Annotated in this window: 42 protein-coding genes and 1 other RNA gene (1 of these 43 running past the window's edge); 28 read left to right on the top strand and 15 right to left on the bottom strand. The window is 59.2% G+C overall.

Annotated features, from left to right (window positions below; translation table 11 throughout):
* Positions 1-67: 67 nt before the first annotated feature.
* Positions 68-901, bottom strand: a complete 834-nt coding sequence (locus MT962_RS04995; protein WP_024558087.1) for a pyruvate, water dikinase regulatory protein — start codon at positions 899-901, stop codon at positions 68-70.
* A 355-nt stretch (positions 902-1,256) separates the two neighbouring features.
* Here MT962_RS04995 and ppsA point away from each other — a divergent pair, with 355 nt between their 5' ends.
* From ppsA to MT962_RS05010, 3 genes are all read left to right on the top strand, one after another.
* Positions 1,257-3,635 carry a phosphoenolpyruvate synthase gene (gene ppsA, locus MT962_RS05000; RefSeq protein ID WP_024558088.1) on the top strand — a complete coding sequence of 793 codons (2,379 nt, stop codon included), beginning with the start codon at positions 1,257-1,259 and terminating at the stop codon, positions 3,633-3,635.
* Between the two features lie 222 nt (positions 3,636-3,857).
* Positions 3,858-5,246 carry an MFS transporter gene (locus tag MT962_RS05005; RefSeq protein WP_048888215.1) on the top strand — a complete coding sequence of 463 codons (1,389 nt, stop codon included), beginning with the start codon at positions 3,858-3,860 and terminating at the stop codon, positions 5,244-5,246.
* Between the two features lie 3 nt (positions 5,247-5,249).
* Complete coding sequence (locus MT962_RS05010; RefSeq protein ID WP_247364820.1) at positions 5,250-7,625, top strand: glycoside hydrolase family 3 N-terminal domain-containing protein; 2,376 nt, start codon at positions 5,250-5,252, stop codon at positions 7,623-7,625.
* Between the two features lie 22 nt (positions 7,626-7,647).
* Here MT962_RS05010 and rprA read toward each other — a convergent pair.
* An RNA gene (gene rprA / locus MT962_RS05015) (antisense sRNA RprA) lies at positions 7,648-7,752 on the bottom strand.
* A gap of 183 nt (positions 7,753-7,935) precedes the next feature.
* A complete protein-coding gene (gene ydiK / locus MT962_RS05020) occupies positions 7,936-9,054 on the bottom strand; it encodes an AI-2E family transporter YdiK (protein ID WP_024558091.1) in 1,119 nt (372 codons plus the stop codon).
* Positions 9,055-9,279: 225 nt separating this feature from the next.
* On the opposite strand from ydiK, the gene MT962_RS05025 reads away from it, so the two are divergent.
* Entirely contained in the window at positions 9,280-12,336 is a 3,057-nt protein-coding gene (locus tag MT962_RS05025; RefSeq protein ID WP_024558092.1) for an FAD-binding and (Fe-S)-binding domain-containing protein, read from the top strand.
* A complete protein-coding gene (gene menI, locus MT962_RS05030) occupies positions 12,333-12,743 on the top strand; it encodes a 1,4-dihydroxy-2-naphthoyl-CoA hydrolase (RefSeq protein WP_024558093.1) in 411 nt (136 codons plus the stop codon). Before MT962_RS05025 ends, menI begins: the two co-directional genes overlap by 4 nt.
* 37 nt (positions 12,744-12,780) lie before the next feature.
* Here the strand turns inward: menI and MT962_RS05035 are convergent, their stop codons facing one another.
* Positions 12,781-13,509: a hypothetical protein gene (locus MT962_RS05035; protein ID WP_048888214.1), complete on the bottom strand. Its 729-nt coding sequence runs from the start codon at positions 13,507-13,509 to the stop codon at positions 12,781-12,783.
* Between the two features lie 517 nt (positions 13,510-14,026).
* Between MT962_RS05035 and sufA the strand changes: the two genes are divergently transcribed.
* The 7 genes from sufA to MT962_RS05070 all read left to right on the top strand — a co-directional run bounded on the left by sufA (position 14,027) and on the right by MT962_RS05070 (position 20,698).
* Positions 14,027-14,395 (top strand): Fe-S cluster assembly scaffold SufA, encoded by a 369-nt coding sequence (gene sufA / locus MT962_RS05040; protein WP_024558095.1) that lies wholly within the window; start codon positions 14,027-14,029, stop codon positions 14,393-14,395.
* Between the two features lie 10 nt (positions 14,396-14,405).
* Positions 14,406-15,893, top strand: coding sequence for a Fe-S cluster assembly protein SufB (gene sufB, locus MT962_RS05045; RefSeq protein WP_024558096.1), 1,488 nt, complete (start codon positions 14,406-14,408; stop codon positions 15,891-15,893).
* Between the two features lie 20 nt (positions 15,894-15,913).
* Positions 15,914-16,660, top strand: a complete 747-nt coding sequence (gene sufC, locus MT962_RS05050) for a Fe-S cluster assembly ATPase SufC (RefSeq protein ID WP_024558097.1) — start codon at positions 15,914-15,916, stop codon at positions 16,658-16,660.
* Positions 16,635-17,909 carry a Fe-S cluster assembly protein SufD gene (sufD, locus tag MT962_RS05055; protein ID WP_024558098.1) on the top strand — a complete coding sequence of 425 codons (1,275 nt, stop codon included), beginning with the start codon at positions 16,635-16,637 and terminating at the stop codon, positions 17,907-17,909. Before sufC ends, sufD begins: the two co-directional genes overlap by 26 nt.
* Positions 17,906-19,126, top strand: a complete 1,221-nt coding sequence (gene sufS, locus MT962_RS05060; protein ID WP_247364823.1) for a cysteine desulfurase SufS — start codon at positions 17,906-17,908, stop codon at positions 19,124-19,126. The genes sufD and sufS overlap by 4 nt, the downstream gene beginning before the upstream one ends.
* A 12-nt stretch (positions 19,127-19,138) precedes the next feature.
* Entirely contained in the window at positions 19,139-19,555 is a 417-nt protein-coding gene (sufE, locus tag MT962_RS05065; RefSeq protein WP_024558100.1) for a cysteine desulfuration protein SufE, read from the top strand.
* 96 nt (positions 19,556-19,651) lie between these two features.
* Complete coding sequence (locus MT962_RS05070; RefSeq protein WP_024560447.1) at positions 19,652-20,698, top strand: L,D-transpeptidase family protein; 1,047 nt, start codon at positions 19,652-19,654, stop codon at positions 20,696-20,698.
* Between the two features lie 111 nt (positions 20,699-20,809).
* Here MT962_RS05070 and lpp read toward each other — a convergent pair whose 3' ends face one another.
* Both lpp and pykF read right to left on the bottom strand, forming a co-directional pair.
* Positions 20,810-21,046 carry a murein lipoprotein Lpp gene (gene lpp, locus MT962_RS05075; RefSeq protein ID WP_001082307.1) on the bottom strand — a complete coding sequence of 79 codons (237 nt, stop codon included), beginning with the start codon at positions 21,044-21,046 and terminating at the stop codon, positions 20,810-20,812.
* Between the two features lie 322 nt (positions 21,047-21,368).
* A complete protein-coding gene (gene pykF, locus MT962_RS05080; protein WP_024558102.1) occupies positions 21,369-22,781 on the bottom strand; it encodes a pyruvate kinase PykF in 1,413 nt (470 codons plus the stop codon).
* Positions 22,782-23,830: 1,049 nt separating this feature from the next.
* Between pykF and MT962_RS05085 the strand changes: the two genes are divergently transcribed.
* The 3 genes from MT962_RS05085 to MT962_RS05095 all read left to right on the top strand — a co-directional run bounded on the left by MT962_RS05085 (position 23,831) and on the right by MT962_RS05095 (position 34,673).
* Positions 23,831-25,087: an autotransporter strand-loop-strand O-heptosyltransferase gene (locus tag MT962_RS05085; RefSeq protein WP_024558103.1), complete on the top strand. Its 1,257-nt coding sequence runs from the start codon at positions 23,831-23,833 to the stop codon at positions 25,085-25,087.
* Positions 25,088-25,121: 34 nt separating this feature from the next.
* Positions 25,122-32,465, top strand: a complete 7,344-nt coding sequence (locus MT962_RS05090; RefSeq protein ID WP_247364826.1) for an AIDA repeat-containing protein — start codon at positions 25,122-25,124, stop codon at positions 32,463-32,465.
* A gap of 1,443 nt (positions 32,466-33,908) precedes the next feature.
* The gene (locus tag MT962_RS05095) at positions 33,909-34,673 is read left to right on the top strand and encodes a gamma-glutamyl-gamma-aminobutyrate hydrolase family protein (protein ID WP_247364828.1); all 765 of its coding nucleotides are present in this window, start codon (positions 33,909-33,911) and stop codon (positions 34,671-34,673) included.
* Positions 34,674-34,794: 121 nt separating this feature from the next.
* Here MT962_RS05095 and MT962_RS05100 read toward each other — a convergent pair whose 3' ends face one another.
* The 3 genes from MT962_RS05100 to MT962_RS05110 form a co-directional block, all read right to left on the bottom strand.
* Positions 34,795-36,213 (bottom strand): APC family permease, encoded by a 1,419-nt coding sequence (locus tag MT962_RS05100; protein ID WP_247364830.1) that lies wholly within the window; start codon positions 36,211-36,213, stop codon positions 34,795-34,797.
* The gene (locus tag MT962_RS05105; RefSeq protein WP_247364831.1) at positions 36,203-36,391 is read right to left on the bottom strand and encodes an ABC transporter permease; all 189 of its coding nucleotides are present in this window, start codon (positions 36,389-36,391) and stop codon (positions 36,203-36,205) included. The genes MT962_RS05100 and MT962_RS05105 overlap by 11 nt, the downstream gene beginning before the upstream one ends.
* A gap of 237 nt (positions 36,392-36,628) precedes the next feature.
* A complete protein-coding gene (locus MT962_RS05110; protein ID WP_024559143.1) occupies positions 36,629-38,047 on the bottom strand; it encodes a glutamine synthetase family protein in 1,419 nt (472 codons plus the stop codon).
* Between the two features lie 215 nt (positions 38,048-38,262).
* On the opposite strand from MT962_RS05110, the gene puuD reads away from it, so the two are divergent.
* From puuD to MT962_RS05130, 4 genes are all read left to right on the top strand, one after another.
* On the top strand, positions 38,263-39,030 hold the full coding sequence (gene puuD / locus MT962_RS05115; protein WP_247364832.1) for a gamma-glutamyl-gamma-aminobutyrate hydrolase: 768 nt from the start codon (positions 38,263-38,265) through the stop codon (positions 39,028-39,030).
* A 23-nt stretch (positions 39,031-39,053) separates the two neighbouring features.
* Positions 39,054-39,611 (top strand): HTH-type transcriptional regulator PuuR, encoded by a 558-nt coding sequence (gene puuR, locus MT962_RS05120; RefSeq protein WP_024559145.1) that lies wholly within the window; start codon positions 39,054-39,056, stop codon positions 39,609-39,611.
* Positions 39,612-39,792: 181 nt separating this feature from the next.
* Positions 39,793-41,283 (top strand): aldehyde dehydrogenase PuuC, encoded by a 1,491-nt coding sequence (gene puuC / locus MT962_RS05125; protein WP_247364833.1) that lies wholly within the window; start codon positions 39,793-39,795, stop codon positions 41,281-41,283.
* Entirely contained in the window at positions 41,283-42,563 is a 1,281-nt protein-coding gene (locus MT962_RS05130) for an FAD-binding oxidoreductase (protein WP_024559147.1), read from the top strand. Before puuC ends, MT962_RS05130 begins: the two co-directional genes overlap by 1 nt.
* Positions 42,564-44,063: 1,500 nt before the next feature.
* Here the strand turns inward: MT962_RS05130 and flhA are convergent.
* The 6 genes from flhA to hypA form a co-directional block, all read right to left on the bottom strand.
* The gene (gene flhA, locus MT962_RS05135) at positions 44,064-46,145 is read right to left on the bottom strand and encodes a formate hydrogenlyase transcriptional activator FlhA (RefSeq protein ID WP_048887348.1); all 2,082 of its coding nucleotides are present in this window, start codon (positions 46,143-46,145) and stop codon (positions 44,064-44,066) included.
* 94 nt (positions 46,146-46,239) lie between these two features.
* Positions 46,240-47,250 (bottom strand): hydrogenase expression/formation protein HypE, encoded by a 1,011-nt coding sequence (gene hypE / locus MT962_RS05140; RefSeq protein WP_247364834.1) that lies wholly within the window; start codon positions 47,248-47,250, stop codon positions 46,240-46,242.
* Positions 47,247-48,368: a hydrogenase formation protein HypD gene (hypD, locus tag MT962_RS05145; RefSeq protein ID WP_048887410.1), complete on the bottom strand. Its 1,122-nt coding sequence runs from the start codon at positions 48,366-48,368 to the stop codon at positions 47,247-47,249. Before hypD ends, hypE begins: the two co-directional genes overlap by 4 nt.
* Complete coding sequence (locus tag MT962_RS05150) at positions 48,368-48,646, bottom strand: HypC/HybG/HupF family hydrogenase formation chaperone (RefSeq protein ID WP_024559355.1); 279 nt, start codon at positions 48,644-48,646, stop codon at positions 48,368-48,370. The genes hypD and MT962_RS05150 overlap by 1 nt, the downstream gene beginning before the upstream one ends.
* Positions 48,637-49,503 (bottom strand): hydrogenase nickel incorporation protein HypB, encoded by an 867-nt coding sequence (hypB, locus tag MT962_RS05155; RefSeq protein ID WP_024561359.1) that lies wholly within the window; start codon positions 49,501-49,503, stop codon positions 48,637-48,639. The genes MT962_RS05150 and hypB overlap by 10 nt, the downstream gene beginning before the upstream one ends.
* A gap of 2 nt (positions 49,504-49,505) precedes the next feature.
* Entirely contained in the window at positions 49,506-49,856 is a 351-nt protein-coding gene (hypA, locus tag MT962_RS05160; RefSeq protein WP_247364835.1) for a hydrogenase maturation nickel metallochaperone HypA, read from the bottom strand.
* Between the two features lie 221 nt (positions 49,857-50,077).
* On the opposite strand from hypA, the gene hycA reads away from it, so the two are divergent.
* From hycA to hycI, 9 genes are all read left to right on the top strand, one after another.
* Positions 50,078-50,545: a formate hydrogenlyase regulator HycA gene (gene hycA, locus MT962_RS05165; protein WP_024559358.1), complete on the top strand. Its 468-nt coding sequence runs from the start codon at positions 50,078-50,080 to the stop codon at positions 50,543-50,545.
* Positions 50,546-50,615: 70 nt separating this feature from the next.
* Positions 50,616-51,224 carry a 4Fe-4S dicluster domain-containing protein gene (locus MT962_RS05170; protein WP_024559359.1) on the top strand — a complete coding sequence of 203 codons (609 nt, stop codon included), beginning with the start codon at positions 50,616-50,618 and terminating at the stop codon, positions 51,222-51,224.
* Positions 51,221-53,041, top strand: a complete 1,821-nt coding sequence (gene hycC, locus MT962_RS05175) for a formate hydrogenlyase subunit 3 (RefSeq protein WP_247364836.1) — start codon at positions 51,221-51,223, stop codon at positions 53,039-53,041. Before MT962_RS05170 ends, hycC begins: the two co-directional genes overlap by 4 nt.
* Before the next feature lies 1 nt (position 53,042).
* Complete coding sequence (locus MT962_RS05180; protein WP_247364837.1) at positions 53,043-53,969, top strand: respiratory chain complex I subunit 1 family protein; 927 nt, start codon at positions 53,043-53,045, stop codon at positions 53,967-53,969.
* 15 nt (positions 53,970-53,984) lie between these two features.
* Entirely contained in the window at positions 53,985-55,694 is a 1,710-nt protein-coding gene (locus MT962_RS05185; RefSeq protein ID WP_024559362.1) for a hydrogenase large subunit, read from the top strand.
* A 12-nt stretch (positions 55,695-55,706) separates the two neighbouring features.
* Positions 55,707-56,249 carry a formate hydrogenlyase complex iron-sulfur subunit gene (locus MT962_RS05190; RefSeq protein ID WP_024559363.1) on the top strand — a complete coding sequence of 181 codons (543 nt, stop codon included), beginning with the start codon at positions 55,707-55,709 and terminating at the stop codon, positions 56,247-56,249.
* Complete coding sequence (nuoB, locus tag MT962_RS05195) at positions 56,246-57,013, top strand: NADH-quinone oxidoreductase subunit B family protein (protein WP_024559364.1); 768 nt, start codon at positions 56,246-56,248, stop codon at positions 57,011-57,013. Before MT962_RS05190 ends, nuoB begins: the two co-directional genes overlap by 4 nt.
* Positions 57,010-57,417 (top strand): formate hydrogenlyase maturation HycH family protein, encoded by a 408-nt coding sequence (locus MT962_RS05200; protein ID WP_247364838.1) that lies wholly within the window; start codon positions 57,010-57,012, stop codon positions 57,415-57,417. The genes nuoB and MT962_RS05200 overlap by 4 nt, the downstream gene beginning before the upstream one ends.
* On the top strand, positions 57,410-57,671 hold the 5' portion of the coding sequence (gene hycI, locus MT962_RS05205; protein WP_024559366.1) for a hydrogenase maturation peptidase HycI. It continues 206 nt past the right edge of the window; only the first 262 of its 468 coding nucleotides appear in the window; it begins with the start codon at positions 57,410-57,412; its stop codon lies off the right edge, out of view. The genes MT962_RS05200 and hycI overlap by 8 nt, the downstream gene beginning before the upstream one ends.

Consider the following 57,671-nt stretch of genomic DNA (forward strand, 5'->3'; position numbering starts at 1 on the left):
ACGAGAAAGAGTATCAGCCAGATGTTCGGGACTTTACCATAAACGATCGCATCGGTGAACTAGTTTGCTAGTACATGCGTCGGCTTAGCTGCATAATGTCGAGGATTTTGGTCGCCAGCTCTTCCACGGAAAAGTTCGTGCTGTTGAGGTAGGGAATTTGATGCTTGCGATAGAGCGCTTCCACTTCCGTAATTTCCATACGGCACTGGCGCATGGAGGCGTAGCGGCTGTTTTCGCGCCGCTCCTCGCGGATCGCCGCCAGGCGGTCCGGGCTGATGGTCAGCCCGAAAAGCTTATGCTGGAGCGGGCGTAGCGCCGCCGGCAGCGTCAGGTTATCCATATCATCGGCGATAAAGGGGTAGTTGGCGGCGCGAATGCCAAACTGCATCGCCAGATAAAGGCTGGTTGGGGTTTTGCCGCAGCGGGATACGCCCAGCAGAATCACCTGCGCCTGGTCGAGGTTGCGCAGCGAAACGCCGTCGTCATGCGCCAGGGTGTAATCAATGGCGGCGATACGGGCGTCATAGCGGGTCAGGTTGCCGGCGGTCAGGCCATGGGTGCGGTGCGCAATCGGCGTCGGGTCAAGCCTGAGCTCCTGCTGCAGCGGCGCCACCAGCGCCTGCACAATATCCTGGCAAAAGCCTTCGCTTTGCAAAATGATGGCCCGTATTTCCGGCAGCACAATCGAAAAAAAGACCAGCGGGCGCAAACCGGTTTGCTGAAAAATGGCGTCAATCTGATCTTTCACCGCCCGGGCACGGCTTTCGTTTTCAACAAAGGGCAGGGTAATGCTGTTGATGGAAACCGGGAACTGCGACATCACCGCATGGCCCAGCACTTCGGCGGTGATGGCGGTGCCATCGGAGATATAAAAAACATGACGATCAACCACATTGTCCATTGCCGACATCCTGAAAAGTTAAGAATTTGCTTAAGCATAATTTAAATCAGAGTGCTAAAGCATAGCGATACTCTCATTTTTATAAAATGAAACGCGGTTTTTATAATAAATGAAAAGTGTGATTCATTTTTTCGAAGCGGCACATAGCCCATTATTTTAATAATGATTTCTTCCTAATCAATGGCTTAGAATTAGTACGAAAAGTGGTCTGAAATTAATGGGAAGTGGTCTGAAAATGAAAAATTTTAATATGCTTGAACGATTCACCGTTTTTCGCTGCGGAATAATTATGCCAGACTAAATTTGTTGTCAGGTGTTTCGTAACCCCGTTCAAATATCACAAAAGGATTGTTCGATGACCAACAATGGCTCGTCACCGCTGGTGCTTTGGTACAACCAACTCGGCATGAATGATGTAGACAGAGTTGGGGGCAAAAATGCCTCCCTGGGTGAAATGATTACTAACCTCTCCGGCATGGGCGTCTCCGTACCGAATGGATTTGCCACCACTGCCGAGGCGTTTAACCTGTTCCTCGACCAGAGCGGCGTTAACCAGCGTATCTATGAATTGCTGGATAAAACCGATATTGACGACGTGTCCGAGCTGGCGAAAGCGGGCGCGCAGATCCGTCAGTGGATCATCGACACACCTTTCCAGCCGGAACTGGAGCAGGCTATTCGCGAGGCTTATGAGCAGCTTTCAGCTGACGATGCGGATGCGTCGTTCGCGGTACGCTCGTCCGCCACGGCGGAAGACATGCCGGACGCCTCCTTTGCCGGCCAGCAGGAGACCTTCCTGAACGTACAGGGCATCGACGCCGTGATGGTGGCGGTAAAGCATGTCTTCGCCTCGCTGTTTAACGACCGCGCTATCTCTTATCGCGTGCATCAGGGTTACGACCATCGCGGCGTCGCGCTCTCCGCAGGCGTGCAGCGGATGGTGCGCTCCGACCTCGCAGCCTCCGGCGTGATGTTCTCAATTGATACCGAGTCGGGCTTCGATCAGGTGGTGTTTATTACCGCCGCCTATGGCCTTGGCGAAATGGTCGTGCAGGGCGCGGTCAACCCGGATGAGTTCTATGTGCATAAGCCGGGTCTTGAAGCGGGGCGTCCGGCGATTGTGCGCCGCACGCTGGGCTCGAAGAAAATCCGTATGGTCTACGGCGAAACCCAGGAACATGGCAAGCAGGTGCGTATTGAAGATGTGCCGCAAGCTGACCGCGACCGCTACTGCATCACCGCCGAAGAGGTACAGGAGCTGGCGAAGCAGGCGGTGCAGATTGAGAAACACTACGGCCGCCCGATGGATATCGAATGGGCGAAAGACGGCCACACCGGCAAATTGTTTATCGTGCAGGCGCGCCCGGAAACCGTGCGTTCGCGCGGCCAGGTGATGGAGCGTTACCAGCTTCACTCCCAGGGGAAAATCGTCGCGGAAGGCCGCGCCATCGGCCACCGCATCGGCGCGGGCGCGGTGAAGGTGATTCACGACATCAGCGAAATGAACCGCATTCAGCCGGGTGACGTGTTGGTGACCGACATGACCGACCCGGACTGGGAACCTATCATGAAAAAAGCGGCGGCGATTGTCACTAACCGCGGCGGGCGTACCTGCCACGCGGCCATCATCGCTCGCGAACTCGGCATCCCGGCGGTAGTGGGCTGCGGCGACGCCACCGAGCGACTGAAAGATGACGAAAACGTCACCGTCTCCTGCGCTGAAGGCGACACGGGTTATGTTTACGCCGAGCTGCTCGACTTCAGCGTGAAAAGCTCAAGCGTGGATACCATGCCGGATCTGCCGCTGAAGATAATGATGAACGTCGGCAACCCGGACCGCGCCTTTGACTTCGCCTGTCTGCCAAACGAAGGGGTGGGGCTGGCGCGCCTGGAGTTCATCATCAACCGCATGATTGGCGTGCATCCGCGCGCGCTGCTGGAGTTTGACCAGCAGGAGCCGGGTTTGCAGAACGAGATCCGCGAGATGATGAAAGGATACGACAACCCGCGGGAGTTTTATGTCGGCCGTTTGACCGAAGGCATCGCGACGCTGGGCGCGGCGTTTTACCCGAAACGGGTCATCGTGCGCCTTTCCGACTTTAAATCGAACGAGTACGCCAACCTGGTAGGCGGCGAACGTTACGAACCGGATGAAGAGAACCCGATGCTCGGCTTTCGCGGCGCGGGCCGCTATGTGGCGGACAGCTTCCGCGACTGTTTCGCGCTTGAGTGCGAGGCGGTCAAACGCGTGCGTAATGAGATGGGGCTGACCAACGTAGAGATAATGATCCCGTTCGTGCGTACCGTGGAGCAGGCAAAAGCGGTGGTGGAAGAGCTGGCGCGCCAGGGGCTTAAGCGCGGCGAAAACGGGCTGAAAGTCATTATGATGTGCGAAATTCCGTCCAATGCCCTGCTGGCCGAACAGTTCCTTGAGTACTTCGACGGCTTCTCTATCGGCTCCAACGACATGACGCAGTTAACGCTGGGCCTGGACCGCGACTCCGGGGTGGTCTCTGAACTCTTCGACGAACGCAACGAGGCGGTGAAAGCGCTGCTTTCCATGGCTATCCGCGCCGCGAAAAAAGAGGGCAAGTATGTCGGCATCTGCGGACAAGGCCCGTCGGATCACGAAGATTTCGCCGCCTGGCTGATGGAAGAGGGGATAGACAGCCTGTCGCTGAACCCGGATACCGTGGTGCAGACCTGGCTTGGCCTGGCTGAACTCAATAAGTAAATCTCGCACTTCGAAAAAGGCCCGCGCTTTGCGGGCCTTTTTTATTCATCAAATATATATTCTTGCGCCACGTCACAGTCAGGAGAAAAAGCAAAAAAACGTAATCTGTCTGGTAATTACAGCAATTGTTGAGTGGCCTGGGCTTATTAATACTTAGCCTCACATCGCACGGTCTGTTGGTGTGCGGGTTGAATTTTTTAACCTGATAAAAGGCAAATAATAATGACGCTCTCCTCTGTGCTGACCACAAAAGATAAAATAGGCTACGGGCTAGGCGATATGGCCAGCGCCCTGGTCTGGCAAACCGCCACGTTATTTCTCGCTTATTTCTATACCGATGTATTTGGACTACCCGCCGCTATTATGGGGACGATGTTTTTACTGGTGCGGGTGATTGATGCTTTTATCGATCCCTGCATCGGCGCGCTGGTGGACCGCACGCAGACCCGCCACGGGCGCTTTCGCCCCTGGCTGCTGTGGTTCGCTATTCCTTTTGGCGTCAGCTGCATGCTGACCTTCTATGTGCCCCCGCTCAGTCCGACGCTGAAAATCGTCTATGCCTGCGCCACTTACAGCCTGCTGAGCCTGGTCTATTCCGCGATTAACGTGCCTTACTGCGCCATGCCCGGCGCGCTGACGCTCAACCCGCGCGAGCGCCATTCGCTGCAATCCTGGCGCTTCGGGCTCTCTTTTATCGGTGGGCTAATCGTCACCGTGATAGCGCTGCCGCTGGTGGAATGGCTGGGTGAGGGCGACGCGCAAAAAGGCTATTTCTTCGCCATGGGACTGATGGGGCTGTTAGGCGTGGCGCTGTTTTACTGCTGCTTTTTTATGACTCGCGAGCGTTATGCGCCCGGCAATGATAATTCCGCTTCGCTGCTCAAAGATTTAAAGCTGCTGGCGGCCAACAGTCAGTGGCGAATTATCTTCGTGTTTAACATCCTGCTATTAACGGCGGTGGTGACGCGCGGTTCAGCCACGATGTATTACGTGAAATATGTCATGCTGCGCCCCGATCTGGTGTTTGCATTTATTGTTTCCGGGATGATTGCGAATTTATCCGGCGCCTTATTATCTGAGCGCCTGTTAGGGAAATTTGACCGGGTGCGCGCGTATCAGTGGACCATTATTAGCTTTGTGGCGCTGGCTGCGATTATCTTTTTTATCCCGCCTGACGCCGTCTGGCTCATATTCACCATAAATATTGTTTTCAGCTTTATTCAGAACCTGACTACCCCGCTGCAGTGGACCATGTTTTCTGATGTTGTCGATCATGAAGAACACCGCAGCGGCCGTCGTCTCGACGGGCTGGTTTTCTCCACCGCGCTGTTCGCCATCAAGTTTGGCCTGGCGCTGGGCGGCGCTGTCGTGGGATGGGTGCTGGGAATGGTGGATTATCTGCCTAACCAGACCGCGCAAAGCGCCGTCGTGCTCACCACCATTAATGCGCTGTTCACGCTGATTCCCTGCGCGCTCTTTCTGTGCATGGCGCTGCTGCTCTGTTTCTACCGGCTCAGCAGCCGCCGCGTAGCCGATATCGCCGAAGCGCTGGCCCGCAAGCGCAAAACACGCGAAGAAACGCCTTCACTTAATCCCGCCGTACAGGAGTAACTGATGACTGAGATCTATAAAGACCCGCAACGCCCCGTAAACGAACGCGTAGCCGATCTGCTGGCGCGTATGACCCCGGAGGAGAAGTTTGCGCAGATGCACGCGTACTGGCTCATTCTCTCCCCGGAGGGCGATCACCGCGAACGCAGCGATTTGAGCGACGATTTTGCCGGCGTTAGCGAACAGACGGATCTCGCCACCCGGCTTCAGCGCGGCGTAGGGCAGATCACCCGGCCGCTCGGCACGCACATTGTCGAGGCGAGGGAGGGCGTGCGCGCCGCAAATCGTCTACAGCGCACGCTGGTGGAAGAGACGCGGCTCGGCATTCCGGCGATGTTTCACGAAGAGTGTTTAGTCGGTCTGCTTTGTAAAGACGCCACGCTTTTTCCCTCGTCGCTCAACTATGGTTCGACGTGGGACCCGGAGCTGGTCGAGCGCGCGGCGGCGGCCATCGGCGCAGAGGCCCGCGCCACGGGCTGCCACCAGGGACTGGCGCCGGTGCTGGATGTCTCGCGCGACGTGCGCTGGGGCCGAACGGAAGAGACCTTCGGCGAAGATCCCTGGCTGGTGGGCGTGATGGCCACGCGCTACGTCCAGGGGTTACAGGGCAAATCCCGGGATCTGCTGGCCACCCTGAAACATTACGTGGGGCACTCGTTCAGCGAAGGGGCGCGCAACCACGCGCCGGTGCATCTGGGCTTCTGCGAGCTGAATGATACTTTCCTGCTGCCCTTCGAGATGGCGGTAAAACTGGCGCACGCCGGTTCGGTGATGCCGGCCTACCACGATATCGATAATCAGCCGGGGCACAGCGACGCGTTTCTGCTGACCGATGTGCTGCGCAACCAGTGGGGCTTCGACGGCATTATCGTTGCCGACTATGGCGGCGTGAGCCTGCTGCATCAGCATCACGGCGTTTCGCACGACGGTGCGGAGTCCGCCGCGCTCGCCTTTAACGCCGGACTCGATATTGAATTGCCCAAAGACGACTGCGCGCGCCACCTGGCTGAAGCGGTGGCGCGCGGGCTTATCAGCATGGAGAAAATTGACGAGATTGTCGCACGCGTGCTGACGCAGAAATTTCGCCTCGGTCTGTTTGAGCGCCCCTATGCCGATGAAAACGCCGTCGCGCTGCAGAGCGAGGAAGCGCGCGCCATAGCCCGCGAGGTGGCGACCCGTTCGCTGACGCTGCTGGAAAACCGCGGCGCGCTGCCGCTCGCCGCAAGCCAGACCGTAGCGGTGATTGGCCCAACCGCCGACGACCCGCTGGCGCTGCTGAGCGGCTACAGCTTCCCGGTGCACCTCATCATCAGCGATATGCTGGAGCAAACGACGCAGGTCACCACGCCGTTGCAGGCCCTGCGGGAACAACTGGGTGAGGAGAATGTGCGCTATGCCAAAGGCTGCCACATCATTGAAAAACGGATGGCGGGCGCGCCGGTCTTTCCGGGCGACAGCGGCAATAAGCCGATGCAGTCTTCGCCTGTATCACTCGATCAGAGCCTGATTCCGCAGGCGGTGGCGCAGGCGCAGCAGAGCGATATCGTTCTGGCCTTTGTGGGCGATCTCGCCGGGCTGTTCCAGAGCGGCACGGTGGGGGAAGGTTCGGATACCGACAGCCTGGCGCTGCCTGGCGTACAGCAGTCGTTGCTGGAAGCGCTGGTGGAGACAGGAAAACCGGTGGTGGTGGTCATGACCGGCGGGCGGCCTTATCACCTGGGCGGGCTGGAATCTCGTGTTGCCGCCTTGCTGATGGCGTGGGCGCCGGGTCAGGAGGGCGGTCACGCCATTGCCGACGTGCTCACCGGCAAAGCCGAGCCGCAGGGGCGACTGGTAGTTTCCGCGCCCAAAAGCGCCGGGGCGATGCCTTATTACTACAACCATAAGCTGAAAAGCGGCGGCACGCCGTTCGCCTTCCACTTTGGCGCGCGCTATCCCTTCGGCTACGGCCTGAGCTGGACACAGTTCGACTATAGCCCGCTGACGCTGGCGGAGGAGGAGGTAGCGATAAACAAGGGCGTTATCAACGTTTCCGTAACGGTCACTAACCGGGGCGAGCGCGCAGGCAGCGAAGTGGTGCAGCTCTATGTGCGCGACAACGTCGCGTCGATGGTGCGTCCGGTGCAAGAGCTAAAAGCCTTTCAGCGCGTAAGGCTCGAAGCAGGCGCCTCAGCGCGGCTGACCTTTTCGTTGCCCGTAGACATGCTCAATTTTACCCGTCGCGACGGCAAGCGCATCGTAGAGCCGGGTGAGTTTGAGCTGCGCGTTGGCGCCTCAAGCGCTGACATTCGGGCGACGAAAACCGTAACGGTTACAGGCGAGACGCGGGTCCTTGGTCAGCAATGGCACATGCTGAGCCACTGTGAAGTGAGCTTTTGACTAAAACCTAACCGGAAAAAGGATAAAAAAAAGCCCATCGTGGGAGATGGGCAAAGACTACACACAGCAATTCGTTTCACTCAGGGGATTTCCATGTTTATAAATCAAGGGGTTGATTTATAACCGTGACTTTATAGTAGGCATCTGCCGTTTTGACGTCGATCAGATTCGTCTCAATAGTTTAATAACGGTGAATGATCTGCGTTGTGTGTCAGCATGTAAAGAGGAAAGGTAAGGGTCAGACCAGTAAGCAGGCCTTTATGATTGATAAGTTCTGCTTAAGAATAAGGCGGGTTGCCCCGCCTGAATATTATTTATTCACAACCTCGTTTTCCGAGCCGTCGAGCTCCTCCACGGCCTCATCCGGCGGGGTCTGCGGCGGCGGCGCCTCGTGAACCCACACAGAATAGAGCCGCCAGGAAACGGCCAGCACCACCGGGCCGATAAACAGGCCAATCATGCCAAACGCGATAAGCCCGCCGATAACGCCGGAAAGGATAAGAATCATTGGTAAATCGGCGCCCATGCGTATCAGCACCGGCCGGATAAAGTTATCCAGCGTGCCTACCACAGCGCTCCAGGCCAGCAGCACGGTGCCCCAGGTAGCGTCGCCGCTCCAGTAAAGCCAGATAATCGCCGGGACCAGCACTGGCAGCGGGCCTATCTGGATAAGGCTTGTCAGAATCATCACCACGGTTAGCAGCGTCGCGTAGGGAATGCCGGAAACGGCAAGGCCGACGCCGCCAAGGATGCCCTGCACCAGCGCCGTAACCACCACGCCAAGCGCCACGGCGCGAATCGCCTGCGCCGCCAGCAGCACCGCCGCGTCGCCGCGTTTAGAGGCGAGGCGGAAGGCGAAGTGCCGAATGCCGTTCACCACCTGTTCGCCGCGCCAGTAAAGCACAATGCTAAAAAGCAGCATCAGGCCAAGATGCATCAGCAGCCTGCCGACATGCGCCGCCTGGCCGATAAACCAGCCGGTGGTGGTGCCGATATAGGGCCGCGCTTTCGCCATAATGGCGCTGCCGCCGCTATCAAGCAGGTTATGCCAGCCAAGATAGAGCTTGTCGCCAACCATCGGAATGCTGTTGAGCCAGACGAGATCGGGCAGCGTCATCTGACCTGAGCTGACCCACTTAATAACGGGCGCGCTGTTATCCACCACGCTGTTGACCAGTAACGCTATCGGAATAACAAACAGTAGAATCAGCAGCAGGGTCATCACCAGCACTGCCAGCGAACGTTTGCCCCACAGCAGCCGCTGAAGGCGAAGCAGCACCGGCCAGGTGGCGATAACCACGGTTCCCGCCCAGGCGAAACCGAGAATAAAAGGCCTGACGATCCACAGGCAGGCGATAATCATCACCGACAAAAACAGCACGGACAACAGAATCTGCGGCACGTCCATGGGCTGACGAAGTTTTAACATAAACCACATTCACCTTAATTAATGCGCCTTACGCCAGGCGCGAGCGGCGATGGCGCTTGCAGGCCCATCGGTCTTTAAATGATGAAGTATTTCAGGCGTTTTTGACAGACGAATGCTGCTGCCAATTCTTGCAGGCGTCAGAGCAAGAAATGTGATACAACCTTGAAGGCACAACGCAAACGATAACTCATCAACATTTCAAACGTCAGGCAGGGTCAACGATTCATGATCCCACAGATTTCTCAGGCGCCGGGGCTTGTACAGCTGGTGCTCAATTTTTTGCAGGCACTGGAGCAGAATGGATTTACCGGCGATACCGCCACCAGTTATGCGGAACGCCTTACCATGGCGACCGACAACAGCATTTACCAGCTTCTACCGGATGCCGTTCTTTTCCCCCGCTCAACAGCCGATGTGGCGCTGATAGCGCGCATCGCCGCCGAGCCCCGTTTTACATCGCTCGTTTTTACCCCGCGCGGCGGCGGCACCGGCACGAACGGCCAGTCGCTCAACCAGGGCATCATCGTCGATATGTCCCGCCACATGAACCGTATTATTGAAATCAACCCGGAACAGGGCTGGGTGCGGGTGGAAGCGGGCGTCATCAAAGACCAGCTTAACGAATTCCTCAAGCCTTACGGTTACTTCTTCTCGCCGGAGCTTTCCACCAGCAACCGCGCCACGCTTGGCGGCATGATCAATACCGACGCCTCCGGCCAGGGGTCGCTGGTGTACGGCAAAACGTCTGACCATGTGATTGGGCTGCGGGCGGTGCTGCTGGGCGGCGACATTCTGGATACGCAGGCTATCGCTACGCCCCTTGCCGAAGCGCTGGGGCGAGACGCAACGGCTATCGGACGCGTCTATAAAACCGTGCTGGAGCGCTGCCGCGAGCAGCGCCAGCTGATCCTCGACAAATTTCCCAGACTCAACCGCTTCCTGACCGGTTATGACCTGCGCCATGTTTTTAATGACGATCTAACCGAATTCGACCTGACGCGCATTCTTTGCGGCTCGGAAGGCACGCTCGCGTTTATCACCGAAGCGCGGCTGGATATCACGCCGCTGCCGAAGGTCCGTCAGCTGGTCAACGTGAAGTACGACTCCTTCGACTCGGCGCTGCGCAATGCCCCCTTTATGGTGCAAGCGCAGGCGCTTTCCGTTGAAACGGTGGATTCTCGCGTGCTTAATCTGGCGCGGGAAGACATCGTCTGGCACTCGGTGCGTGAGCTGATAACCGACGTGCCGGATAAAGAGATGCTCGGGCTGAATATTGTGGAGTTCGCTGGCGACGACGAGGCGCTGATTGAGGGCCGCGTGGCGGCGCTCTGCGAACGTCTGGACGGGCTGATGGCCGCAGGCGAGGGGGGCGTAATCGGCTGGCAGGTCTGCCGCGAACTGGCGGGCGTCGAGCGTATTTACGCGATGCGTAAAAAAGCGGTAGGGCTGCTTGGCAACGCCAAAGGACTCGCCAAGCCGATTCCTTTTGCCGAAGACACCTGCGTGCCGCCGGAACATCTGGCCGATTACATCGCCGAATTTCGCGCGCTGCTGGATAGCCACGGCCTGAGCTACGGCATGTTCGGCCATGTGGACGCGGGCGTTTTGCACGTGCGCCCGGCGCTGGATATGTGCGACCCGCAGCAGGAGATGCTGATGAAGCGCATCTCTGATGAGGTGGTGGCGCTCACCGCCCGCTATGGCGGGTTGTTATGGGGCGAGCACGGCAAAGGCTTTCGCGCCGAATACAGCCCCGCCTTTTTCGGCGAAACGCTCTATAACGAACTGCGGCGTATCAAGGCGGCTTTTGACCCGGACAACCGGCTTAACCCTGGCAAAATCTGCCCGCCGATGGGCCTGGACGCGCCGATGATGAAAGTCGATGCGGTGAAGCGCGGCACGTATGACCGACAGATCCCGCTGGCGGTACGCACCTCCTGGCGCGGCGCGATGGAGTGTAACGGCAACGGCCTGTGCTTTAACTTCGACGTGAAAAGCCCGATGTGTCCGTCGATGAAGATAACCAGCGACCGTATTCATTCGCCAAAAGGCCGCGCGACGCTGGTGCGTGAATGGCTGCGGCTGCTCTCAGACCGCGGCATCGACCCGCTGAAGCTTGAAAAAGCGCTGCCGGAAAAACGCGCCAGCCTGCGCACCCTGATTGCGCGCACCCGCAACAGCTGGCATGCCAACAAAGGCGAATATGACTTCTCGCACGAGGTGAAGGAGGCGATGTCCGGCTGTCTCGCCTGCAAAGCGTGCTCTACCCAGTGCCCGATCAAAATCGACGTGCCGGAATTTCGCTCGCGTTTTTTACAGCTCTACCACACCCGCTACCTGCGTCCGCTTCGCGACCATCTGGTGGCGACCGTTGAGAGCTACGCGCCGCTGATGGCCCGCGCGCCGAAGACCTTCAACTTCTTTATGAGCCAGCCCTGGGTGCGCAATTTTTCTGAAAAGCACATCGGCATGGTCGATTTGCCGCCGCTTTCCACACCGACGCTTCAGCAACAGCTGGTAGGACACCGCTCCGCCAACATGACGCTGGAACAGCTCGAGAAGCTCTCTCAGGAAGCGCGTAACCATACCGTGCTGGTGGTGCAGGACCCGTTTACCAGCTACTACGATGCGCAGGTCGTGGCGGACTTTGTTCGTCTGGTGGAAAAGCTTGGCTTTCAGCCTGTGGTGTTGCCGTTCTCGCCCAACGGCAAGGCGCAGCATATCAAGGGCTTCCTGCAACGCTTCGCCCGTACCGCGCAAAAAACGTCGGAGTTTTTAAATCGCGTGGCGGCGCTCGGCATGCCGATGGTAGGGGTAGACCCGGCGCTGGTGCTGTGCTATCGCGATGAATACAAGCAAACGCTGGGCGCGGAGCGCGGTGATTTCCACGTTATGCTGGTGCATGAATGGCTGCCGCAGGCTTTAGAAAAACGCGAAGCGCTGCCGGTGAGTGGCGAGCCGTGGTACCTGTTTGGCCACTGCACCGAAGTGACGGCGTTGCCCGGCGCCCCCGGCCAGTGGGCGCAAATTTTCGCCCGTTTCGGCGCGAAGCTTGAAAGCGTGAATGTGGGCTGCTGCGGCATGGCCGGAACTTACGGACATGAGGTTAAAAACCATGCCCGCTCGCTCGGCATTTATGAGCTTTCCTGGCATCAGGCGATGCAACGTCTGCCGCGCAACCGCTGTCTGGCGACAGGTTATTCCTGCCGCAGCCAGGTAAAACGCATTGAAGGCAACGGCGTGCGTCATCCGTTGCAGGCATTGCTGGAGTTTCTGCCATGATCTGGAAACGTAGCGCGACGCTCGATGCCCTCAACGCCATGGGGCAGGGGAATATGGTGGGGCTGCTGGATATTCGCTTTATCCGCCTTGGCGACGACGACCTTGAAGCGACGATGCCGGTGGACAGCCGCACCCATCAACCCTTCGGCCTGCTGCACGGCGGCGCTTCGGTGGTGCTGGCGGAAACGCTCGGCTCGGTCGCGGGCTATCTCTGCACCGAAGGGGAACAACAGGTGGTGGGGCTTGAGGTTAACGCCAATCACCTGCGTTCCGTGCGTAGCGGGCTGGTGCGCGGCGTCTGCCGCGCCCTGCATGTCGGGCGTCGTCATCAGGTCTGGCAGATTGACATTTTCGACGAACGGGACAGGCTTTGCTGTACGGCGCGGTTAACAACGGCGGTGGTGTGAATATATTTAAAAAGGCGCCTTGAAGGCGCCTTTATTATTAATATTTTTTGACCAGACGATCGATTTTTTCCTGATAATCCCAGGCATTGCCCATGCTGGTTCCCTGAACAATGCTAACCGTAACGGAATACAAATTTGTCAGCTGGTTCTTACGATCAAATTCAACGTAGATGCGGTCTGATTGACCGGACTCGGTGCCTTTAACCATGTTATAGAGCGGAATATATGATGACGCGTCGCGGGAAATTTCCGTACTGCTGTAAATCCACAGCAGAGAGCCGTTGTCGGTAAACGTGGCTTCTCTCGGCTGACCCAGCAAAGAAACAACTTTGCTTTGACTGTCGCCTTTATTCAAACTGGCAAAGGCGCTGTTTTTAACGTTAACCGGGTCTTTTTCGAAAACATTTTTTTCACGGAAGTTATTGGTCGTAATCGCGTGATTTACGACTACGTTGTTACTGTCGTAAGCGACATACAGCGAACGATGCGCGTAAGTTCCGGCAAGGTCGTTCAGATGACCAATATATTGGGCGAGCGCATATTTTCCGTCCGGGAAACTTTTGTTGCGAGTATTGCGCGCTTCAGCTTTCAGCCCAAACGTTTGTTCTACTTCCTGGCGCGTGGTTTTCCCATCCACAATTTTCGCACTTAATTGCCGATCGCTTTGACTGCCGTCCGCCAGCGTCTTGTTGCCATGTATCCATGCAGAGCAAGAGGTCAGGGAGAGAGAAAATAATGTAGCCGCCAGTACTGCCTTAATTTTCATGATTTATATCCATTCGCCTGAAAGCGTTTTGCTTGAGTAAACAGGGCATCGTCGCTGCAGTCATCGCGTGGGCTGCGCAATTCAGCCCCTCCTTGTCAGTCTCACCATTATCCTCTGGTGAAATAGGGTTATCGGTATAACCCTTTCATTCTTTAGCTATTTTTCGGCTTAACGCGTTGCCGGCTACGCAGAATCCGCGCAACGCGTGGAGTGGTGCTGGAAAAGAGCGCGAAATTACGGAGGCGTTTTTAAAGCGGCTATTTGATAAATAGGTATTTTCTATACAACTTATGGATATTTACTTTGTCTGACTGGCAGAGAATTTTTCTTTTTATTTTTCAAAAAATTAATAAAGAAGCTTACAACCTGACCTCCTTTAGCTGAAGGTCTATGCTTAATAAAAGTGCTTAAAAAGTGCCTTTTAGCGAATACCCCTGTTCAACAGAGGTTGAAGTGATAATTATTATCACTAACATGGTGTTATCGCCTGAAAGGCAATCAATTGTGAGGTAGCGCGATGGAATTACATTCAGGAACCTTCAATCCGGAAGACTTCAGCTGGCTGGGGCTGACCATGACGCCTGCCGCGGCTGATCATATCCGTTCGCTGATGGCGCAAAAACCGGCGTTGCTTGGAGTGCGTCTTGGCATCAAGCAGACGGGCTGCGCAGGCTTTGGCTACGTGCTTGATACGGTAAGCGAGCCGAAAGAAGACGATCTGGTCTATGAACAAGACGGGGCGCGTCTGTACGTGTCGCTCCAGGCGATGCCGTTTATTGACGGCACCGAAGTGGATTACGTACGCGAAGGATTAAACCAGATATTTAAATTTAATAACCCGAAAGCGCAGCACGAGTGCGGGTGCGGCGAAAGTTTTGGGGTTTAGGCGGTAACTTATGTCTCGTAATACTGAAGCAACTGACGATGTACAAACCTGGACCGGCGGCCACCTGAACTACAAAGAGGGCTTTTTCACCCGGTTGCAGACCGATGAGCTGGCGAAAGGCATCAACGAAGAGGTGGTGCGGGCCATTTCTGCGCGCCGCAATGAACCGGAGTGGATGCTGGAGTTTCGCCTGAGCGCTTATCGCGCCTGGCTGGAGATGGAAGAGCCGCACTGGCTGCACGCCCATTACGATAAGCTCAACTATCAGGATTACAGCTATTACTCCGCGCCCTCCTGCGGTAATTGCGATGACAGCTGCGCCTCAGAGCCTGGCGCCGTGCAGCAAACCGGCAGCAACGCCTATCTCACGAACGAGGTGGAAGAGGCGTTCAACCAGCTTGGCGTACCGGTGCGCGAAGGCAAGGAAGTGGCGGTAGACGCGATTTTCGACTCCGTTTCGGTCGCCACTACCTACCGTGAGAAGCTGGCGGAGCAGGGTATTATTTTCTGCTCCTTTGGCGAAGCCATTCATGAACATCCGGAGCTGGTGAAGAAATACCTGGGCACCGTGGTGCCGTCGAACGATAACTTTTTCGCCGCGCTGAACGCGGCGGTCGCTTCTGACGGCACTTTCATCTACGTGCCGAAAGGGGTGCGTTGTCCGATGGAGCTTTCGACCTACTTCCGCATTAACGCGGAAAAAACCGGCCAGTTCGAGCGCACCATTCTGGTGGCGGATGAAGGCAGCTACGTAAGCTATATCGAAGGCTGTTCCGCGCCGGTGCGCGACAGCTATCAGCTGCACGCGGCGGTGGTGGAAGTCATCATCCACAAAGATGCGGAAGTGAAATACTCCACGGTGCAGAACTGGTTCCCCGGCGACAACAACACCGGCGGCATCCTGAACTTCGTCACCAAGCGCGCGCTGTGCGAAGGCGAAAACAGCAAGATGTCCTGGACGCAGTCGGAAACCGGCTCGGCCATCACCTGGAAATACCCGAGCGTTATCCTGCGGGGCGACAACTCTATCGGCGAGTTCTACTCCGTGGCGCTGACCAGCGGCCACCAGCAGGCGGATACCGGCACCAAAATGATCCACATTGGTAAAAACACCAAATCGACCATTATTTCGAAAGGCATCTCGGCGGGGCAGAGCCAGAACAGCTATCGGGGGCTGGTGAAAATCATGCCGACGGCGACCAACGCCCGCAACTTTACCCAGTGCGACTCGATGCTCATTGGCGCAGACTGCGGGGCGCATACCTTCCCGTACGTAGAGTGCCGCAACAACAGCGCTCAGCTTGAACACGAGGCGACCACCTCACGCATTGGCGAAGACCAGCTCTTCTACTGCCTGCAGCGCGGCATTAGCGAAGAAGATGCCATCTCCATGATCGTTAACGGCTTCTGTAAAGATGTCTTCTCCGAGCTGCCGCTGGAATTTGCCGTTGAAGCACAAAAATTGTTGGCCATTAGCCTTGAGCACAGCGTCGGCTAAGGCGTGAGAAAGGATAAGACATGTTAAGCATTAAAAACTTGCAGGTAAGCGTTGAAGACAAGCAGATCCTTCGTGGGCTGGATCTGGAAGTGCGTCCGGGCGAAGTGCACGCCATCATGGGGCCGAACGGTTCTGGTAAGAGCACGCTTTCCGCCACCCTTGCCGGGCGCGAAGATTATGAAGTGACCGGCGGCGAAGTGCATTTCAAAGGTAAAGATCTGCTGGAACTGTCGCCGGAAGAGCGCGCCGGCGAAGGGATCTTTATGGCCTTTCAGTATCCGGTCGAGATCCCGGGCGTCAGCAACCAGTTCTTTCTGCAGACCGCATTGAATGCTGTGCGCCAGCATCGCGGCCAGGAGGAGCTTGACCGTTTCGATTTTCAGGATCTGATGGAAGAGAAAATCAGGCTGCTGAAGATGCCGGAAGATTTGCTTACCCGTTCGGTGAACGTCGGCTTCTCCGGCGGTGAGAAAAAGCGTAACGATATTCTGCAAATGGCGGTGCTCGAGCCTGAGCTTTGTATTCTTGACGAGTCGGACTCAGGGTTGGATATCGACGCGCTGAAAATCGTGGCGGATGGCGTAAACAGCCTGCGCGACGGCAAGCGCGCTTTTATTATCGTCACCCACTATCAGCGTATCCTTGATTACATCAAGCCGGACTACGTCCATGTGCTTTATCAAGGCCGCATCGTGAAGTCAGGCGATTTCACGCTGGTTAAACAGCTGGAGGAGCAGGGCTATGGCTGGCTTACAGAACAGCAGTAACGCGCTGCAGCAGTGGCATCGCCTGTTTGAAACGCAGGGAGGGCAACGCTCTGAATATGCGCAGCAGCACCTGCAACAGCTGTTGCGCGCCGGCCTGCCGACGCGCAAGCATGAGCACTGGAAATATACGCCGCTGGAAGGTTTGCTTAACAATCAGTTCGTCGCGCCGCAGCCGCAGCCGGTAAGCGCTGAACAGCGCGACGCGCTGTCGTTGAGCGTTGACGCGCTGCGCCTGGTGTTTGTCGATGGCCGCTTCGCCCCTGAACTGAGCGATGAGCTGAGCGCGAGCGGGTTTGAGGTGGATATTGACGAGATGCGCGAAGGCTTGCCTGCGCCCGTGCAGCCGGAACTCTTCCTGCACCTCACCGAAAGCCTTGCCCGCAGCGCGACGCGCATCCGGGTGGCTCGCAATCAGCGTCCGGCGAAAGCGTTGCTGTTGATGCATATCAGCCGGGGCAGCGAAACCGATGAGATGAACACGGTGCATTACCGCCATCACATTGAGCTTGCCGAAGGGGCGCAGGCCACGGTCATCGAGCATTACGTAAGCCTGGATGACAAGCGGCACTTTACCGGCGCGCGCTTAACCATGCAGGTGGCCGCCAACAGCCACCTTCACCATTACAAGCTGGCGTTTGAAAACCCGGCAAGCTTCCACTTCGCGCATAACGATATCTGGCTTGGGCAGGATGCCGGCGCGTACAGCAACAGCTTCCTGCTGGGCGCAGGCGTCACGCGCCACCATACCAGCACGCGGCTGGATGGCGAAAACACGACGCTTCGCATGAACAGCCTGGCGCTGCCGGTCAACAACGAAGTGTGTGATACCCGCACCTGGCTTGAGCATAACAAAGGCTACTGCAACAGCCGTCAGCTGCATAAAACCATCGTGCGCGATAAAGGCCGCGCGGTATTTAACGGCCTCATTAAAGTGGCCCAGCACGCTATCAAAACCGACGGGCAGATGACCAACAACAACCTTCTGCTCGGCAAGCTGGCGGAAGTGGACACCAAACCGCAGCTGGAAATTTACGCCGATGACGTGAAATGCAGCCACGGCGCGACGGTCGGTCGCATCGACGACGAACAGATGTTCTACCTGCGCTCGCGCGGGATTGACGAGGCGGCTGCCCAGCAGATGATAATTTACGCTTTCGCCGCAGAGCTCACCGAGAGCATTCACGACGAAGCGCTGAAACAGCAGGTGCTGGCGCGTATCGGCCAGCGCCTCGCAGGGGGCAAGGCATGAGTTTTTCCGTGGAGAAAGTACGCGCCGACTTTCCCGTTCTGGCGCGTGAAGTGAACGGCCAGCCGCTGGCCTACCTTGACAGCGCCGCCAGCGCGCAAAAGCCCAACGCGGTGATTGACGCCGAGGCGGATCTCTATCGCCACGGCTATGCGGCGGTGCATCGTGGCATCCATACGCTGAGCGCAGAAGCGACGCAGCGGATGGAAAACGTGCGCGCGCAGGCGGCGAAGTTTCTCAACGCCCGTCTGCCGGAGGAGATTGTTTTCGTGCGCGGCACGACAGAGGGAATAAACCTGGTCGCTAACAGCTGGGGTAAAAGCCAGCTGCGCGCCGGCGATAACCTCGTCATCTCCACGATGGAGCATCACGCTAATATCGTACCCTGGCAGATGCTGTGCGAACGCGCAGGCGCCGAGCTTCGCGTGCTGCCGGTTAATCAGGACGGCACGTTAAAAATGGAAGCGCTGCCGGGTCTGCTTGACGAGCAGACCCGACTGGTTGCGATAACCCATGTCTCCAACGTGCTGGGCACGGAAAACCCGATCCAGGAGATTATCAGCGCCGCCCATGCCGTCGGGGCGAAGGTGCTGATTGACGGCGCGCAGGCGGTTATGCATCACGCGGTCGATGTGCAGGCCCTGGATTGCGACTTCTATGTCTTCTCCGGGCATAAGCTTTACGGCCCGACCGGCATCGGCATCCTCTATGTTAAAGAGGCTATTTTACAGGCGATGCCGCCGTGGGAAGGGGGCGGTTCGATGATAGCCCAGGTAAGCCTGACCGAAGGCACAACCTATGCCGCCGCGCCCTGGCGTTTCGAGGCGGGCACGCCTAACACCGCAGGCATTATCGGCCTTGGGGCGGCGATGAGTTATGTGCAGGCGATTGGTCTTGAAGAGATCGGCGACTATGAACGCTCGCTGATGCACTACGCTCTGGAGCAGCTAAAAAACGTGCCGGATTTAACGGTTTACGGCCCCGATTCGCGGCTTGGCGTTATCGCTTTCAACCTTGGCAAACACCACGCTTATGATGTCGGCAGCTTTCTGGATAATTACGGTATCGCGGTGCGCACCGGGCACCACTGCGCCATGCCGCTAATGCATTTCTACGGCGTGCCGGCCATGTGCCGGGCTTCGCTCGCCATGTACAATACCGAAGAAGAGGTGGACCGGCTGGTGGCTGGCCTCATCCGCATTCATCGTTTATTGGGTTAAAGGGAGAAACGCATGGCTACGTTGCCGGATAAAGATAAGTTGCTGCGCAATTTCAGCCGCTGCGCCAACTGGGAAGAGAAATATCTCTATATTATTGAGCTTGGGCAGCGGCTGCCGCTGCTCCGCGAAGAGGCACATAACCCGCAAAATAGTATTGCGGGCTGCCAGAGTCAGGTCTGGATTGTAATGAACCAGCGTGAAGACGGTATTATTGAGCTTGAGGGCGACAGTGACGCCGCTATTGTCAAAGGGCTTATTGCCGTGGTTTTTTCGCTATATCAGCAGATGACCGCGCAGGATATTGTCGCTTTCGACGTGCGTCCCTGGTTTGAAAAACTCTCTCTGGCTCAGCACCTTACGCCGTCCCGCTCGCAGGGTCTTGAAGCGATGATCCGCGCCATTCGCACTAAAGCGATTAATCTTAGCTAAACTCAAAAGAACAGCTTTCATCCTGTTACGCGGGGTACTTTTTACCCCGCTCGTCTTTCAGCATTCCGGCTTAGCCGGTGAATACAGGAATTCAGTATGAAACGCGCGTTCTTTTTCTCTCTTATTACCTTCACTCTTCTGGGCGCCGCTGAAGTTTATGCGGTGGATTATCCTCTGCCGCCGCCTGGCAGCCGTCTTATCGGCCAGAAACAAATCTACACCGTGCCGAATGATGGAAAAGACCTTGAGTACATTGCCGAGAAATTTAAAACCGGCGTCTTGCTGATGCTTGAGGCCAATAATACAGTCGACCCGTTCCTGCCAAAACCGGGTTCAGAGCTGGTCATTCCTTCACAGATGCTGCTGCCCGATACGCCGCGCGAAGGGATAGTGGTAAACCTGGCGGAGCTGCGGCTTTATTACTATCCGCCCGGGGAAAATCGCGTAGAGGTCTATCCGCTGGGAATAGGCCAGCAGGGGCGTGATACGCCCATTATGGTGACGCGCATCATCCAGAAAATCCCCAACCCGACCTGGACGCCGACGGCGAATATCCGCGCCCGATCGCTTGCCCAGGGTATAAAGCTGCCGCCTGTCATTCCTGCCGGACCCAATAATCCTTTAGGACGTTATGCGTTGCGCCTGGAGCAGGGCGGCGGAGAGTATCTTATTCATGGCACTAATGCGCGCAGGAGCATCGGCATGCGCGTCAGTTCCGGCTGCATGCGCATGCGGGCGGAAGATATCAAATCGCTCTTCAGCCAGGTTGAGTGGGGCACTCGCGTGCAAATCATCAATGAGCCTGTGAAATATTCACAAGAACCGGATGGCAAACGCTATGTGGAAGTGCATCAGCCGCTTTCACAAAACGACTGGGATAACCCGCAGACGCTGCCTATCGCCATTAACGCCAGCTTCGGCAGGTTTATTGATGACGCCGCCACAGACGCCATGGCTGTTGATAACGCGATAACCCGTCGCGCAGGCGTGCCGGTTGTTGTCAGCGCCATGCAGAGCGCGCCGAAAACCGTTGCGCCTGTAAACAGCATGCAGAGCGTCAAGGCGACGCCGCAGCCCGCGCCTATTACTCAGGCGGAAGGAACGCCCGTGGCGAGTACCCATAGCGTGACGCTGGTGCAGTAACGGTGATTATCAGAGGGCAGGGAGGCCGTGCAGGAGAGGGGCGTCGAGAGGGCGTAGAAGCGAGGCAAAAAAATGGCGCACAGTGTGCGCCATTTTTCAATCAAACTACTATTACTTGCGGTATTTAGTAGCCTGGTTGTCCAGACGCTGGTTAGCGCGAGCTGCGTCGTCTTTAGCAGCCTGAACGTCAGAACGCATTGCGTTCACGTCGTTGCTCAGCTGGTCAACTTTAGCGTTCAGAGTCTGAACGTCAGAAGACAGCTGATCGATTTTAGCGTTGCTGGAGCAACCAGCCAGCAGAGTAGAACCCAGGATTACCGCGCCCAGTACCAGTTTAGTACGATTCATTATTAATACCCTCTAGATTGAGTTAATCTCCATGTAGCGTTACAAGTATTACACAAAGTTTTTTGGGTTGAGAATATTTTTTTGATGGGAATACACCTAATTTTGATCGTTCGCTCAAAGAAACACCGCCTTTAACCCCTGAGTTAAAAAAACTCTGATAAAACAGGGCGGTTTCATCGGATTCTTCTTAGATAAACGCACACGCAACGGACGGGCAAATAGTTAAATATTGTTTGAGTTTTTATTAAAGACGCCGCAGCGGACAAATAAAAAAAGGCGTCTTGCGACGCCTTCTTAAACGAAATAATAAGATGAAATATTATTACAGCACGTGTACAGAAGCGGTGTTGGTGGTGCCGCTTGGCACCAGCGCGCCGGAAACCATCACGACGATATCGCCTTTATTAGCCAGGCCGCTGGAGAGGGCCACTTCTTTACCCAGACGATAGAAATCGTCGGTGGAAGCGATCTCTTTTACCAGCTGTGCGATAACGCCTTTGCTCAGCACCAGCTGACGCGCGGTCTGTTCGTTCGTGGTCAGCGCAAGGATAGTCGCGTTCGGGAAGTACTTACGTACGGACTTGGCTGATTTACCGCCCTGCGTAGCAACCACGATAAGCGGCGCTTCCAGTTTTTCGGCTGTCTCTACCGCGCCGCGGCAGACGGCTTCGGTAATACGCAGCTTGCGGCTGTCATTGTTGTAGTCCAGGCGGCTGGTCATTACGCGATCGGTACGTTCGCAGATGGTCGCCATGATGGTGACCGCCTCCAGCGGGTATTTCCCTTTCGCGGACTCGCCAGACAGCATAACCGCATCGGTGCCGTCGAGGATGGCGTTCGCCACGTCGCCTGCTTCCGCACGTGTCGGACGCGGGTTTTTAATCATGGAATCGAGCATCTGCGTCGCGGTGATAACCACTTTGCGCGCGCGGATACATTTTTCAATCATCATCTTCTGCGCGAAGATAACTTCTTCAACCGGGATTTCCACGCCAAGGTCGCCGCGGGCAACCATGATGCCGTCGGAGGCTTCGAGAATTTCGTCGAAGTTGTTCAGGCCTTCCTGGTTTTCAATTTTAGAGATGATCTGGATATTTTCGCCGCCGTGCGCCTTCAGGTGCTGACGGATCTCTTCCACGTCTGAACGTTTACGAATAAAGGACGCGGCGACAAAGTCCACACCCTGTTCGCAACCGAAAATCAGGTCTTGCTTATCTTTTTCCGCCAGCGCCGGCAGGGCAATAGAGACGCCCGGCAGGTTGACGCCTTTGTTTTCGCCAAGGTCGCCGTTGTTCAGCACTTTACAGATAACCTTGTTGCCTTCGATGGCGGTCACTTCCATGCCAATCAAGCCATCGTCCACCAGCACGGTATTGCCTACCTGCAGGTCGCTGGTGAAGCCTTCATAGGTAACCGCTACGGTTTCGCTGTTGCCGATTACGGATTTATCGGTAGTGAAGGTAAAGGTCTGGCCGGCTTTCAGCGAAACGTCGTTGCCGCCTTCCAGTTTGATGGTGCGGATTTCCGGGCCCTTGGTATCGAGAAGGATGGCGGCTTTCTTGCCGGTTTTTTCCATCACGTTGCGCAGGTTTTGGATACGCTGGCCGTGCTCGGCATAATCACCATGGGAGAAGTTCAGACGCATCACGTTCATGCCCGCGTCGAGCATCTTGGTCAGCATCTCTTCGGATTCGGTTTTCGGGCCGATGGTGCAAACAATTTTCGTCTTTTTCATGACAGTCTTAATCTTTTAGTTGATGAAGGATAGGAAAAATGCGTTACCGCGGCGCGCTTCGCCGTGGCTTGTGAACCTGTGTCGCTCACCCGGTAATGCCACAGCCTAATAAGAATAGGTGACATCAACCAGGCGTGCAGGGGAAAGTGTGCTTGCGCTTCAGCCAGCCGGGATGAACGGATCTGATTGTAATTGTTGTGACAGTCCAATGCGCTGAAACCATTCAAGATAAAGTGGCGGCATTATAGCTTCCACGGGCCAGGAAAGGAATTGAAAACGCTGTTTCAAAATGCAAATCAGCGCGGCGCTGCGGTTGTGTTGCCTGCGAGTTACAGGCTCATTAAGAAAGCGTTGGCAATCAAAATAAGCGATACGGTTTAGCATTAAAAGCGGCACTATTACCGACGAAAGCATTTAATTAACGGCTAATAATTAATCTTTTTATCTGTCGCATACTTCCCATAATTATGCTCGCAAAGGCTCAGTTGCGTAGCGCTAAAAAACAGCGGGTTTGCTTCCACTGGCAAAATACCGTGTCGGTCAGCGCATAACGCTTGTGAGTTTCCAATAAGAGCGCAACCTTAAAATCGGGGGGTCTATTGATAAGGCTGCTTTCTTTTATTTTAGGTTTAATTCTTATTGAACACTGAAAAAATATCTGAAGCGCAATAACACCATCGCCATAATATATTATGTAATGTGATCTGCGTTTTGCTTTTTTATGAGTTTGCGTTAAGGATATTCCTAAATTACTCTGCGCTTTGCAATGTTAAGTTATTGTAATTTAAGGTTTTTCAAAAAACCGCTAAAAATGGTAGTAATTTTAAGTTATTGATTATTAAGATATTTAACAAAAAGTAAGAATTTGCAATAAGTTAAGTCATCACTACACTTAAGCCAGCTTTTCGCATGGTTAATGGATGAACAAAAAGCAGGAATAAATAACTTTCCAGGCAGCCTCGTCCGGAGAATGGCTTCTGCCTGATTTCCATAATTTTTAGCCAAAGCGTTGTTTAAGATATTTCCTGAATAGTTAGGAAGGTAGGGTGATGACGAATTCCGCATCTGCCAGTAATGGTCACGCTTTCATATTGCCTCCAGAGCTACCTACGCAGCAGGGGCCGGAAGGCATTTTATTTGATTTTAATGACGGCGCACGTTTGTTATTGCCTCAAGGCAACTGGCGAGTGGAAATAAGCGACGACGAAACGGGAAATGTGCTTTTCGCCAACGATATTATTCAGGGTTGGGTCATCAGCACCAAAAAATATTATGTGCCTTTTCGTCTCCGCGTCTGGCGAAAGGGGGAGAGCGACCCGCTACTTGACCACGCGCTCGATCTGCGTGGGCAACGCGTTCTGATCTCCTTTCCCACCGGCACGCTGGGCGACCTGATCGGCTGGGTGCCTTACGCCGAGCGTTTTCGCAAAACCTGGCGCTGTCAGACCGACTGCACGCTGGCGCAGCCAATTCTCGATCTCTTCCGACCCGCCTATCCCGAGCTTAATTTCTTTACGCCAGAAACCTGGCAGGCCGAGCGGGGCGAGGCGCAGGCGCCTTACGCCACGTATCGCGTCGGGCTCTTTTTTCATGGCGATCTGGACCGCCAGCCCTACGATTTCCGCCAGGTAGGGTTGCACCGCACCGCCGGGCATATTCTTGGCGTCGATCCCGACGAAATTATTCCCGATCTGCGCACCCGCTCCCCGCGCCAGATAGCCGAACCCTACGTTTGTATCGCCACCCAGTCTACCAGCCAGGCGAAGTTCTGGAACAACGGCAGCGGCTGGCATGAAGTCATTGATTTCCTTAAAGCCGAAGGGTACCGGGTTATCTGTATTGACAAAGAGAAGGTGGTGGGGCGCGGCTACGTCTGGAACAAGATTCCCCACGGCGCGGAAGATTTCACCGGCAATCTGCCGCTGCGCGATCGCGTGGCGCTGCTGGAGCACGCCGATTTTTTTATTGGCCTTGGCAGCGGGCTTTCCTGGCTTGCCTGGGCAAGCCGCACCCCGGTGGTGCTGATAAGCGGCTTTAGTCTACCCAACAGCGAGTTTTATACCCCCTGGCGCGTCATCAATACCCACGTCTGCAATGGCTGCTGGGATGACGTGCGGCTCGATTTCGACCATCAGGACTATTTCTGGTGTCCGCGCCACAAAGGCACGGACCGGCAGTACGAGTGCACGCGTTTTATTACGGGCAAGCAGGTTATCAGCCAGCTACGTCGGCTTATAGCGCTGCGAAGCAATCCCTTTGACATCAAAACAACAGCATTGGCAGACCCCGATCAGCACGCCGCCTGACGGCCGATGAGAACGGGTCCCGAGGACATTAAAAATGAAGAAAAGTCTCAACTGCAGCTACCGGCTGGTATGGAGTGAAGTTCAGCGCGCGTTTATCGTGGTTTCAGAGTTAACCCGGGCGAAAGGCAAGCGGGCCAGCGGGGCGGTGCTGATTTCCGCGGCGGTGGGTTCAGCGCTCGCCAGCTCCGCTGCGCTGGCGTTTACGACGGATGTCACCTCCGCCGTGCAGGATGAAGTGGTACAGGGCGGCACGCAAAATGTACTGGCGGGCGGCGTCACTACCGGGCACCTGATTTCAGGCCAGGGCGTACAGATTGTCGCAGGCGGTCAGGCGCAACAGACGACGCTTGACGACGGCGGGGTGCAGATTGTGCGCCAGCAGGGAAGCGTTACGGACACCACTATCAATAATGGCGTTCAGTGGGTGGAAAGCGACGGTCAAGCGAGCAATACGGTTATTTTTGACGGCGTGCAAAGCGTAGCCGGTACGGCGGCGACCACGGTGGTGGGCGACGGTGGGGAACAGCATATTCTCGCAGGAGGCACCGGCACCGACACCCTGATTAACAATGGCGGCACGCAGTCCGTGGACGGAACGGCAATCTCCGCTGTGGTGAATGATGGCGGACATCAGGTGGTCGAGAGCGGCGGCTTTGCCCGCAGCACCACCGTTAACGATGGCGGAGTACAGTACATCAGCGCCGGCGGCGCGGCTTCCGACGGCGTCATCTTCAGCGGTGGCATTCAGCAGGTCTCCGGCACCGCCTCCGGCGCCAGCGTCAGCGACGGCGGCACGCAGCAGGTACAGCTGGGCGGCCAGGCGCGCGACACCCAAATTAACAGCGGCGGCACCCAGGCGGTGGAAGGCACCGCCATTTCGGCGGTCGTTAAAGCGGGCGGCACCCAGCTTATCCAGAGCGGCGGTCTCGCCACCAGTACGCAGGTCAACAGCGGCGGGTTACAGCACGTGAATGAAGGCGGCGCTTCGGCGGATGCCCATCTCTTCGGCGGCACCCAGTTGCTGGCAGGTACGGCGTCTAACACGCAGATTGACGCAGGCGCCGAGCAGCAGATTCAGGCGACCGGTAAATCTGTCGATGCCCAGGTCAATAGCGGCGGCCTGCAAAACGTCGGCGGCACGGCGAATTCCGCGACCGTCAAATCAGGCGGCACCCAACTGGTGCAGAGCGGCGGTCATGCGAACAGCACGGTGGTGCGTGACGGCGGCGTCCAGGAGGTGAAACTCGGCGGCGCGGCCTCCGGCTCTGTCCTGCTGGGCGGCGTACAGGAACTGGCGGGCACGGCGGGGGACACCGTCATTGGCAAGGGCGGCATACAGCACGTCCAGACAGGCGCTAACGCCAGCGGCTCGTTAATTAATGAAGGCGGCCTGCAGCGCGTGGAAGGCACCGCCACTGCTGCGGTGGTAAATACCGGCGGCACGCAACTGGTCGAGAATCAGGGCTTGTCCATCAGCGCGGTGGTTAACAGCGGCGGTCTTCAGCATGTAAGCCTGGGGGGAGCGGCATCCGATACCGCCGTCTTCGGCGGCGGGAACCAGGTGGTGGCGGGAACCACAACCGGCACCCACCTGAACGACGGCGGCGCGCAGCTGGTGCAGCAGACCGGCAAATCAACCGGCGCGATTATCAATAATCGCGGCACCCAGACGGTGGATGGCCTGGCGGTTTCCGCCGTGGTGAACGACGGCGGCACGCAGCTGGTGCACAGCGGCGGTCTTGCGGCTAATACCACCGTTAATAACGGCGGCCTACAGCATATCGATCTTGGCGGCGCGTCCTCTGATGGACGCATCTTTAGCGGCGGCACCCAGGTTGTTGCCGGTACGGCGTCTGGCACCAGCGTTAACGCAGGCGGCACGCAGCAGGTACAGCAAACCGGTAAAGCGGTGAACGCCATTATCAACAGCGGCGGCACCCAGGCGGTAGACGGCTCGGCGATTTCCGCCGTGGTTAACGACGGCGGCGTACAGCTAATCCATCGCGGCGGCGTGGCGGCTGGCACCATTGTCAACGCGGGGGGGCTTGAGCATATCAACGAAGGCGGCGCCTCTTCCGACGGTATTCTCTTCGGCGGCACGCAGATTGTGGAAGGCGCTGCTTCCGATACGCTCATCAATACGGGCGGCGTTCAGCAGATCCACGCCACCGGCAAAGTGACCGGTGCTACCATCAACAGCGGCGGACTGCAGGATGTGGACGGCGCGGCGATTGCCACCACCGTAAACGATGGCGGCGTTCAGCAAGTACGCAGCGGCGGTATTGCCACCGGCACCGTAGTGAACACCGGCGGCATTCAGGACGTGCTGGCAGGCGGCGCGGCAGCGGCGGCGACGCTGCTCGGCGGCATTCAGGAGTTGGCTGGCATGGCGGCGGACACGGTTATCGGCGCAGGCGGCGTGCAGCATGTGCAGTCAGGCGGCAGCGCTACCGGCTCGCTCATCAATGACGGCGGCCTGCAGCGCGTGGACGGCACCGCGACCTCATCGGTGGTTTACGATGGCGGCACCCAGTTAGTCAACAGCGGCGGTCTGGCGGCGGGCTCCATCGTCAACAGCGGCGGGCTCCAGCACATTAATGAAGGCGGCGCGGCGTCCGATGGGCGCATTTTCTCCGGCGGCACTCAGGTCGTTGCGGGCACGGCATCCGGCACCAGCGTCAACGAGGGCGGCTCCCAACAGGTTCAGCAGACTGGCAAGGCCACCGATACCATTATCAACAGCGGCGGCACTCAGGCGGTCGATGGCTCGGCAATCTCCTCCGTGGTGAATGATGGCGGCGTGCAGTTAGTGCAGGCAGGCGGTCTGGCGGCAGGTTCGCTGGTCAACAGCGGCGGCCTGCAACACATCAACGAGGGCGGCGCTGCCTCCGACGGGCTGCTGGCAGGCGGCACCCAGGTAGTGGAAGGCACGGCCTCGGACACAATCGTGAATGCAGGGGGCATGCAGCAGGTTCACGTCACCGGTAAAACCACCGGCACGCGCGTCAACAGCGGCGGTCTGCAGAATGTGGACGGCACGGCCAATGGCTCCATCGTCAATGATGGCGGCCTGCAAATCCTGCAAAGCGGTTCCCACGCCAACAATACGCAGGTGAACAGCGGCGGCATTCAGTCGGTGCGCGCAGGGGCGGCGGCTTCCGGTTCTCTGCTGCTGGGCGGCATCCAGCGCGTGGCGGGGCTTGCGGGCGGCACCGTGATTGGCCAGAACGGCGTGCAGCATGTGATGACGGGCGGCAACGCCACCGGGTCGCTTATCAATCAGGGCGGTTTGCAGCGCGTTGACGGCACCGCAACCTCATCGGTAGTGAACAATGGCGGCGTACAGCTGGTGAACAGCGGCGGCCTGGCCGCTGGCGCCATCGTCAACAGCGGCGGTCTTCAGCATATTAATCTTGGCGGCGCGGCGTCTGATGGCACCATTTTCGGCGGCGGGCAGCAGGTTGTTGCCGGCACCGCGTCTGGCGCCAGCGTCAGCGATGGCGGTGTGCAGCTGGTGCAGACGAGCGGTAAAACGACCGGCACGAAGGTCAACAGCGGCGGCACCCAGAGCGTGGACGGCACCGCAACCTCATCGGTAGTGAACAACGGCGGCGTGCAGCTGGTGAACAGCGGCGGCCTGGCCGCTGGCGCCATCGTCAACAGCGGCGGTCTCCAGCACATTAATCTTGGCGGCGCGGCATCCGACGGCACCATTTTCGGCGGCGGCAAACAGGTGGTGGAAGGGACTGCGTCCGGCGCCAGCATCAGCGACGGCGGCACGCAACTGGTCATGCGCACCGGTAAAGCGAACAATACCCAGATTAACAGCGGCGGCACCCAGAGCGTCGACGGCACGGCTATTTCCGCCGTAGTGAGCGACGGCGGCGTGCAGTTGGTCAACCGGGGCGGTCTGGCCGCTGGCACCATTGTTAACAGCGGCGGGCTGCAGCATATCAACCTGGGCGGCGCGGCGTCCGACGGCACCATCTTTGGCGGCGGCACGCAACTGGTGGAAGGCACAGCTTCCGGGGCCAGCATCAGCGACGGCGGCGTACAGCTGGTGACGGCCAGCGGCCAGGCGCGCGGCACGCTGGTTAACAGCGGCGGCGTACAGCGCGTGGACGGCCTTTCTGACGCCGCTGTTATCAACAATGGCGGCCAGCAGCTGGTCGACCCGTATGGCTGGTCGCGTAATACGGTGATCAATGCCGGCGGCAAGCAAACCGTCACCAGCGCAGGGGCGGCCATTTCCACCGTGATGAACGGCGGCGAGCAGAATATCAATAACGGCGCGAAAGCGGTTGAAACCCGTATGCTCGGCGGCACGCAGAATATCGGCGACGGCGGCCTGGCCGTAGACACCCGCGTTGAAAACGGCGGCGTGCAGAACATTAACGCTGGCGGCGAAGCGGATTTCGGCGTGATTTACAGCGGCGGCATCCAGAACGTGAAAGCGGGCGGCCTGGCGGATATCACCCTTATCGACGGCGGTCTGCAAATACTGGAAGGCACGGCGAATGGCAACTCTGTCTATAACGGCGGACGCCAGACGGTGCTGGATGGTGCAGTGGCTAACCTAACGTTTATCCGCGATGGCGGCCTGCAGGATGTGTCGGGCACGGCGAACGGAACCACCATCGACAGCGGCGGCCAGCAGGTGGTGAACGCCAGCGCCACAGTGATTTCGACGGTCGTTGAGACGGGCGGCCAGCAGATGGTGAGCGAGGGCGCGCAGGTGAGCGATACCCTTATCCGGGGAGGGATCCAGAATCTGGCCCGCGGCGCCAGCGCGCTGGATACCCATCTTATCGGCGACGGCGCACAGAATGTCGGCGCGGGGGCGAACGCCTCTGACACCGTGCTGGTCAATGGCGCTGTACAGCGCGTCTGGGGTAATGCGCAAGGCACCGGCGTGGATTACAAGGGCGTGCAACAGATCTATCAGGGCGGCACGGCCACATCCACTACCGTCTATAAGGGCGGCGTGCAGAATATCCAGAACGGGGGCACCTCTTACGACGCGCAGATTAACCTGGGCGGCATCCAGAACGTTCTGACGGGCGGCACCGCCGTCAGCACCACGCTTAACGATGGCGGTACGCAGAACGTCAACAGCGGCGGTACCGTTATCTCGACCGTCATCAAGGCGGGCGGGATCCAGAATGTCAACGACGGCGCTATCGTCGTGGATAACATTGTGGCAGGCGAGCAGGTAGTTAATGCAGGCGGCGAAGTAGCCTCTTCCACCGTTAGCGAGAACGGCACCCAGAGCGTCACCTTCGGCGGCACCGCCGTCGCCACGACCGTGAGCGAGGGCGGCGCGCAGCATGTGAAAGCCGGCGGCGTGGTCGATCTCACCTCCGTCGAGCAGGGCGGGATGCTGGCGCTGGCGAGCGGCGCCACCGCAACCAACATCATGCTGAACAGCGGCGCGGCGCTGGTGGCCACGACGGATACTACCGTAGACGGCGAGAGCAGCAACGGCGAGTTTTCTATCGCTGATAAGCTGGCCGACAGCCTGCTGCTGGAAAATGGCGGCTTGCTGGATGTGAGCGCGGACGGCACGGCGAACAACACCACCGTGAACGCGGGCGGCAGCCTCAACGTAGCGGCAGGCGGCACCTTAACGGGCTTTACCGAGCTTAACGATGGCGCCGTCTTAACGGGCGATGTTAATAATGCGGGCGTACTGAGCATTACCGCCGACACCACCGACAGCAGCTATAGCGGCGCGTTAACCGGCAACGGCAGCCTTTATAAAGAAGGCGACGGCCAGCTGACCTTAAGCGGCGTACTTAACCAGACGGGCGGGACCTATCTGCAAGCCGGTACGCTGGTCTTCAGCGGCCTGCAGGCGGTTACGGATATCGTAGCGCAGCTCGGCACATCGTTGCAGTTAACCAATGGCACGTCGCTGACCGGCGCCATCGACCCGACCGATTTGACGGTTGACGCAGGCTCAAGCTGGCTGATGACCGGCGACTCGCTGCTCAATACCCTGACGCTCGGCGGCACCATTGATTACCAGGCGCCGACCGGGGCATTCGCACCGAAAACCCTGACGGTCACCAACCTGGTGGGCAACGGCGGCACCATCACCCTCAACACGCTTTTTGCGGGCAATGCGGCCACCACCGATAGCCTGGTGATTGACGGCGGCACGGCGACCGGCAACACGCAGCTCGCTATCCGCAACCTGGGCGGCCTTGGGGCGCGCACCACGGGCGAAGGCATTCAGGTGGTTAACGCCATTAACGGCGCCACCACCGCCGATGACGCCTTCAGCATGGCGGGTGAACTGCAGGCGGGGGCTTATAACTACACCCTGCGTCAGGGCGCAGCGGATGAGAGCTGGTATCTGACGACCGCTGCAACCAGCGCCGGGGATCGCGGAGCGCAGAACTACCGTTCAGCTGTCTATCTCTACAACTCGCTTTTTGCGCAGGCGATGGATTATGACAGCGCGCTGCTCGGTTCGCTGGACAGCCGCCGCTACGCGGCTCGCGCGGCGACAGAAAGCGGCAGCAATATGTGGGCGCGTTTCCAGGCCGGGCAGTTGAGCCACGACCACGGCAGCGACGACCTGCGTAGCGGCAACACGCCGGACAGCAAGGGCGGCTATACCTTCCTGCAGATTGGTAGCGATCTCTGGCAGAATGCCGACAGCGCCATGGCGCTGAGCGTTGGCATCTACGGCGCAGCGGGTCTGTCTAAAGTGGACGTGCAACGTTCGAACGACTCCAAAGCGGGCACGGTGAAAGACGATGCCTACAGTGCGGGTCTCTACTTCAACGGCGTACATGAGCGCGGCTGGTGGTTCGACGTGGTTGCGCAGGGCACGCGTCACAACTTCGACACCGACCCGCGTGACGGCGACGGCATGAAGACGCACGGCTGGGGTTATGTCGGCTCCTTCGAAACCGGCCTGCCGTTCGAGGTTGGCGCGGGGCTGGTGCTTGAGCCGCAGGTGCAGTACCAGTATCGCAGCGTGGATCTGAACGATGGCGGCGATGACGTGGCGGATATCAAGTTCGGCGACGCGCACAGCCAGCAGGTGCGTGCGGGGCTGCGTATTGGCAACAACGCGACGCTGAAGGCGACGGGCAACCCGCCGCCGGTGAGCTGGTGGGTGCGCCCGTCCTTCATTCAGACTTTCGACTCGAAAGGTGATTTGCGCGTCGGTGCGCCGGGGGTGGCGAACAGTGAAACCACCTTCAGTCCGGATCAGGACGGCACCGCCGCCGCGCTGGATGTGGGGCTTGACGGGCAGATCCGTGATAACGTGACCTTAGGGGTGCGCGCGGGCTATACCCAGACGCTGGACGATGCCGGCACCGGCGGTTACGGCGGTCAGGTGACGCTGAAAATCAGCTTCTGATGAGGAAGTGATGTAAAACGTGGTGAAAACCGCGCCTTTTCAGGCGCGGTTTTTTTATTGTGGGAGCAGGAGAGGGGTTGCAGAGCCGCACGCAGGGCGGGTTAGCGAAGCGGCACAGCCTCTTCCTTCGCCGCCCGTGGGTTTCTGCCTCGCCCCTTTGGGGAGAGGGTTGGGGTGAGGGGGGGCAGGCGGCTCAGGTGTTGAGTTTTCTGTGCCGGGATATATGTCCGGACGGTGAAAGGTTACGTTCGCCGAAGTGTTGTTTTCATATGTCACCTTTCCTCACGCGAACGTGCCAGGGGGCTCAAAGCCAGCCCCCTGGCAACCCCGGCTCCCGGCTCGCAAAATCGCCCCCTTCGGGGCAGACCTTCCGGTCTGTCATCTGGCTTCGGGTCGGCAGGAAGGCCCCTCCGTGTGCCGACCCGCCTCAGGCCGTTCCCGACGGCCAGCCCCGACCATCTGCCTGCCCGGAAGGCGATTTTGAGGCCGGAGCAACACCATCGCTGACAGGCTGATGAAAAAAGTCATAGTGTTGTCGCTATAAGGCAGAATGCGTTTTGGTGGTTCATTGGTGAACAAATGCAGTGCCACTCACGGGGTTTTCTCCCTCGGGGGAGAGGGCCGGGTTGAGGCGAGGGCCGTGTGTGGGGAAATGACGGCGCAGCCGTATCCTGTGACAGGGCAAGTGGTACTTTACTGACCCGCCTTGCAAAATGCCCTGTATAGCCGTTAAAGCGAAGCATCTCCTGTAACCAAAATAAAAATCCCGCAGCGGAGGGTTTGAATCCGGCCTCAAAATCGCCTCAACTTTTTCACGGTGGCCGGGGCGCACCGGCTGGACCCGGTGCGAGGGCATGTCGGCACAGGGACGTGCCGTCATGCCCGACCCGAAGCCAGCGGGGAAAAGATGAGGTTTCCCGCTTCAGCGGGCGATTTTGCGTGCCGGGAGCCGGGATTGTTAAGGGGGCGGCGGCGAGCCCCCTTAACACGTTCGCGTGAAGGAAGAGTACATATGAAAACAACGCTCCGGCGAACGTAACTTTTCATCGCCCGCACATAAGCACGTCATAAAACGCCACCCCATCCCGGGAAACCCAGCGTCTGTGCCGCCTGCGCCCCTCATCCCGCCCCTCTCCCCGAAGGGGGCGATTTTGCGAGCTGGGAGCCGGGGTCGCCAGGGGGCTGGCGGCGAGCCCCCTTAACACGTTCGCGTAAAGGAAGGGTACATATGAAAACAACGCTCTGGCGAACGGAACCCTTCACCACCCACGCATATTCATCTCAGAAAATGCCAACCCACCCGGTGAAGCGCAGCGTCTGCGCCACCTGCCCTCCCCAACAAACGAACCCCTTGACTCCTCTCAAAACCGATTAAAATTAATACTTATTACAGACGCGGGAGCACCCGTAACAAAGCAGGCGCCGGAGCGCCAGGAGAGGGCTATGCAACAACCTTTAATCGGCGTGACCGCCTGCCGCTGGGAGCATAACGGTCAATATTTCCATGTGGCGGGCGATAAATATCTGCGCGCGGTGGTGTTTGGCGCCAGCGCCCTGCCGGTTATCGTGCCCGCTTTTGGCGACCTTATCGCGCCGGAAAGCTGGTTCGCGCGGCTCGACGGCCTGCTGTTTACCGGCTCGCCAAGCAACGTAAACCCCGATCTTTACGGCCATACGCTGCACGTGCTGAACACTCATAGCGACATGGCGCGCGACGCCACGACCCTGCCGCTGCTGCGTGCCGCCATTGAAGCGGGCGTGCCGCTGCTCGCTATCTGCCGCGGCTTTCAGGAGCTTAACGTGGCGCTGGGAGGCACGCTGCATCAGGCGGTGCATACGGCGGGGCCATGGGCGGATCACCGGGAAGATCCCAACGACGACCTGGCCGAACAATATGGGCCAGCACATATCATTCATACCGAGCCGGGCGGCGTGCTGGAAGAACTTGGCCTGCCGCCAAAGTTTGAGGTGAACTCGCTGCATACGCAGGGGATTGAAACGCTGGCGCCAGGTTTGCGGGTAGAAGCGCGAGCGCCAGACGGATTAATTGAAGCGGTATCGGTGGAAAGCGCTCGCGCGTTCGCTGTCGGCGTGCAGTTTCATCCGGAGTGGCAGGTGCAGCATAACCCGCACTACCTGACCCTGTTCCGCGCCTTTTCTAAAGCCTGCATAGCCCGCGCCACGCAGCGAGCGCGAGGAGACGTTTAATCACCCCTGCCGGGCGGCGCTGCCTGCGCGTCTCACCCTACCCTTCTATTCAGAGGGGCGAGGAATACTGTCAGGCCATGGCTTCAGACGTATCCCCCGGTTGAAGCCATGGCGGTTGGCCCTACGCTGACCTGGGAGACCCAGCGCCTGCGCCGTCCTCCTGCTCCTCCACCCGTTCGCCCTTAAACATTGGCGGCGGCTGGCGGAAACGGCGGGTCAGCCACGTCAGGTAGCCCACACCGAGCGCCGCCCAGATAAGCCCCATCACCAGCGAGCTTTTCTCCAGGTTCAGCCACAGCACCGCGACCGTCAGCGCCCCTACCAGCGGCAGGATCAGGTAGTGAAACTTGTCGCGCCAGGTTTTGTTGCGCCCTTCGCGCAGGAAGAAGTGGTTCACGACCGAAAGGTTTACGAAGGTAAAAGCCACCAGCGCGCCGAAGTTAATCAGCGCCGTGGCGGTGACGAGATCGAAAGAGAGCGCCGTCAGCGCCACAATGCCCACCAGGATGACGTTTAGCGCCGGGGTGCGCCATTTCGGGTGCACGTAACCGAACACTTTTTCCGGGAAGACATTATCGCGCCCCATCACATACAGCAGGCGGGAGACGCTGGCGTGCGAAGCCAGCCCCGACGCGAGCGTATTAACGAACGTACAGCAGAGGAAAATAGACTGGAACAGCTTACCGCCAACATAGAGCGCAATCTCCGGCAGCGCGGCGTCCGGCTCTTTAAAGCGGCTCATGGTCGGGAAGAAAAGCTGAATAAAAAACGACGCGGCAATGAAGATAACCCCGCCATAGAGTGCGGTGAGGAAAATCGCCCGCGGGATCGTTTTGCCGGCGTTAGGCGTCTCTTCCGAAAGCGTGGTGACGGCGTCAAAACCCAGGAACGAAAAGCAGACAATCGTCGCCCCGGTGATGATGGGGATAAGCTGCGCATTTTCGCTGACGAACGGTGAAAGCGACCAGACCGTGCCCACGCCTTCGCCTTTATGCAGCCCGTGCACGACGAGGAAGATAAACACCGCGATAATCGCCACCTGCACACCCACAAACAGCGTGTTGAAGTTCGCCACCAGATTGACGCTTTTGAGATTCGCAAGGGTCATGATGCCGACATAAAGCACCACCCAGATCCATTGCGGCACTTCCGGGAACATGGCGGAGAGATAGAGCTTCGCCAGCAGGACGTTGATCATCGGCAGGAAAAGGTAATCCAGCAGCGAAGACCACCCCACCAGAAAGCCCACGTGCGGGTTGATAGCCTGTTGGGCGTAGGTATAGGCGGAACCGGCGGTGGGAAAACGCTTTACCAGCTTGCCGTAACTGACCGCGGTAAAGAGCACGCCCGCCAGCGCCACCAGATACGAGGCGGGAACATGGCCGTCGCTAAGTCCCGACACGATGCCGAACGTATCGAATACCGTCATCGGCGTCAGGTAGGCGAGCCCCATCATGACGACCTGCCAGAGCTTAAGCGATTTGCGCAGCTGCGGTTTTGCCGCCGCCGTCGCGACATTGAGATCGTAGTTAATCGCCATGCCGGTTCCCCTCTTTTCCCTCTGCGGCAGAGGTGATGGGGAACCCGTCAGGCAAACGGGGAGAGAAATGACTCAGGGAGAGCTTGCCGCTGAAGGCGGCGCAGCGGTTCGCCGGCCCGTATTTACTGCGGCTCAGGCGAAGGCCTGTGCGCGGCGGATAGACATAAACATGCACCATCTCTTTTTCCTCGTAACGTATCCTGAACGTCGTAGTCAACCGTGGCCGCGCTTAGCTCCTTCGCGCGACACCGGAAAAAGCCGGCCTGTTCCGCCCGGCAACGCTCGCCGCTATCTTCCACAGAAGCGGCCTGTTATTTCTGTTTGTCGGACTGCGGCCTCGACAGGGTATTACGGGTAAAAGCTTCCCGGCCTGCGCAACAAAGGCAGGGAAGCGAGGTTGATTGTCAGCGGAAAATCAGGCGTTTTTCAGCATCCACTCAATTTCTGTTTCTGTGATTAAACGCTCAAACTGGATCAGCTCATCGTTCTTGCAGGCGTGGAACACGTCGCAGAAGCGGCCGCCGAGAAGTTCTCGCATGGCCGGATGAGCCTGGAATTCGTAAAGCGCATCGCTTTGACGAATCGGGAATGGCGCACCCTCTTGCTCAAGACCGTTACCCTCGACGGCCTCCGGCAAAGGGAGGTCATTATCCAGACCCTGCAGGGCGCCCGCAAGTACCGCGGCCATAACGAGATAAGGGTTAGCGTCCGCCCCGGCTACGCGGTATTCAACGCGGTGGCTTTCGCGCTCCCCACAGGGGATGCGCAGTGCGACGGTGCGGTTGTTGTGGCCCCAGGAGGCCTGGGTCGGCACATACATGCCTGGCTGAAAACGGCGGTAGGAGTTTACGTTGGGGGCGAGCAGCGCCATCGAGGCAGGCATCAGGTCAATCATCCCTGCCAGCATCTTCTTTAATACCCCGGAGTCTTCGCCTTCGGCGTCCGCCAGCACGTTGACGCCTTTATCATTCACCACGCTAATATGAATGTGCATGCCGCTGCCGGCGTGCTCTTCGTAGGGCTTGGCCATAAAGGTGGCCTGCATGCCGTGCTTTTCCGCCACCTGTCGCACCAGGCGCTTGAGCGCCAGCGCGTGATCGCAGGCCTGCAGCACGTTACTGGTGTGATGAAGGTTGATTTCAAACTGGCCCGGCGAGGCTTCCGCCACCGCGCCGTCGGCGGGAATTTGCTGCAGGCGCGCCAGTTCGTCGATATCGCTCAGCACATCGGCGAAGCGATCAAGGTTGTCGACGGAGTACACCTGGCTTTGGGTATTACGGTCCTGCGTACCGGGCGCGCAGGGCGGCTGAAGATAGCCTTCAGCGTCGCGCTGACGGTCAATTAAATAGAACTCCAGCTCTACCGCTACCACGGGGAACAGCCCGCGCTGGCGCAACTGCTGCCAGAGTCGGTTAAGCACGTTCCGTGGCTCAACGTCAAAGGGAGTACCATCTTCATCCTGCATCGTCAGCAACAGCTGACCTATATATTCAGGATCGGTGGTCGACGGCACCAGCGTGCCGGTTACCGGCACGCAGCGGCGATCCGGTTCGCCAAGCTCCTGCCCTAACCCAGCCTCTTCCACCACGTTGCCTAAAATGTCCATCGCGAAAACCGAGGCCGGGAAGTAGCATCCTTTTTCTACTTTACGCAGGCCTGCTACGGGAATGCGTTTGCCGCGAAAACAGCCGTTTAAATCTGTGAGCATGACGTCGATATGTTCGGTCAGAGGATAGCGCTCCAGATAGGCTTTTACTTCGCGAGCAAACGCACTGCTTCGCCTCTCTTCATTGTGCTGCATGAAATTCTCAACTTCTACGATATTGGTTTCCATGATTCACCGCCGTTGTTGCCAGGAGTCCCGGTCTGTTGACTGCGACCGTTCGATATAATTTCCACTTTTAAAATTTAGATGCAACCGAATTGTTTTTCAAATGTTAAATTGAGTTTGAATTTTGGTTACGGTGTTGCTAGATTGAGAAAATATTGAACAACAGGCGAAGCATGACCGTTATTTGTAAATAATTTAGTCCATCAGGCGAGGGTAAAATGGGCAATATATTTGACAGACCTCTCATTGTAGTGGTGATGTGCAGGAACAGGATAAAAGGACATTTAAGTCAAACCCTGCAAGAAAAGTACCTGAACGCCGTGCTCCACGCAGGCGGCCTTCCCATCCCTTTACCGCACGCGCTGGCGGAACCGGAACTCCTGACTACCCTTCTACCGCAGCTGGACGGCATTATGCTGCCCGGCAGCCCCAGCAACGTTCAGCCGCACCTTTATGGTGAAAACGGCGATGAGCCTGACGCCGACCCTGGGCGAGATACATTGAGCATGGCGCTGATTGAAAGCGCGCTCGAAAGGCGCATCCCCCTTTTCGCCATCTGCCGGGGCCTGCAGGAATTGGTTGTCGCCACTGGCGGAACGCTATATCGTCGGCTGTTTGAGCAGCCGGAGCTTCTGGAACACAGAGAAGATCCGGAACTGCCTTTGGCGCAACAATATGCGCCCTCTCATGAAGTTCAGGTACAGCCTGGCGGCTTAATCTCCCGCCTTGTACCGGGTTGCAACAGGTTCTGGGTAAACTCATTACACGGCCAGGGCGTGAAAACGCTGGGTCCGCGCCTGCGCGTGGAAGCAAGGTCAACCGACGGGCTGGTGGAAGCCGTGAGCGTCGAAGACCACCCTTTCGTGCTCGCAGTCCAGTGGCATCCCGAATGGAAGAGTAATGAATATGCCCTCTCCCGCCTGTTGTTCGAGGGTTTTATCACCGCCTGTCGGGGATACCGGGCAGAATTACGACCGCCCGCCTGACACTGACTTAAGGAAGCGAAAATATGAGCGATATCACCCTGGCGCCGGGGAAGCGTTTAGCGCAGATCCGCCAGCAACTGGGTTTGTCGCAGCGCCGCGTCGCTGAACTATCGGGATTAACGCACAGCGCTATCAGCACCATTGAGCAGGATAAAGTCAGTCCGGCCATCAGTACGCTGCAAAAGCTGTTGAAGGTCTACGGGCTGTCGCTGTCGGAGTTTTTTGCTGAACCAGAGAAACCGGACGAACCGCAGGTTGTTATCAATCAGGAAGATTTGATTGAGATTGGCAGCCAGGGCGTCTCGATGAAGCTGATTCATAACGGTAACCCTCATCGCACGCTTGCGATGATTATTGAGACTTACCAGCCCGGTACCACGACCGGGGAGAGGATTAAACACCAGGGGGAAGAGATAGGCACCCTGCTGGAAGGCGAGGTGGTGCTGGCGATTAACGGCCAAACGTACCGCCTGGTGGCAGGACAAAGCTATGCCATTAACACCGGCATACCGCACAGCTTCAGCAATACCTCGGCCGGGATCTGCCGCATCATCAGCGCGCACACGCCCACCACCTTCTGATAGCCGGAAAGCGCGTTTCCGGATAACGAAGCAGGCCGGAAGCGCCTCCTCGCAGGCGACATAACGTAAAAAAGCAGGCCCGGGATTTTTTAAAAAAATCTCCCGCGGCCCCGCTTTGACCAAATTCCGTGACGTACCGGCGGAACGATTCGATAACACGTTGAATTTCAAAGGAGAGCTTATGGAGTTTCATCATTTGCCTTACTGGCGCCAGCAGGCGGAACGGCTCACGGTTCAGGGGCGCCTGTTTATTAACGGCGAGTACAGCGACGCCCTGGGCGGCGAAACCTTCGCCACAGTCAACCCGGCGACAGGCGAAAACATCGCCAGGGTCGCGCGCGGCAAAGCGGAAGACATTAACGCCGCGGTGAGCAGCGCGCGGGCCGCCTTTGAGCGCGGCGACTGGTCGCAGGCCTCGCCCGCCGTTCGCAAGCACGTCCTGAACGCGTTCGCGACACTTATGGAACAGCATCACGAGGAGCTGGCGCTGCTGGAGACGCTTGATACCGGCAAGCCGATTCGCCATAGCCTGCGTGATGATATTCCCGGCGCCGTGCGCGCTATTCGCTGGTATGCCGAAGCGATTGATAAAGTCTATGGCGAAGTCGCGCCGACGGGCGGCAGCGAGCTGGCGCTGATTGTCCGCGAGCCGGTGGGCGTGGTCGCCGCCGTGGTGCCATGGAACTTCCCGCTGCTGCTCGCCTGCTGGAAACTCGGCCCGGCGCTCGCCGCCGGCAACAGCGTTATCCTTAAGCCTTCCGAGAAATCCCCCCTCACCGCCCTGCGCATCGCGGCGCTCGCTAAAGAGGCGGGGCTGCCGGACGGCGTGCTGAACGTGGTGCCGGGCTTCGGCCACGAGGCGGGCAGCGCGCTGGCTCAACACCCGGATGTGGACGCCATCGCGTTTACCGGCTCCACGCGCACCGCGAAGCAGCTTTTAAAAGACGCGGGCGACTCCAACATGAAGCGCGTCTGGCTCGAAGCGGGCGGCAAGAGCGCTAACATCATCTTCGCCGATTGCCCGGACCTGAAAAAAGCGGCAGCGGGCGCGGCGGCGGGCATCTTCTATAACCAGGGCCAGGTCTGTATCGCCGGTACGCGGCTGTTGGTGGAGGCGAGCATTCGCGAAGCGTTTCTGCAACTGCTCGCCGAACAGGCGCAGGCTTTCCGCCCCGGCGACCCGCTCGACCCGGACTGCGTTATGGGCGCCCTGATTGACGACGCTCACGCGCAAAGCGTGCGCGACTACATCCAGCTTGGCCTTGAGCAAGGCGCTCAACTCTGGCTTGACGGGCGCAACACAGGGCGCGCCGCCTACGTCGGCCCGACCATCTTTACCGGCGTGGAAAATACGATGCGCATCGCCCGGGAGGAGATTTTCGGCCCGGTGCTGGCCGTCACCACCTTTAGCGGTGAAGAAGAGGCGTTGCGGCTGGCCAACGACAGCGACTACGGCCTCGGCGCCGCGGTCTGGACGCGGGATCTCTCCCGTGCGCACCGGCTATCCCGCAGGCTGAAAGCCGGCTCTGTTTTCATCAACAACTATAACGACGGCGATATGACCGTACCGTTCGGCGGCTACAAGCAGAGCGGCAACGGCCGTGATAAGTCGCTGCACGCGCTGGATAAATTTACCGAACTGAAAACCATCTGGATTGCCCTGGAGCCTTAATCATGGAACACGTAAAGAGCTATTACGCCGCGAGCGCCAATGCCCATGCCCCGTATCCGACCCTGACGGAATCGCTGGAGTGCGATGTTTGTGTGGTGGGCGGCGGTTATACCGGTCTCTCCTCCGCCCTGCATTTAGTCGAGCAGGGTTATAACGTTGTGCTGCTTGAAGCGGCGCGCATCGGCTTTGGCGCCAGCGGCCGCAACGGCGGGCAAATCGTTAATTCATACAGCCGCGATATCGACGTGATTGAAGCGCGCTACGGCGCGCAGACGGCGCGAATGCTCGGCAGCATGATGTTTGAAGGTGCGCAGATAATCCGCGACCGCATCGCCCGTTACGATATTCAGTGCGACTACCGCCAGGGCGGGCTGTTCGTGGCGCTCAATCGTAAACAGTATCTGGGGTTGATTGAGCAGAAAGCGAACTGGGAGCGTTATGGCAACAACCAGCTTGAGCTGCTGGATGCGGACAAGGTGCGCGACGAAATCGCCAGCAACCGCTACAGCGGCGCGCTGCTCGACCACAGCGGCGGCCATATTCACCCGCTGAACCTGGCGCTGGGCGAAGCGGAGGCGATTCGCCTGCAGGGCGGACGCATTTTTGAGCAGTCGGCAGTGGTGAAAATCGAGCATGGTCAGCCCGCCGTCGTCAAAACCGATAAAGGCCAGGTGAAGGCGCGCTATGTCATTGTGGCGGGCAACGCCTACCTTGGCAGCAAACTGGAGCCTGCGCTGGCGCGGCGCAGCATGCCGTGCGGCACCCAGGTGGTAACCACCGAGCCGCTGGACGCCGACGTCGCCGCCTCGCTGCTGCCGAACAACTACTGCGTGGAAGACTGTAACTATTTGCTCGACTACTACCGCCTGACGGCGGATAACCGGCTGCTTTACGGCGGCGGCGTGGTTTACGGCGCACGCGACCCGCATGATATCGACAGGCTGATTATGCCCAAGCTGCTGAAGACCTTCCCGCAGTTAAAAGGGGTAAAAATCGACTATCGCTGGACGGGCAATTTCTTGCTGACGCTCTCCCGGATGCCGCAGTTCGGCAGGCTTGAGAACAATATCTATTACATGCAGGGCGACAGCGGCCACGGCGTGACCTGCACCCATCTTGCCGGCAAGCTTATCGCCGAAGCGCTGCGCGGCGATGCGGAACGCTTCGACGCTTTCGCCACCCTGCCGCACTACCCCTTCCCCGGCGGGCGCTCGTTCCAGATCCCGTTCACCGCCATGGGCGCGGCCTACTACAGTTTGCGGGACCGGCTGGGGGTATGACGCTCGCGCAGGCGGCGCAGGCGCTGGGTTTCCCGGGATGGGGTGGCGTTTTATGACGTGCATATGTGCGGGCGATGAAGGGTTACGTTCGCCGGAATGTTGTTTTCATATGCACCCTTGCTTCACGCGAACGTGTTAAGGGGGCTCGCCGCCGCCCCCTTAACAATCCCGGCTCCCGGCGCGCAAAATCGACCCCTTCGGGGAGAGGGGCGCAGGCGCTGGGTTTCCCGGGACCGGGTGGCGTTTTATGACGTGCTTATGTGCGGGCGATGAAGGGTTCCGTTCGCCAGAGCGTTGTTTTCATATGTCATCTCTTTTCACGCGAACGTGTTAAGGGGGCTCGCCGCCGCCCCCTTAACAATCCCGGCTCCCGGCACGCAAAATCGACCCCTTCGGGGAGAGGGGCGCAGGCGCTGGGTTTCCCGGAACCGGGTGGCATTTTATGACGTGCATATGTGCGGGCGATGAAGGGTTACGTTCGCCAGAGCGTTGTTTTCATATGTCATCTCTTTTCACGCGAACGTGTTAAGGGGGCTCGCCGCCGCCCCCTTAACAATCCCGGCTCCCGGCACGCAAAATCGCCCGCTGAAGCGGGAAACCTCATCTTTTCCCCGCTGGCTTCGGGTCGGGCATGACAGTGCGTCCCTGCACTGACATGCCCTCGCACCGGGTCCAGCCGGTGCGCCCCGGCCACCGTGAAAAAGCTGAGGCGATTTTGAGGCCGGATTCAAACCCTCCGCTTCGGCATTTTTATTTTTGTTACAGGAGATGTTTCGCTTTAACGGCTATACAGGGCATTTTGCAAGGCGGGTCAGTAAAGTACCACTTGCCCTGTCACAGGATACGGCTGCGCCGTCATTTCCCCACACACGGCCCTCGCCTCAACCCGGCCCTCTCCCCCGAGGGAGAAAACCCCGTGAGTGGCACTGCATTTGTTCACCAATGAACCACCAAAACGCATTCTGCCTTATAGCGACAACACTATGACTTTTTTCATCAGCCTGTCAGCGATGGTGTTGCTCCGGCCTCAAAATCGCCTTCCGGGCAGGCAGATGGTCGGGGCTGGCCGTCGGGAACGGCCAGAGGCGGGTCGGCACACGGATGTGCCGTCCTGCCGACCCGAAGCCAGATGACAGACCGGAAGGTCTGCCCCGAAGGGGTCGATTTTGCGCGCCGGGAGCCGGGGTTGCCAGGGGGCTGGCTTTGAGCCCCCTGGCACGTTCGCGGGAAAAGAGATGACATATGAAAACAACGCTCTGGCGAACGGAACCCTTCACTGCCCATGCATGTATCCCCAGAGAAGGTACATATAAAAACAAATCTCCGGCGAACGGAACCCTTCACTGTCCATGCATGTATCCCAAGAGAGGATACATATGAAAACAACACTCCGGCGAACGTAACCCCTTCATTGCCCGCGCATATGCACGGCATAAAACGCCAACCCGTCCCGGGAAACGCAGCGTCTGCGCCGCCAGGTCCCCGCCGCGTCGGGCAGCGCTACAGCGCATCCTTCTCTATCCCCAGCCGCTTCATGCGCGAAAGCAGCGTGGTGCGCTTCACCCCCAGACGCTGCGCCGCGCCTTTAGGCCCGGCGATGACGCCGTTGGTCTCCTTCAGCACCCGCACAATGCGCTGATATTCATCTTCGCCCTCCCGCATCTCGTCGGTCGCGGGCGTCAGCGTCGCTTTCTTCGGCGCGGTGAAGGCCACTTCCGGCAGCGAAAGCTGCAAGACGTTGCCGCGCGTCAGCAGCACCGCGCGCTCAATCACATTCTCCAGCTCGCGCACGTTGCCCTGCCACTCCATCTGGCTTAAGGCGTGCAGCGTTTCGGCGGGAATGCTGTCGATGCTGCGCCCGAGGCGACGGGCGATTTTAAAGGTGAAGGCTTTTACCAGCAGCGGGATATCTTCCGGGCGCTCGCGCAGCGGCGGCAGGTTAATGGGAAAAACGTTCAGGCGGTAGTAGAGGTCGCTGCGAAACTCCCGGTCGGCCACCATCTGGCGCAGGTCGCGATTGGTGGCGGCGATAAGCCGTACGTCGGTCTGAATCACTTTGTTGCTGCCGAGCCGCTCGAACTCCTGTTCCTGCAACACGCGCAGCAGCTTTGGTTGCAGCTCCAGCGGCATATCGCCCACTTCGTCAAGAAACAGGCTGCTCTTGTCCGCCAGCTCAAAACGGCCGATACGCTGGGCGCTGGCGCCGGTAAATGCGCCGCGCTCATGGCCGAAAAGGTCGCTCTCCAGCAGGCCCGCGGGCATGGCGGCGCAGTTGAGTTTCACCATCCGCCGCCCGTTGCGCTCGCTGAGGTTGTGAATAGCGCGGGCGATAAGCTCTTTGCCGGTGCCGGTTTCGCCGAGGATAAGCACCGTGCTGTCGCTTTTCGCCACCATTTCCACCTGCTTCATCACCGCGGTCATCGCGTCAGAGCGGCCAATAATCTCGCCGAAATCCGCCGGTACGTTGTTTATCTGCTCGGTCAGCGCCAGGTTTTCATCCACCAGCCGCTCTTTTAGCCGGTGGATCTCCTGGTAGGCGAGCGCGTTATCGACCGCGATGGCGATGCGCTCGGCAATCTGGCGCAGCAGCTTCAGGTTGGCGGCGGTGAAAATATGCTCCTCACACTGGGCAAGCTTCAGCACGCCGAGCATTTTATCGCCAAACATCAGCGGCAGCAGGCAGAGCGTCTGGATCTGGTTGCCCCACATTTCAAACAGCATGCGTTCATAAGGGGCGAGTTCGTCGCGCTGGTGCAGGTTAACCAGCAACATTTCGCGGCTCTTCAGCACCCGTTCTGAAAGGGTGCCTTTTGCGGTAACTTCGCTCTGGTCGTGCAGCGGCGCGGCTTCGTCAACGTAGTGGGTGGACCAGATGGTGAGCTTGCCCTTGCGGGGCGAGGGCAGCACCACGCTGACCGAGTCGATGTTGAAGTAGTAATGAATCTCGCGCGAGATCTCGGTGACAAGCTCATCGAGATGCAGTTTTGACAGCACGGCGTTGGTAATCGCCACCAGAATGCGAAAGTCGTCGCGCTCCCGGCACAGCAGCTGGTAATTCTGATTATCGCCCACGCGCGTCTGGATCTGCTCTGCCGCCACGCTGACGATTTGCGTCAGGGTTTGCAGCCGGGAGTACTCGTTTTCGCTCCACGGCGTGTTGGCGTTGCGAATAAACTCGCAGCCGCCAAAAATGTGCCCCTCGGCGGCGAGCGGCGCCAGGCAGTAGTGGCCGAAGGGCGGATAGAGGGCCAGCGCCGCGAGCGGCGGCCAGGTCTCGGCGAACTCTTGATAGTCGCAATGCAGCACTTCCGGGCGGGAGAGCACCCGGCGAACCGGACCGTGGGAAAGCACGGTTTCATCTTCGTACTGCACCGCTTTGCCGAGGTTATCGACGCTGTAAAAACAGACCCGCTGATGCTTAGGGTGGTAAAGCAGGATATTAACCCGATCCGCCATGCCAGAACTTTTCACCAGCGTTTTCAGCGCTTCCGCCAGCGCGCAGAGATCCGGCTGTTGCAATAACGTGCGGGTGATATCGAACAGCCCCTGCTGGCCGAGATCGCTCATGGGAGTGTATGACATTAGACTCATCCGGAAAGGTTTCGCAAAAGGCGAAACAAGCAAAGCACTATAATAACTAAAGGCTAATTAATGGTTTTTTGCGCAGGAACAGGCTTTAGCAGATCCGCGGCAACGGTTCGCTATGCGGCAGATCAAGCGTGCGCTTCACGCCGTAGAGCCCGCAAAGCCGCACGCCCGCGCTGGCGGTGACTTCGCCGACTATCGCGGCGTCACGCCCCAGCGGATGCGCTTTCATCGCCTCCAGCGCCTGTTGCGCCGCTTCCCGCGCCACGCCAATCACCAGCTTTCCTTCATTGGCGAAGTTAAGGGCGTCCAGTCCCAGCAGTTCGCACACGCCGCGTACCGACGGCTTGAGCGGCAACGCCTTCTCCTGAAGCGCCATGCCGCAGCCGCTGCTGGCGGCGAACTCATGCATCACCGCGTTAACGCCGCCGCGGGTGGCATCGCGCAGCGCTTTCACTCCCCGGATCGGGCGCAGCGCCTCAATCAGCGGCGAGAGCAGGGCGCAGTCGCTCGAAAGCGCCCCTTCAAGCCCCAGCTCCTCACGCAGATTAAGGATAGTGGCGCCATGGTCGCCGAGCGTGCCGGAAACCAGCAGCAGGTCGCCCGGCGTCAGCGAAGCGGCGCTCCAGTGAATCGTCGTCGGAATCGCCCCCAGCCCGGCAGTATTGATAAAAAGCTTATCCGCCGCGCCCCGCGGCACCACCTTGGTATCGCCGGTCACAATCTCTATCCCCGCTTCGCGGGCGGTCGCCGCCATGCTGTTTACCACGCGCTCAAGCGTCGCCAGCGCAAGCCCCTCTTCAAGAATAAAGCCGCAGGAGAGCCAGCGCGGGAGCGCGCCGCTGACCGCCACGTCGTTAGCCGTGCCGCAGACGGCGAGCTTGCCGATGTCGCCGCCGGGAAAAAAGAGCGGGTCGATGACGTAGCTGTCGGTGGAAAACGCCAGGCGATCGCCGCGCGCGGTGAGCTCCGCAAGCGGCAGGCGCGCCTGATCTTCCTGTTCGTCAAGCCAGGGATTAGCGAACGCCCGCATAAAAAGTTGGCCGATTAACTGCTGCATCGCCTGGCCGCCGCTGCCGTGGGCGAGGGTAATGGTGTTCATGCTTCACACTCCTGAGAACGGTACTGATACCACGCCGCGCAAGCCCCCTCTGAGGAGACCATCAGCGCGCCGAAGGCGTTTTGCGGGTTGCAGCGCGCGCCGAACAGCGGGCACTGCGCGGGTTTGCAGCGTCCGGTCAGCACCTCGCCGCAGCGCGCCTGCGGGTCATCGCTGACCTGGTGCTTACGGGGCGCAAAGCGGGCCTCGGCGTCAAAGCGTTGGTACGCTTCGCGAAGCTTCACCCCCGAGCCGTTTATCACGCCGAGCCCGCGCCATTCGCTGTCGCCTTCCACACAAAAAACATCATCAATAGCGTGCTGCGCCGCCGGGTTGCCCGCGTCCGGCACCACGCGGCGGTACTGGTTTTCCACCCGGCTCCGCCCGGCGATTTTCTGCTCCACCAGCATCAGCACGCCCTGCAGCAAGTCCATCGGTTCAAAGCCCGCCACGACCAGCGGCCGCTGATATTGCGTGGCGATAAAATCGTAGCGGGCGGTGCCGATAACCATGCTGACATGCCCAGGTGCGAGAAACGCATCGATGCCGTTATCCGGTTGCGAAAGCAGGCTGGCAAGGGTTGGGATCAGCGTGATGTGCTGACAGAAGAAAAAGAAGTTTTCCACGCCGCGGGCTTTCGCCTGCCGAAGCGTCAGGGCGGTGGCGGGCATGGTGGTTTCAAAACCCAGGCCGAAGAACGCCACGTCGCGCTGCGGGTTTTCTTCGGCAATCTTCAGCGCGTCCAGGGGCGAATAGACGATGCGCACATCCGCGCCGCGCGCTTTCGCCTGCAACAGCGAGCCGTTTTTCCCCGGCACCCGCAGGGCGTCGCCGAAGGTGCAGAAGATAACGCCAGGGCGCTCGGCGATGTCAATGCAGCTGTCGATGCGCCCCATCGGCAGTACGCAGACCGGGCAGCCGGGGCCGTGAATAAACTCAACGTTCTCTGGCAGCAACTGGTCCAGCCCGAATTTGAAAATGGCGTGGGTGTGTCCGCCGCACACCTCCATAATGCGCAGCGGCCGTTCAGCGCTCCAGGGCAGCCGCGCCGCCCGCTCGCGCAGCCTGTCGATAAGCTGCATTACCCGCTGCGGCTCGCGGTATTCATCCACATAGCGCATCAGCATGCCTCCTCGCCGTAGAGCAGCGGGCCAACGTCCGGCTCCACGTCAAACATGTTTTGCAGCGCGTCGAGGGTATCCAGCGCCTCTTGTTCGTTAATCAGGCTCATGGCGAAGCCGACATGCACCAGCACCCACTGGCCAAGACGCGGCGCGCCATGTTCGTCATGGGTGCCGACAAGCGTAAGATCCACCTCGCGCTTCACGCCGCTGACCTCAACGCGGGCGAGGTTACCCTCGCCCAGTTCGCAAATCCGCCCGGGAATGCCTATGCACATCGCTGCGCCTCCAGCCAGGCGAGCCAGGCCTCCATGCCGTCGCCTTTGGTGGCGGAAACCAGCAGGATGTCGATATCCGGGTTGACCTCGCGCGCGCAGGCCAGACATTTTTCCACGTCGAAATCGAGGTAAGGCAGCAGGTCGATTTTATTCAGCAGCAGCAGCGAGGCGGCGGCGAACATGTGCGGATACTTAAGCGGCTTGTCTTCGCCCTCGGTCACGGAGAGCACCGCCACCTTATGCCGTTCGCCAAGATCAAACCCCGCCGGGCAGACCAGGTTGCCGACGTTTTCAATAAACAGAATGCCGCCATCAGCGAGGGGGAGCCGGGTCATGGCGTCGGCCACCATCTGCGCATCCAGATGGCAGCCTTTACCGGTATTCACCTGAAGCGCGGGGGTGCCGGTCGCGCGGATGCGCTCGGCGTCGTTCACCGTTTGCTGGTCGCCTTCAATGACGGCACAGGCCGTTTTACCGTGCAGCCGCTTCAGGGTTTCCGTCAGCAGGGTGGTTTTGCCGGAGCCGGGGCTGGAAACAAGGTTTAACCCCAGCTGTCGCCGTTCGTTCAGGCGCTGGCGGTTGCGCTGCGCCAGCCGGTTATTTTTCTCCAGCACATTAATTTCAATCTCCACCATCTTGCGCTGGCTTAGCCCCGGCGCGTGGGTGCCCGCTTCGCCGCGTCCGTAATGCAGATCGCCCTGCGGGGCGACGGCGGGGGTAAAGAGATTAACGTTGGTGATAGCGGCCTGAGTGCGGGCTGCCGGGGCGAAGGGGGCGGCGCGAAACGCCGAGTGGGGGTTGCGTTCATCCCCTTCGATATAAAGGTTGCCGTGTTCGCAACCGCAGGTGGTACACATAGCTACTCCTGTTCGATTTCCAGGCGTTTGATCTGCACGCCGTCGTCCGCGACGATGCGCAGGTTCACGCCGTTACACTGCGGACAGCGCCTGACGCGCTGGGTCAGCAGATGAACATGCTGCTTGCAGTCATGACACCAGCACTCCGCCGCCTGTTGCGCCAGATGCAGCGCGCAGCCTTGCGCGCAGGTATCGCGGCACACCAGCTCAAAGCAGAACGCCAGCGCGCTTTGCTCAACGCAGGAAAACGCGCCGATTTCCAGCCAGACGCCGGTCACCCGCCGCGCGCCGAGCCGCTGCGCCTGTTGTTCAATAATTTCTACCGTCCGCTGGCAGAGGGTGAGTTCATGCATAAAACCTCCGAAGCCATGGGCCGACGCCCTGGACGGGCAATGCAATAACGGTGCCAGAGGAAAAACGGTGTCGGCAGAAAGGGTGTCGAGGCTGTCGAAATGACACGTCATGACAGCGCGCAGGCGCTGTCATTCTAAATAAAGTCATTAAAATACAATGGGATAAAAAATGGCACGGTTCATGCTAAACGGGACTGCTACCCGTAAATGAGAGTTACGCCATGATCCTTTCCGAACTAAGCCAGAAAGCAGAATTTATCGCGGATCGTCACCGCAGCCTGCAGTCGCACTGGCATACCTACTGCAATACCCTGGTCCAGGCCATCACCCTGTCGAAACATAAGCTGCATCACGCCATGGGCTGCGAGCCGCAGACCGGGCTCAGCTTCTTTCTCTTCGACCACTTCGTTATTCGCGTGGAACAGGCCGAAGGCTTTAACTGCCACACCATTAACTATCTCGTGGAGAGCCGCGACGGGCGTGAGCAGGCCTGCATCGCCAGCGCCCGGCTGGACCAGAACGGGCTGCTTGATGGCGCGGTGGATATCCGCGACCGCGAGCGCGTGCTTGAGCATTACCTCAATAAAATCAGCGCCGTGTATGAGGGGCTGTATGAGGCGGTGCAGGGCGATGCGCCGCTGCGCATCAGCGCGCTGCTGGCGAACCCACGCAAGCCTGACGTGGCCTGACACGTTTACGTGTCGGCGACTGTCGACGTCGACACATTTCGTCAAAAATGTCTCACCTGAGGAATGACTGGTGAATCGTTTTATCCTTGCTGACTCTTCGCTCTGCATCGGCTGTCGCACCTGCGAAGCCGCCTGCGCAGAGACCCATCGCCTGCACGGTCTGCAGTCCCGACCGCGCCTGCAGGTGATGCGCAACGAAAAAGACTCCGCGCCGCAGCTTTGCCGCCACTGCGAAGATGCGCCTTGCGCCCAGGTCTGCCCGGTAAACGCCATTAACCGCGAGGCGGGGGCGGTCCAGCTCAATGAGAGCCTGTGCGTAAGCTGCAAGCTTTGCGGTATTGCCTGCCCGTTTGGCGCGATTGAATTCTCCGGCAGCCGTCCGTTGCATGTTCCCGCCAACGTCAACAGCCCGAAGGCGCCCCCGGCGCCCCCGGCGCCGGCCCACGTCGGCGCTTTTCTCGACTGGACGCCCGGCATACGCGCCGTGGCGGTGAAGTGCGATTTATGCGCCTTCGACGACGCGGGCCCGGCGTGCGTGCGCACCTGCCCGACCAACGCGTTAAGGCTTGTCGATAACCACGACATCGCCCGCGCCAGCCGCCGCAAACGCGAGCTGACGCTCTATTCCGACTTTGGCGATCTGTCGCAGTTGCCTGACATAAGCAGAGGAAACGCATGAGCATCGTGACTTTACTGAATGGGGCGCTGGCGATATTTCTCGGCGGCGCGCTGCTTTCGCTGCTGCTGCGCCCGCATAAGCCGCTGAGCGCGTTCGTCGCGGCGGCGAGCGGATTGCTCGGCAGCCTTGGCGCGCTGACGGCGGGGGCGCTGGTGCTGGGCGAGCTGCGCCCGGCGACCATCGCTGCGCTTGGCGCAGGGCATTTCACCGTACAGGTGGGGCCGCTCAACAGCGTCTGGCTGCTGGCTTTTGGCCTGCCGGGCTTTTTTGTCAGCCTCTTTCAGCTTGCGGGCGATCGCCCGGGCGCGCCGCGAACCGAAGGCTGGCTGCTGAACCTGCTGCTGGCCGCCGCCACGCTTGCAGTCACCGCAGATAACCTCGCTACCCTGGTGGTCATGGCGGAGATAATGAGCCTCGCCGCCGTTTTTCTGACCGGCGAGAGCGGCGCAGGCAAGCTCTGGTTCGCGCTCGGGCGCTGCGGCACGCTGCTGCTGATTTTCGCCTGCGGGCTGCTGTGGCGACAGTATGGCACGCTGAACTTTACGCAGTTGCATGAGCTCACCGCCGCTCAGCCGCTCGGCGACGGCGTTCGTCTGCTGGGGCTTGCGGGCTTTGGCTTGCTGGCGGGCCTTGTGCCGCTGCATGGCGGCGTCGTGCAGGCGCATGCCCAGGCGGGGAGTCCGGCCGCCGCGCTCTTTTCCGCCGTGGTGCTGAAGGTGGGGCTTTACGGCCTGCTGATGATGTCGCTCATCGACAGCGCGCTGCCGCTGTGGTGGGGCGTGCTGGTGATGCTGCTTGGCATGCTGACCGCCTTTATCGGTGGGCTTTACGCGCTGATGGAGCACAATATCCACCGCCTGCTGGCTTATCACACGCTTGAGAATATCGGCATTATCCTGCTGGGCCTTGGCGCGGGCCTCACCGGCCTGGCGCTTCGCGAGCCGGTGCTGATTGCACTCGGCATGACCGGCGGTCTTTACCATCTTTTTAATCACAGCCTGTTCAAAACCACGCTCTTTCTGGGCGCGGGCGCGGTGTGGTTTCGCACCGGGCATCGCGATATCGAAAAGCTCGGCGGCATCGGCAAAAAGATGCCGGTTATCTCGCTCGCCATGCTGGTGGGGCTGATGGCGATGGCGGCGTTGCCGCCGCTGAACGGCTTCGCCGGGGAGTGGGTTATCTATCAATCTTTCTTCCGCCTGGGTCAGCTTGCGCCGTTTGCCGCGCGCTTGTGCGGGCCGCTGCTGGCGGTGGGTCTCGCCATTACCGGCGCGCTGGCGGTGATGTGCATGGCGAAGGTGTACGGCGTCACCTTCCTTGGCGCGCCGAGAACCGCAGAGGCGGAAAACGCGCAGCCTGCGCCCTGGCCAATGACGCTGAGCGCGGCCCTTTGCGCGCTCTGCTGCGTGGCGGGCGGCGTTGGCGCGCCCTGGCTGCTGCCGCTGCTGCATAACGCCGTACCGCTGCCGCTGGTCACCGCTCACACAGGCGTTGCTCAGCTGATGATAACGCTGCTGCTGCTCGGCTCGCTGCTGCTGCCGTTCCTGCTGCTGACGCTGCTGAAAGGCGACAGGTTGCCCGCCCGCACCCGCGGCGGCGCCTGGGTCTGCGGCTATGAGCATGAGTCGGCGATGGTGATTACCGCCCACGGCTTCGCCCAGCCGGTGAGAGCCGCCTTCGCGCCGGTCATCGCGCTTCGTCGTTCCATGAGTCTGGTGGCGCCGGGCTGGCGCAACGCCAGTCCTGTGCTGTGCCGCCGCCTGGCGGTTATCGAACTGGTGGTGCTGCTGGTTGTTGTCATTTCACGGGGAGTCTGAAATGCAGAACGTTATTTTCCCTCTGGCGCAGGCGCTCATTCTTTTTGCCTGCGCGCCGCTGCTGTCCGGCGTCACGCGCGTCTGCCGCGCCCGGCTGCATAACCGCCGCGGCCCGGGCGTGATGCAGGAGTACCGGGATCTCTTCAAGCTGCTGGGCCGCCAGAGCGTGGCCCCGGCGGCCTCAGGATGGGTGTTCCGCCTGATGCCGCTGGTGATGATAGCGGTGATGTTCACCATCGCCACCGCCTTGCCGGTGGTAACGCTCTCCTCGCCGCTGCCCGGCGTTGGCGATCTCATCACGCTTATCTATCTCTTCGCCATCGCCCGCTTCTTTTTTGCCATCGCCGGGCTGGATACCGGCAGCCCCTTTACGGCGATAGGGGCGAGCCGCGAGGCGATGCTCGGCGTGCTGGTCGAGCCGATGTTGCTGCTCGGCCTGTGGACCGCGGCGCAGGTGGCGGGCTCGACGCATATCAGCCATATCGCCGCGATGGTTTACCACTGGCCCGTCGCCCACAGCCTGCCGCTGCTACTGGCGCTCGCCGCCTGCGCCTTCGCCACGTTTATTGAGATGGGCAAGCTGCCGTTCGACTTAGCCGAGGCGGAGCAGGAGCTGCAGGAAGGGCCGCTGTCCGAGTACAGCGGCGCGGGCTTCGCGCTGCTTAAGTGGGGCGTGAGCCTCAAGCAACTGGTGGTGTTGCAGATGTTTGTCGGCGTGTTTCTGCCCTGGGGGCAGATGCCGCATTTCAGCATGGGCGGCCTTCTGCTGGCTGTCGTCGCGGCGGTAGCGAAGCTGCTGTCTGGCGTGCTCATCATCGCGCTGTTTGAAAACAGCATGGCGCGCCTGCGCTTTGGCGCCGCCTCCCGCGTCACCTGGGCCGGATTTGGCCTGGCTTTTTTAGCTTTCGTCTCCTTGCTGGCGGCGTGATAAGAGAACAGAACGATGTCTGAAGAAAAAGTGGGTCAACACTATCTGCGCGCGCTGCACGAGGCGTTTCCTGGCGTGGTGCTGGATGAGGCCTGGCAAACCCGCGACCAGCTCACCGTGACGGTGAAGCTCAATTATCTGCCTGAGGTGGTGGAGTTTCTCTACTACCAGCAGGGCGGCTGGCTGTCGGTGCTGTTTGGCAACGACGAGCGCAAGCTTTGCGGCAGTTTTGCCGTCTATTACGTGCTCTCCATGGAGCAGGGGACAAAATGCTGGATAACGGTGCGGGTAGAGGTGGATGCGAATAAACCGGAGTTCCCGTCCGTTACGCCGCGCGTGCCTGCCGCCGTCTGGGGCGAGCGCGAAGTGCGCGACATGTACGGCCTGGTGCCGACAGGACTGCCGGACGAACGTCGCCTGGTGCTGCCGGACGACTGGCCGGACTCGCTCTATCCGCTGCGTAAAGACAGTATGGATTACCGCCAGCGCCCGGCGCCGACCAGCGATAAAGAGACCTACGAGTTCATTAACGAGCTGGGTGACGCCAAAAACAACGTGGTGCCGATTGGCCCGCTCCATGTCACCTCGGATGAACCGGGCCACTTCCGGCTGTTTGTCGACGGCGAAAATATTATCGACGCCGATTACCGGCTCTTTTATGTGCACCGCGGCATGGAAAAGCTCGCCGAAACGCGCATGGGTTACAACGAAGTGACCTTTCTTTCCGACCGCGTCTGCGGCATCTGCGGCTTTGCCCACAGCACCGCCTACACCACGTCGGTGGAGAACGCGATGGGCATTCAGGTGCCGGAGCGGGCGCAGACGATCCGCGCCATTCTGCTGGAGGTGGAGCGGCTGCACAGCCATCTGCTGAACCTCGGCCTCGCCTGCCACTTCGTCGGCTTTGATTCCGGGTTTATGCAGTTTTTCCGCGTGCGCGAAACCTCCATGAAGATGGCGGAGATCCTGACCGGCGCGCGCAAAACTTACGGCCTGAACCTGATTGGCGGCATTCGCCGCGACCTGCTGAAAGAGGACATGATCCAGACGCGTCAGCTGGCGCAGCAGATGCGCCGCGAGGTTAAGGATCTGGTGGATGTATTGCTCAGCACGCCGAACATAGAGCAGCGTACCGTGGGCGTGGGGCGGCTCGACCCGCAGATCGCCCGCGACTTCAGCAACGTCGGCCCGATGGTGCGCGCCAGCGGCCATGCCCGCGACACCCGCGCCGATCACCCCTTTGCCGGCTACGGGCTGCTGCCGGTCGAGGTGCACAGCGAGCAGGGCTGCGATGTTATCTCGCGCCTTAAAGTGCGCATTAACGAGGTCTTCACCGCGCTTAACCTGATCGACTTCGGCCTTGATAACCTGCCCGGCGGCCCGCTGATGGTGGAAGGGTTTACCTATATCCCGAACCGCTTCGCGCTGGGCTTTTGCGAAGCGCCGCGCGGCGACGACATTCACTGGAGCATGACCGGCGACAACCAGAAGCTCTACCGCTGGCGCTGCCGGGCGGCGACCTATGCCAACTGGCCGACGCTGCGCTATATGCTGCGCGGCAACGCGGTTTCCGACGCGCCGCTGATTATTGGCAGCCTCGACCCGTGCTACTCCTGCACCGACCGCATGACGGTGGTGGACGTGCGCAAGAAGAAAAGCCAGGTGGTGCCTTACAAAGAACTGGAGCGCTATAGCATTGAGCGCAAAAACTCGCCGCTGAAATAGGGGAAGGCCCGCATGTTTACCTTTATCAAAAAAGCCTTAAAAACCGGCGTGGCGACCCGCGCATATCCGCTTGAGCCGATGCCGGTCGATAAAAACTTTCGCGGCAAGCCGCAGCATAACCCGCAGCAGTGCATCGGCTGCGCCGCGTGCGTGAACGCTTGCCCCTCCAACGCCCTGACGGTGGAGACCGACCTCGCGGCGGGGCAGCTCGCCTGGCAATTCAACCTTGGCCGCTGCATTTTCTGTGGCCGCTGCGAAGAGGTTTGCCCGACCGCGGCCATTCGCCTGACGCCGGAGTATGAGCTCGCCGTGTGGCGCAAGGAAGATTTTCTCCAGCAGGCGCGTTTTGCTCTCTGCCGCTGTCGCGTTTGCGCGCAGCCGTTTGCGGTGCAAAAGGAGATTGATTATGTGATTGCGCTGCTGGCGCATAACGGCGATGCCCGCGCCGAGCGCCACCGCGAAGGCGTTGAAACCTGTCCCGACTGCAAGCGCCAGCAGGGGCTTGCGCCGTCCGATCGCATCGATCTGACCCGCGAACTGAAGGAGGCCATCTGATGAATTTGCTCGGCCCTCGCGACGAGAACAACATTCCGACGCCGCTCACCGTTGATGAATCTATCGCGCGCATGAAAACGTCGCTGCTGAAAAATATCCGGCGCTCCGCTTACGTTTACCGGGTGGACTGCGGCGGGTGCAACGGCTGCGAGATTGAAATTTTCGCCACGCTTTCGCCGCTGTTCGACGCCGAACGCTTCGGCATTAAAGTGGTGCCTTCCCCGCGCCATGCCGACATTCTGCTCTTTACCGGCGCGGTGACGCGCGCCATGCGCTCGCCCGCGCTGCGCGCCTTTGAATCGGCACCCGACCCGAAAATCTGCATCTCCTACGGCGCCTGTGGCAACAGCGGCGGCATCTTCCACGATCTCTACTGCGTGTGGGGCGGCACGGACAAGATAGTGCCGGTGGACGTGTATATTCCCGGCTGCCCGCCGACCCCCGCCGCCACGCTGTATGGCTTCGCCATGGCGCTGGGGCTGCTGGAGCAGAAAATTCATGCGCGCCTGCCGGGCGAAGAGGATAACCAGCCTGCGCAGATCCTGCACCCGGAGATGGTGCAGCCATTGCGGGTGAGGGTGGACCGCGCCGCGCGGCGGCTCGCGGGTTACCGCTACGGCCGCCAGATTGCCGACGATTTTATGCGCCACCTCGCAAACGGGCATAACAGCGTGGCGCGTTGGCTGGAGCAGGAAAACGATCCGCGCCTGAGCGAGATAGTGCACCGCCTCAATGAGGTGGTGGATCGGGAGCGCATCGGATGACGGAAAAGGTGGTATTCAGCCGGCTCAGCCGCAAGTTTATCGACGAGAACGACGCCACGCCGCCGCAGGCGCAGCAGGTTATCTACTACAGCCTGGCGATTGGCCACCATTTAGGGGTGATCGACTGCCTGAAGGCGACGCTGGTCTGCCCGTTTGCGGATTATCAGACGTGGATCGGCACGCTTGAGCCGGGCGAGGCGCGGCGCAAGATGGAAGGCGTGCCGCGCTACGGCGAAATCGTTATCGACCAGAGCCATGTGACGCTGCTGGCGACAGCGTTTGATGAGGCGCTGCCTCGCCAGAGCGCGTCGCAGCAGGACTGGAGCCGTGAGCTGCTGAGCCTGTTGCAGGCGATTCAACAGGAACCGGCGGTCTACGTCATGGTAAGGAGGGATCGTGACTGACGTTTTGTTATGCGTGGGCAACAGCATGATGGGCGACGACGGCGCAGGGCCGCTGCTGGCGGAGAAATGCCGCGCCGCGCCGCGGGGAAACTGGCAGCTGATAGACGGCGGCAGCGCGCCGGAAAACGACATTGGCGCCATCCGCGCGCTGCGCCCGGACCGGCTGTTGATAGTTGACGCCACCGACATGGGGCTAAACCCCGGCGATATCCGGCTTATCGACCCGAACGACATTGCCGACATGTTCATGATGA

The organism is Franconibacter sp. IITDAS19 (assembly GCF_023079515.1).
Classification (GTDB): Bacteria; Pseudomonadota; Gammaproteobacteria; order Enterobacterales; family Enterobacteriaceae; genus Franconibacter; species Franconibacter pulveris.

Bases quoted from the DNA above. Each gene is read 5' to 3' on its own strand.
- MT962_RS04995 (WP_024558087.1), bottom strand. From the start codon at position 901: ATGGACAATGTGGTTGATCGTCATGTTTTTTATATCTCCGATGGCACC.
- ppsA (WP_024558088.1), top strand. From the start codon at position 1,257: ATGACCAACAATGGCTCGTCACCGCTGGTGCTTTGGTACAACCAACTC.
- MT962_RS05005 (WP_048888215.1), top strand. From the start codon at position 3,858: ATGACGCTCTCCTCTGTGCTGACCACAAAAGATAAAATAGGCTACGGG.
- MT962_RS05010 (WP_247364820.1), top strand. From the start codon at position 5,250: ATGACTGAGATCTATAAAGACCCGCAACGCCCCGTAAACGAACGCGTA.
- ydiK (WP_024558091.1), bottom strand. From the start codon at position 9,054: ATGTTAAAACTTCGTCAGCCCATGGACGTGCCGCAGATTCTGTTGTCC.
- MT962_RS05025 (WP_024558092.1), top strand. From the start codon at position 9,280: ATGATCCCACAGATTTCTCAGGCGCCGGGGCTTGTACAGCTGGTGCTC.
- menI (WP_024558093.1), top strand. From the start codon at position 12,333: ATGATCTGGAAACGTAGCGCGACGCTCGATGCCCTCAACGCCATGGGG.
- MT962_RS05035 (WP_048888214.1), bottom strand. From the start codon at position 13,509: ATGAAAATTAAGGCAGTACTGGCGGCTACATTATTTTCTCTCTCCCTG.
- sufA (WP_024558095.1), top strand. From the start codon at position 14,027: ATGGAATTACATTCAGGAACCTTCAATCCGGAAGACTTCAGCTGGCTG.
- sufB (WP_024558096.1), top strand. From the start codon at position 14,406: ATGTCTCGTAATACTGAAGCAACTGACGATGTACAAACCTGGACCGGC.
- sufC (WP_024558097.1), top strand. From the start codon at position 15,914: ATGTTAAGCATTAAAAACTTGCAGGTAAGCGTTGAAGACAAGCAGATC.
- sufD (WP_024558098.1), top strand. From the start codon at position 16,635: ATGGCTGGCTTACAGAACAGCAGTAACGCGCTGCAGCAGTGGCATCGC.
- sufS (WP_247364823.1), top strand. From the start codon at position 17,906: ATGAGTTTTTCCGTGGAGAAAGTACGCGCCGACTTTCCCGTTCTGGCG.
- sufE (WP_024558100.1), top strand. From the start codon at position 19,139: ATGGCTACGTTGCCGGATAAAGATAAGTTGCTGCGCAATTTCAGCCGC.
- MT962_RS05070 (WP_024560447.1), top strand. From the start codon at position 19,652: ATGAAACGCGCGTTCTTTTTCTCTCTTATTACCTTCACTCTTCTGGGC.
- lpp (WP_001082307.1), bottom strand. From the start codon at position 21,046: ATGAATCGTACTAAACTGGTACTGGGCGCGGTAATCCTGGGTTCTACT.
- pykF (WP_024558102.1), bottom strand. From the start codon at position 22,781: ATGAAAAAGACGAAAATTGTTTGCACCATCGGCCCGAAAACCGAATCC.
- MT962_RS05085 (WP_024558103.1), top strand. From the start codon at position 23,831: ATGACGAATTCCGCATCTGCCAGTAATGGTCACGCTTTCATATTGCCT.
- MT962_RS05090 (WP_247364826.1), top strand. From the start codon at position 25,122: ATGAAGAAAAGTCTCAACTGCAGCTACCGGCTGGTATGGAGTGAAGTT.
- MT962_RS05095 (WP_247364828.1), top strand. From the start codon at position 33,909: ATGCAACAACCTTTAATCGGCGTGACCGCCTGCCGCTGGGAGCATAAC.
- MT962_RS05100 (WP_247364830.1), bottom strand. From the start codon at position 36,213: ATGGCGATTAACTACGATCTCAATGTCGCGACGGCGGCGGCAAAACCG.
- MT962_RS05105 (WP_247364831.1), bottom strand. From the start codon at position 36,391: ATGGTGCATGTTTATGTCTATCCGCCGCGCACAGGCCTTCGCCTGAGC.
- MT962_RS05110 (WP_024559143.1), bottom strand. From the start codon at position 38,047: ATGGAAACCAATATCGTAGAAGTTGAGAATTTCATGCAGCACAATGAA.
- puuD (WP_247364832.1), top strand. From the start codon at position 38,263: ATGGGCAATATATTTGACAGACCTCTCATTGTAGTGGTGATGTGCAGG.
- puuR (WP_024559145.1), top strand. From the start codon at position 39,054: ATGAGCGATATCACCCTGGCGCCGGGGAAGCGTTTAGCGCAGATCCGC.
- puuC (WP_247364833.1), top strand. From the start codon at position 39,793: ATGGAGTTTCATCATTTGCCTTACTGGCGCCAGCAGGCGGAACGGCTC.
- flhA (WP_048887348.1), bottom strand. From the start codon at position 46,145: ATGTCATACACTCCCATGAGCGATCTCGGCCAGCAGGGGCTGTTCGAT.
- hypE (WP_247364834.1), bottom strand. From the start codon at position 47,250: ATGAACACCATTACCCTCGCCCACGGCAGCGGCGGCCAGGCGATGCAG.
- hypD (WP_048887410.1), bottom strand. From the start codon at position 48,368: ATGCGCTATGTGGATGAATACCGCGAGCCGCAGCGGGTAATGCAGCTT.
- MT962_RS05150 (WP_024559355.1), bottom strand. From the start codon at position 48,646: ATGTGCATAGGCATTCCCGGGCGGATTTGCGAACTGGGCGAGGGTAAC.
- hypB (WP_024561359.1), bottom strand. From the start codon at position 49,503: ATGTGTACCACCTGCGGTTGCGAACACGGCAACCTTTATATCGAAGGG.
- hypA (WP_247364835.1), bottom strand. From the start codon at position 49,856: ATGCATGAACTCACCCTCTGCCAGCGGACGGTAGAAATTATTGAACAA.
- hycA (WP_024559358.1), top strand. From the start codon at position 50,078: ATGATCCTTTCCGAACTAAGCCAGAAAGCAGAATTTATCGCGGATCGT.
- hycC (WP_247364836.1), top strand. From the start codon at position 51,221: ATGAGCATCGTGACTTTACTGAATGGGGCGCTGGCGATATTTCTCGGC.
- MT962_RS05180 (WP_247364837.1), top strand. From the start codon at position 53,043: ATGCAGAACGTTATTTTCCCTCTGGCGCAGGCGCTCATTCTTTTTGCC.
- MT962_RS05185 (WP_024559362.1), top strand. From the start codon at position 53,985: ATGTCTGAAGAAAAAGTGGGTCAACACTATCTGCGCGCGCTGCACGAG.
- MT962_RS05190 (WP_024559363.1), top strand. From the start codon at position 55,707: ATGTTTACCTTTATCAAAAAAGCCTTAAAAACCGGCGTGGCGACCCGC.
- MT962_RS05200 (WP_247364838.1), top strand. From the start codon at position 57,010: ATGACGGAAAAGGTGGTATTCAGCCGGCTCAGCCGCAAGTTTATCGAC.